General features: G+C 68.3%; 63 protein-coding genes (2 of these 63 cut by a window edge). 35 read left to right on the top strand and 28 right to left on the bottom strand.

Annotated features, from left to right (window positions below; genetic code table 11):
- Positions 1-223, top strand: the 3' portion of a protein-coding gene (locus tag NO345_RS10850; RefSeq protein WP_256299112.1) for an ArsR/SmtB family transcription factor. Its footprint begins 167 nt before the window's first position; the window shows 223 of its 390 coding nt (coding positions 168-390); the start codon falls outside the window, past its left edge; it ends in the stop codon at positions 221-223.
- On the opposite strand, the gene NO345_RS10845 is transcribed toward NO345_RS10850, so the two are convergent.
- Both NO345_RS10845 and NO345_RS10840 read right to left on the bottom strand, forming a co-directional pair.
- Positions 224-901: a DUF7546 family protein gene (locus NO345_RS10845; protein WP_256299110.1), complete on the bottom strand. Its 678-nt coding sequence runs from the start codon at positions 899-901 to the stop codon at positions 224-226.
- 1 nt (position 902) lies between these two features.
- The gene (locus tag NO345_RS10840) at positions 903-2276 is read right to left on the bottom strand and encodes a heme o synthase (RefSeq protein ID WP_256299585.1); all 1374 of its coding nucleotides are present in this window, start codon (positions 2274-2276) and stop codon (positions 903-905) included.
- Between the two features lie 179 nt (positions 2277-2455).
- On the opposite strand from NO345_RS10840, the gene coxB reads away from it, so the two are divergent.
- The 4 genes from coxB to NO345_RS10820 all read left to right on the top strand — a co-directional run bounded on the left by coxB (position 2456) and on the right by NO345_RS10820 (position 5905).
- Positions 2456-3244, top strand: coding sequence for a cytochrome c oxidase subunit II (coxB, locus tag NO345_RS10835; protein WP_256299108.1), 789 nt, complete (start codon positions 2456-2458; stop codon positions 3242-3244).
- Positions 3245-3344: 100 nt separating this feature from the next.
- Positions 3345-4202 carry a cytochrome c oxidase subunit 3 gene (locus tag NO345_RS10830; RefSeq protein WP_256299106.1) on the top strand — a complete coding sequence of 286 codons (858 nt, stop codon included), beginning with the start codon at positions 3345-3347 and terminating at the stop codon, positions 4200-4202.
- 6 nt (positions 4203-4208) lie between these two features.
- Positions 4209-5591 carry a hypothetical protein gene (locus NO345_RS10825; RefSeq protein WP_256299104.1) on the top strand — a complete coding sequence of 461 codons (1383 nt, stop codon included), beginning with the start codon at positions 4209-4211 and terminating at the stop codon, positions 5589-5591.
- Positions 5588-5905, top strand: coding sequence for a DUF7410 domain-containing protein (locus NO345_RS10820; RefSeq protein WP_256299102.1), 318 nt, complete (start codon positions 5588-5590; stop codon positions 5903-5905). The genes NO345_RS10825 and NO345_RS10820 overlap by 4 nt, the downstream gene beginning before the upstream one ends.
- Before the next feature lie 13 nt (positions 5906-5918).
- Here NO345_RS10820 and NO345_RS10815 read toward each other — a convergent pair whose 3' ends face one another.
- Entirely contained in the window at positions 5919-6194 is a 276-nt protein-coding gene (locus NO345_RS10815) for a DUF7111 family protein (RefSeq protein WP_256299101.1), read from the bottom strand.
- 89 nt (positions 6195-6283) lie between these two features.
- Here NO345_RS10815 and NO345_RS10810 point away from each other — a divergent pair, with 89 nt between their 5' ends.
- Positions 6284-6568, top strand: coding sequence for a PadR family transcriptional regulator (locus NO345_RS10810; protein ID WP_256299100.1), 285 nt, complete (start codon positions 6284-6286; stop codon positions 6566-6568).
- A gap of 22 nt (positions 6569-6590) precedes the next feature.
- Here the strand turns inward: NO345_RS10810 and NO345_RS10805 are convergent, their stop codons facing one another.
- Complete coding sequence (locus NO345_RS10805) at positions 6591-7736, bottom strand: acyl-CoA dehydrogenase (RefSeq protein WP_256299099.1); 1146 nt, start codon at positions 7734-7736, stop codon at positions 6591-6593.
- A gap of 184 nt (positions 7737-7920) precedes the next feature.
- Here NO345_RS10805 and NO345_RS10800 point away from each other — a divergent pair, with 184 nt between their 5' ends.
- Complete coding sequence (locus tag NO345_RS10800; protein ID WP_256299097.1) at positions 7921-8979, top strand: phytoene/squalene synthase family protein; 1059 nt, start codon at positions 7921-7923, stop codon at positions 8977-8979.
- Positions 8980-8988: 9 nt separating this feature from the next.
- Here the strand turns inward: NO345_RS10800 and NO345_RS10795 are convergent, their stop codons facing one another.
- The 3 genes from NO345_RS10795 to NO345_RS10785 are packed head-to-tail and all read right to left on the bottom strand — an operon-like array spanning position 8989 to position 11564.
- A complete protein-coding gene (locus tag NO345_RS10795; RefSeq protein ID WP_256299096.1) occupies positions 8989-10341 on the bottom strand; it encodes a hypothetical protein in 1353 nt (450 codons plus the stop codon).
- 43 nt (positions 10342-10384) lie between these two features.
- A complete protein-coding gene (locus NO345_RS10790; protein ID WP_256299094.1) occupies positions 10385-11248 on the bottom strand; it encodes a 3-hydroxyacyl-CoA dehydrogenase family protein in 864 nt (287 codons plus the stop codon).
- Between the two features lie 52 nt (positions 11249-11300).
- A complete protein-coding gene (locus tag NO345_RS10785) occupies positions 11301-11564 on the bottom strand; it encodes a MarR family transcriptional regulator (RefSeq protein WP_256299092.1) in 264 nt (87 codons plus the stop codon).
- A 239-nt stretch (positions 11565-11803) separates the two neighbouring features.
- Here NO345_RS10785 and pan1 point away from each other — a divergent pair, with 239 nt between their 5' ends.
- Positions 11804-13021 (top strand): proteasome-activating nucleotidase Pan1, encoded by a 1218-nt coding sequence (gene pan1 / locus NO345_RS10780; protein ID WP_256299090.1) that lies wholly within the window; start codon positions 11804-11806, stop codon positions 13019-13021.
- Positions 13022-13050: 29 nt separating this feature from the next.
- Here pan1 and NO345_RS10775 read toward each other — a convergent pair whose 3' ends face one another.
- On the bottom strand, positions 13051-13185 hold the full coding sequence (locus NO345_RS10775) for a hypothetical protein (protein WP_256299088.1): 135 nt from the start codon (positions 13183-13185) through the stop codon (positions 13051-13053).
- A 183-nt stretch (positions 13186-13368) separates the two neighbouring features.
- On the opposite strand from NO345_RS10775, the gene NO345_RS10770 reads away from it, so the two are divergent.
- Together NO345_RS10770 and NO345_RS10765 are read left to right on the top strand one after the other, a co-directional pair.
- Positions 13369-13917: a GMP synthase subunit A gene (locus NO345_RS10770; RefSeq protein ID WP_256299086.1), complete on the top strand. Its 549-nt coding sequence runs from the start codon at positions 13369-13371 to the stop codon at positions 13915-13917.
- 15 nt (positions 13918-13932) lie between these two features.
- Positions 13933-15792 carry a DUF2070 family protein gene (locus NO345_RS10765; protein WP_256299084.1) on the top strand — a complete coding sequence of 620 codons (1860 nt, stop codon included), beginning with the start codon at positions 13933-13935 and terminating at the stop codon, positions 15790-15792.
- Here NO345_RS10765 and NO345_RS10760 read toward each other — a convergent pair.
- From NO345_RS10760 to NO345_RS10720, 9 genes are all read right to left on the bottom strand, one after another.
- Positions 15789-16034 (bottom strand): DUF3194 domain-containing protein, encoded by a 246-nt coding sequence (locus NO345_RS10760; RefSeq protein ID WP_256299082.1) that lies wholly within the window; start codon positions 16032-16034, stop codon positions 15789-15791. The two genes, NO345_RS10765 and NO345_RS10760, sit on opposite strands and share 4 nt — an antisense overlap.
- A gap of 4 nt (positions 16035-16038) precedes the next feature.
- Positions 16039-16416 (bottom strand): prefoldin subunit beta, encoded by a 378-nt coding sequence (locus NO345_RS10755; protein ID WP_256299080.1) that lies wholly within the window; start codon positions 16414-16416, stop codon positions 16039-16041.
- Between the two features lie 97 nt (positions 16417-16513).
- Positions 16514-16768, bottom strand: a complete 255-nt coding sequence (locus NO345_RS10750) for a KEOPS complex subunit Pcc1 (RefSeq protein WP_256299078.1) — start codon at positions 16766-16768, stop codon at positions 16514-16516.
- Between the two features lie 7 nt (positions 16769-16775).
- The gene (locus tag NO345_RS10745) at positions 16776-16910 is read right to left on the bottom strand and encodes a DNA-directed RNA polymerase subunit P (protein ID WP_089731296.1); all 135 of its coding nucleotides are present in this window, start codon (positions 16908-16910) and stop codon (positions 16776-16778) included.
- Positions 16907-17182 (bottom strand): eL43 family ribosomal protein, encoded by a 276-nt coding sequence (locus NO345_RS10740; RefSeq protein WP_256299075.1) that lies wholly within the window; start codon positions 17180-17182, stop codon positions 16907-16909. The genes NO345_RS10745 and NO345_RS10740 overlap by 4 nt, the downstream gene beginning before the upstream one ends.
- 56 nt (positions 17183-17238) lie before the next feature.
- On the bottom strand, positions 17239-17958 hold the full coding sequence (locus tag NO345_RS10735; RefSeq protein ID WP_256299073.1) for a DUF2103 domain-containing protein: 720 nt from the start codon (positions 17956-17958) through the stop codon (positions 17239-17241).
- A 177-nt stretch (positions 17959-18135) separates the two neighbouring features.
- A complete protein-coding gene (gene truD / locus NO345_RS10730) occupies positions 18136-19458 on the bottom strand; it encodes a tRNA pseudouridine(13) synthase TruD (protein ID WP_256299071.1) in 1323 nt (440 codons plus the stop codon).
- 3 nt (positions 19459-19461) lie between these two features.
- Positions 19462-19800, bottom strand: coding sequence for a peptidyl-tRNA hydrolase Pth2 (gene pth2, locus NO345_RS10725; RefSeq protein WP_256299069.1), 339 nt, complete (start codon positions 19798-19800; stop codon positions 19462-19464).
- Positions 19801-19835: 35 nt separating this feature from the next.
- Positions 19836-20333 (bottom strand): hypothetical protein, encoded by a 498-nt coding sequence (locus NO345_RS10720; protein ID WP_256299067.1) that lies wholly within the window; start codon positions 20331-20333, stop codon positions 19836-19838.
- Between the two features lie 116 nt (positions 20334-20449).
- Here NO345_RS10720 and NO345_RS10715 point away from each other — a divergent pair, with 116 nt between their 5' ends.
- From NO345_RS10715 to NO345_RS10700, 4 genes are all read left to right on the top strand, one after another.
- Positions 20450-21151 carry a phosphoglycerol geranylgeranyltransferase gene (locus tag NO345_RS10715; RefSeq protein WP_256299065.1) on the top strand — a complete coding sequence of 234 codons (702 nt, stop codon included), beginning with the start codon at positions 20450-20452 and terminating at the stop codon, positions 21149-21151.
- A 101-nt stretch (positions 21152-21252) separates the two neighbouring features.
- A complete protein-coding gene (locus NO345_RS10710; RefSeq protein WP_256299063.1) occupies positions 21253-23211 on the top strand; it encodes a 3-hydroxyacyl-CoA dehydrogenase/enoyl-CoA hydratase family protein in 1959 nt (652 codons plus the stop codon).
- Positions 23208-23660, top strand: coding sequence for a PaaI family thioesterase (locus NO345_RS10705; protein WP_256299061.1), 453 nt, complete (start codon positions 23208-23210; stop codon positions 23658-23660). The genes NO345_RS10710 and NO345_RS10705 overlap by 4 nt, the downstream gene beginning before the upstream one ends.
- Positions 23657-24100 carry a MaoC/PaaZ C-terminal domain-containing protein gene (locus NO345_RS10700; RefSeq protein ID WP_256299059.1) on the top strand — a complete coding sequence of 148 codons (444 nt, stop codon included), beginning with the start codon at positions 23657-23659 and terminating at the stop codon, positions 24098-24100. The genes NO345_RS10705 and NO345_RS10700 overlap by 4 nt, the downstream gene beginning before the upstream one ends.
- A 49-nt stretch (positions 24101-24149) precedes the next feature.
- Here NO345_RS10700 and NO345_RS10695 read toward each other — a convergent pair whose 3' ends face one another.
- The 3 genes from NO345_RS10695 to NO345_RS10685 all read right to left on the bottom strand — a co-directional run bounded on the left by NO345_RS10695 (position 24150) and on the right by NO345_RS10685 (position 27086).
- The gene (locus NO345_RS10695; RefSeq protein WP_256299056.1) at positions 24150-24668 is read right to left on the bottom strand and encodes a winged helix-turn-helix domain-containing protein; all 519 of its coding nucleotides are present in this window, start codon (positions 24666-24668) and stop codon (positions 24150-24152) included.
- Positions 24669-24738: 70 nt separating this feature from the next.
- Positions 24739-25530 (bottom strand): enoyl-CoA hydratase/isomerase family protein, encoded by a 792-nt coding sequence (locus tag NO345_RS10690; protein WP_256299054.1) that lies wholly within the window; start codon positions 25528-25530, stop codon positions 24739-24741.
- The gene (locus tag NO345_RS10685; protein ID WP_256299052.1) at positions 25527-27086 is read right to left on the bottom strand and encodes a long-chain-fatty-acid--CoA ligase; all 1560 of its coding nucleotides are present in this window, start codon (positions 27084-27086) and stop codon (positions 25527-25529) included. The genes NO345_RS10690 and NO345_RS10685 overlap by 4 nt, the downstream gene beginning before the upstream one ends.
- A gap of 197 nt (positions 27087-27283) precedes the next feature.
- On the opposite strand from NO345_RS10685, the gene NO345_RS10680 reads away from it, so the two are divergent.
- The 6 genes from NO345_RS10680 to nth all read left to right on the top strand — a co-directional run bounded on the left by NO345_RS10680 (position 27284) and on the right by nth (position 32391).
- A complete protein-coding gene (locus NO345_RS10680) occupies positions 27284-28000 on the top strand; it encodes a hypothetical protein (protein ID WP_368407874.1) in 717 nt (238 codons plus the stop codon).
- A gap of 59 nt (positions 28001-28059) precedes the next feature.
- The gene (gene aspS / locus NO345_RS10675) at positions 28060-29364 is read left to right on the top strand and encodes an aspartate--tRNA(Asn) ligase (RefSeq protein ID WP_256299048.1); all 1305 of its coding nucleotides are present in this window, start codon (positions 28060-28062) and stop codon (positions 29362-29364) included.
- A gap of 243 nt (positions 29365-29607) precedes the next feature.
- Positions 29608-30438 carry a pantoate kinase gene (locus NO345_RS10670; protein WP_256299046.1) on the top strand — a complete coding sequence of 277 codons (831 nt, stop codon included), beginning with the start codon at positions 29608-29610 and terminating at the stop codon, positions 30436-30438.
- Between the two features lie 58 nt (positions 30439-30496).
- The gene (locus NO345_RS10665) at positions 30497-30835 is read left to right on the top strand and encodes a hypothetical protein (protein WP_256299044.1); all 339 of its coding nucleotides are present in this window, start codon (positions 30497-30499) and stop codon (positions 30833-30835) included.
- A 33-nt stretch (positions 30836-30868) separates the two neighbouring features.
- A complete protein-coding gene (locus tag NO345_RS10660; RefSeq protein ID WP_256299042.1) occupies positions 30869-31621 on the top strand; it encodes a 4-phosphopantoate--beta-alanine ligase in 753 nt (250 codons plus the stop codon).
- An 86-nt stretch (positions 31622-31707) separates the two neighbouring features.
- A complete protein-coding gene (gene nth, locus NO345_RS10655; RefSeq protein ID WP_256299040.1) occupies positions 31708-32391 on the top strand; it encodes an endonuclease III in 684 nt (227 codons plus the stop codon).
- 3 nt (positions 32392-32394) lie between these two features.
- Here the strand turns inward: nth and NO345_RS10650 are convergent, their stop codons facing one another.
- On the bottom strand, positions 32395-32883 hold the full coding sequence (locus NO345_RS10650) for a DUF7321 family protein (protein WP_256299038.1): 489 nt from the start codon (positions 32881-32883) through the stop codon (positions 32395-32397).
- A 96-nt stretch (positions 32884-32979) separates the two neighbouring features.
- Between NO345_RS10650 and NO345_RS10645 the strand changes: the two genes are divergently transcribed.
- From NO345_RS10645 to NO345_RS10610, 8 genes are all read left to right on the top strand, one after another.
- Positions 32980-33870, top strand: coding sequence for a DUF7319 domain-containing protein (locus tag NO345_RS10645; RefSeq protein ID WP_256299036.1), 891 nt, complete (start codon positions 32980-32982; stop codon positions 33868-33870).
- A gap of 79 nt (positions 33871-33949) precedes the next feature.
- Positions 33950-34585 carry a plastocyanin/azurin family copper-binding protein gene (locus NO345_RS10640; protein ID WP_256299034.1) on the top strand — a complete coding sequence of 212 codons (636 nt, stop codon included), beginning with the start codon at positions 33950-33952 and terminating at the stop codon, positions 34583-34585.
- Positions 34586-34588: 3 nt separating this feature from the next.
- Positions 34589-34978 carry a DUF7318 family protein gene (locus NO345_RS10635; protein WP_256299033.1) on the top strand — a complete coding sequence of 130 codons (390 nt, stop codon included), beginning with the start codon at positions 34589-34591 and terminating at the stop codon, positions 34976-34978.
- A gap of 2 nt (positions 34979-34980) precedes the next feature.
- A complete protein-coding gene (locus NO345_RS10630; RefSeq protein WP_256299031.1) occupies positions 34981-35862 on the top strand; it encodes a Rieske (2Fe-2S) protein in 882 nt (293 codons plus the stop codon).
- A 4-nt stretch (positions 35863-35866) separates the two neighbouring features.
- On the top strand, positions 35867-36661 hold the full coding sequence (locus tag NO345_RS10625; RefSeq protein WP_256299029.1) for a cytochrome b: 795 nt from the start codon (positions 35867-35869) through the stop codon (positions 36659-36661).
- Positions 36662-36668: 7 nt separating this feature from the next.
- Positions 36669-37433, top strand: coding sequence for a cytochrome b family protein (locus NO345_RS10620; protein WP_256299027.1), 765 nt, complete (start codon positions 36669-36671; stop codon positions 37431-37433).
- Between the two features lie 16 nt (positions 37434-37449).
- Positions 37450-37791 carry a DUF7315 family membrane protein gene (locus NO345_RS10615; RefSeq protein WP_438266764.1) on the top strand — a complete coding sequence of 114 codons (342 nt, stop codon included), beginning with the start codon at positions 37450-37452 and terminating at the stop codon, positions 37789-37791.
- Positions 37784-38041 carry a DUF7314 family protein gene (locus NO345_RS10610; RefSeq protein WP_256299025.1) on the top strand — a complete coding sequence of 86 codons (258 nt, stop codon included), beginning with the start codon at positions 37784-37786 and terminating at the stop codon, positions 38039-38041. Before NO345_RS10615 ends, NO345_RS10610 begins: the two co-directional genes overlap by 8 nt.
- A 349-nt stretch (positions 38042-38390) precedes the next feature.
- Here NO345_RS10610 and NO345_RS10605 read toward each other — a convergent pair whose 3' ends face one another.
- The 3 genes from NO345_RS10605 to NO345_RS10595 form a co-directional block, all read right to left on the bottom strand.
- The gene (locus NO345_RS10605; protein ID WP_256299023.1) at positions 38391-38846 is read right to left on the bottom strand and encodes a DUF7313 family protein; all 456 of its coding nucleotides are present in this window, start codon (positions 38844-38846) and stop codon (positions 38391-38393) included.
- Between the two features lie 45 nt (positions 38847-38891).
- The gene (locus NO345_RS10600; RefSeq protein ID WP_256299021.1) at positions 38892-39650 is read right to left on the bottom strand and encodes an NAD(+)/NADH kinase; all 759 of its coding nucleotides are present in this window, start codon (positions 39648-39650) and stop codon (positions 38892-38894) included.
- 276 nt (positions 39651-39926) lie between these two features.
- On the bottom strand, positions 39927-41252 hold the full coding sequence (locus NO345_RS10595) for a M28 family peptidase (protein WP_256299019.1): 1326 nt from the start codon (positions 41250-41252) through the stop codon (positions 39927-39929).
- A 211-nt stretch (positions 41253-41463) separates the two neighbouring features.
- Here NO345_RS10595 and pdhA point away from each other — a divergent pair, with 211 nt between their 5' ends.
- A complete protein-coding gene (gene pdhA / locus NO345_RS10590) occupies positions 41464-42528 on the top strand; it encodes a pyruvate dehydrogenase (acetyl-transferring) E1 component subunit alpha (RefSeq protein ID WP_256299018.1) in 1065 nt (354 codons plus the stop codon).
- Positions 42529-42540: 12 nt separating this feature from the next.
- On the opposite strand, the gene NO345_RS10585 is transcribed toward pdhA, so the two are convergent.
- Positions 42541-43026 carry an Lrp/AsnC family transcriptional regulator gene (locus tag NO345_RS10585; RefSeq protein ID WP_256299016.1) on the bottom strand — a complete coding sequence of 162 codons (486 nt, stop codon included), beginning with the start codon at positions 43024-43026 and terminating at the stop codon, positions 42541-42543.
- A gap of 179 nt (positions 43027-43205) precedes the next feature.
- Here NO345_RS10585 and NO345_RS10580 point away from each other — a divergent pair, with 179 nt between their 5' ends.
- The 5 genes from NO345_RS10580 to NO345_RS10560 all read left to right on the top strand — a co-directional run bounded on the left by NO345_RS10580 (position 43206) and on the right by NO345_RS10560 (position 48269).
- Complete coding sequence (locus NO345_RS10580; protein ID WP_256299014.1) at positions 43206-44138, top strand: DMT family transporter; 933 nt, start codon at positions 43206-43208, stop codon at positions 44136-44138.
- 72 nt (positions 44139-44210) lie between these two features.
- Positions 44211-45257: a M42 family metallopeptidase gene (locus NO345_RS10575; RefSeq protein WP_256299012.1), complete on the top strand. Its 1047-nt coding sequence runs from the start codon at positions 44211-44213 to the stop codon at positions 45255-45257.
- A gap of 44 nt (positions 45258-45301) precedes the next feature.
- Entirely contained in the window at positions 45302-45862 is a 561-nt protein-coding gene (locus NO345_RS10570) for a plastocyanin/azurin family copper-binding protein (protein WP_256299010.1), read from the top strand.
- A 46-nt stretch (positions 45863-45908) separates the two neighbouring features.
- Positions 45909-46604 (top strand): potassium channel family protein, encoded by a 696-nt coding sequence (locus NO345_RS10565; protein ID WP_256299008.1) that lies wholly within the window; start codon positions 45909-45911, stop codon positions 46602-46604.
- A complete protein-coding gene (locus tag NO345_RS10560) occupies positions 46605-48269 on the top strand; it encodes a TrkH family potassium uptake protein (RefSeq protein ID WP_256299006.1) in 1665 nt (554 codons plus the stop codon).
- Between the two features lie 123 nt (positions 48270-48392).
- Here the strand turns inward: NO345_RS10560 and NO345_RS10555 are convergent, their stop codons facing one another.
- Genes NO345_RS10555 through NO345_RS10545 form a run of 3 tightly spaced genes read right to left on the bottom strand, consistent with a single transcriptional unit; the run spans position 48393 to position 51940 of the window.
- Positions 48393-50024: a TrkH family potassium uptake protein gene (locus NO345_RS10555; protein ID WP_256299004.1), complete on the bottom strand. Its 1632-nt coding sequence runs from the start codon at positions 50022-50024 to the stop codon at positions 48393-48395.
- Positions 50021-51358, bottom strand: coding sequence for a Trk system potassium transporter TrkA (gene trkA, locus NO345_RS10550; protein ID WP_256299003.1), 1338 nt, complete (start codon positions 51356-51358; stop codon positions 50021-50023). Before trkA ends, NO345_RS10555 begins: the two co-directional genes overlap by 4 nt.
- A gap of 57 nt (positions 51359-51415) precedes the next feature.
- Positions 51416-51940 (bottom strand): type II toxin-antitoxin system RatA family toxin, encoded by a 525-nt coding sequence (locus NO345_RS10545; RefSeq protein WP_256299002.1) that lies wholly within the window; start codon positions 51938-51940, stop codon positions 51416-51418.
- A 112-nt stretch (positions 51941-52052) separates the two neighbouring features.
- On the opposite strand from NO345_RS10545, the gene NO345_RS10540 reads away from it, so the two are divergent.
- Positions 52053-53191, top strand: the 5' portion of a protein-coding gene (locus NO345_RS10540; RefSeq protein WP_256299001.1) for an NEW3 domain-containing protein. The gene runs 226 nt beyond the window's last position; the window shows 1139 of its 1365 coding nt (coding positions 1-1139); the start codon lies at positions 52053-52055; the stop codon falls past the right edge of the window.

Raw genomic sequence — 53191 nt, 5'->3', positions numbered from 1 at the left:
CTGTGAGTACTACGTCCGCGAGACGGACGAGGGCTACGAGCTCGGCCACGCGGGCGAACGAATCATCTCGGCTGCCGACCCCGGTGCGGCGGGAGCCGATGGCGGGACGGCAACCACCGACGGCGGGATGCCCGGCTCCGCCGGTGTCGAGCGCTGCCCGGTCTGTGGCGACTGCGACTGCGAGAAGCTCTTCCACGTCCACCTGACGCCGCCGTGGGCCTGACTAGAGCGACGGCCGCCAGTACAGCAGCGCCACGGTGACGACGAACACCGCCGTCGAGAGCGGCAGCGACTGCTGGTAGGCCTGCGCGGCGACCGCCGAGGAGCTGCCGGCGACGCCGGTCACGATGGTCGCGATGATGGGCCAGCTGCAGGAGACACACGAGAGCAGCCCCAGCACGCCCGACACCGCCGCGCCGGCCGCGTCGATGACGGTCACGTAGACGAGGTAGGAAAGCGCGGCGTAACCGACCACCTGGTACGGGAACAGCCGGACGATGAGGAGGTCGCTCTCGTACGTCACCGCGGGGCCGAACCCCGGCGGGAGCGACGTGGAGACGTACCAGCCGTAGGACGGGTCGTACCCCGGTACCGAGACGAACGCGTAGCCGAGGTCGAGCAGGCCGCCGAAGTACGCGAGTACCAGCGCGTAGCCGACGGCGACGACGGCCGCGATTCGCCGCCGCCGCACCGGTGCCGCCGGCACCTCGGTGCGCCAGAGCGCCCACAGGCCGACGTTGATCCAGACGAACGGGAGCACCACCAGCGAGAGCGAGATGGAGCCGACCTCGGTGAGGTACAGCAGCGCCAGCAACGCCTCGAGGGTGAGCGCGATGAAGCCGGCGAACACGGTGGACGGTTCGGGGACGAGCGAGGCGACGTCGACGCGTTCGGTCGCCATCTCACAACACCATCGAGTCGACGACGACGGCAACGAGCAGCGCGCCGAGGTAGGCGTTCGAGGCGTGGAACGCGCGGAACGCGGCGTCCGTCGTGCGCTCGCGGTGGAGCCGGACGATGGTCCAGAGGAACGCCGCACCGACCGTGATGCTGACGAACGCGTACAGCAGGCCGAGGTCCGAGACGGCCGCGAGCCCGCCCGCGCCCGCGAGCGTCGCCGTGAAGTACCAGACGATGTGCTTTCGGGTGACGGCATCGCCGCGGACGAGCGGGAGCATCGGGAAGCCGCCGCGTGCGTAGTCCTCCTTGTACGCCAGCGCGAGGTTGTAGAAGTGCGCGGGCGTCCAGAGGAAGATGACCGCCGCGAGCGCGATGCCCGGCAGGCCGATGGTGCCAGTCACGGCGGCGGCACCGATGAGCGCCGGGAGCGCCCCCGCGGCACCGCCGACCACGATGTTCTGGACGGTGTTCGGCTTCAACACCAGCGTGTAGACGACGCTGTAGAACAGGATGGCGACGAGCCCGAGGGCCGCCGCGAGCAGGTTCAGCGCCGCGAACGAGACCAGCGACGCGGTCGCCAGCGCGAAGCCGAAGGCGAGCGCGTTGCGGACCGGCACCACGTCGACCGCGAGCGGGCGGTCGGAGGTGCGCTGCATCTTGCGGTCCACGTCGCGTTCGAGCACGTGGTTGAACGTCCCTGACGCACCGATGGACAGCACTCCACCGAGCATCGTCAGGCCGACGACGCGGACCGTGAGGTCGGCCCCGCTCGTCGCCGCCGCGAGGGCCATCGCCGCGCCGGCGACGAGACAGAGCAGCCACATCAGCCGCGGCTTCATCAGCCGGAAGTAGGCGTTGGCGACGAGTTTCACGCGGGCGAGGCCGTCCGCCGGCAGGTCACGCGCCGGCGCGTCGGGGCCACCGTCCGCCTCGTCCACCGGCTCGGCGTCGACCGACGGGTCGTAGTCGTCCTCGGTGGCGGTCGTCGACTCCAGCGTCCACGCGAGCGCGAACATCGCCGCGCCGAAGATGGAGACGCCGACGGTCAGGTGGACGCCGGAGAGGAGCGCGGTCGGTGTGGTGGTCGTCGCGGCGACCGCGCCGAGCCCGACCTGAACCGGGTAGAGCACGAGCGCGCCGGCGAGTGCGAGCCGGACGCGACGGCTCGCCGGGCCGAACCAGGCCGCCGCGAACGTCGCGACGACCGCGAGGCCGACCAGCAGCGCGGCGACGCGGTGGCCCCACGCGACGAGCAGGTCCGGGTCCGAGAGCCCGACCAGCCACTGCCCGTTGCAGGCGGGCCACGTCGAGCAGGCCTCGGACGCCCCGGTGATGGCGGTCGTCCCCCCGACGAGGACGAGCGCGTAGACGCCCATCGCCGTCGCTGCGAGCAGGCCGGTGAACCGGCGATGCGTGCCGACGGGGCGCGGGTACGGTCGAGACACAGGTACTAGCCAAACCTTCGGCTCGGACCACTTAGAGCCGACGCTTTCACCCGGACGTCGGGCCGGAGTCAGCACATATTTAACCCCGTCTTCCTAAGCCTCGAACCGACATGAACGCAAAGCGAATCGCCCCGCTGGCCACACTCGGGGCGGCGCTCTTGCTGCTCGCCGCCGAGCCGGCGGCGGCGCAGTCGACGACCGCCGAGGCCATCAACGGGCTCAACGAGCGGCTGCTCGTCGTCGCTATCCCGATTACCGTCCTCGTCGAGGGTATCCTCATCTACACCGTCCTCAAGTTCAAGGACAGCGACGAGGCGAAACCGACCCGGGAGAACCGCCGTCTCGAGATCACCTGGACCGTCGCGACCGCCGTCATCCTCCTGTTCGTCGGCATCGCGACGACGATGGTCATGGCCGACCAGTCCGTCATCGCCGACGGCGTCGAGGACCGCGCGGACGTCCCGGACGACGCCGAGCACATCGACGTGACTGCGGAGACCTACGCCTGGACGTTCGAGTACGACCGGCACAACGTCTCCTCCAGTACGAAGCTGGCCATCCCGGAGGGACAGGAGACCTACTTCAACATCACGACGAGGGACTGGTTGCACGCCTTCCACGTGCCACAGCTCGGTCTGAAGCACGACGCGGTGCCGGGCCAGCACCACTACCTCATGACCACGGCGACCGAGCCCGGTCTCTACCAGGGCTACTGTGCGGAGTACTGTGGCACCGGCCACTCCGCGATGATGTTCGAGGTCGAGGTCATGCCCCAGGACGAGTACGAGAGCTGGCTCGCCGACCAGTGTACCGGTGAGTGGAACGCCGAGGAGCTGACCTGCGAGGCCGGCTCCGGCGGTGACGACAACAGCACGAGCAACGCGACGGTCGCGGCCTGAGACGCACACTGAACGGCTCGGTTCTCACCTGCGGTTTCTCCGTCACGTCTCGCGGACGCGCTTGGATGGATTTTTGGTAGTCCACTCGTAACCCCCATCCATGACAGTTGCCGAAGAATCCGCGGACGACCACGGGCACCACCTGCCGGCCGTCGAGGACTGGCCGCGCGGGTTCGGCGAGGCCAGCTGGTGGCCGTTCGTCGCCGCCCTCGGTGCCGGTGGAATCTACCTCGGTGCCGCGTTGTACGTGCTCGTGACAAGGAACCTCGTGGGCTACGGCGTGTTCGCCGGGGCCGCCATCCTGAGCACGCTCCTGTTCCTGGTCGGGCTGTTCGGCTGGCTCTACCACGCGTTCATCGTCTCGTTCTGGGAGCGTGGCACGGACGAACAGAGCGCGCACAAGCTCAGGTGGGGGATGGTCGCCTTCCTCGGCTCCGAGGTCGCCACCTTCAGTGCGGGTTTCGTCTACTACTTCTTCGTCCGCGTCGGCGACGTGGGCGAGGTGCCCGAGCTGTTCGGGAGTCTCGTCATCGTCAACACCGCGCTGCTGGTCGCCTCCAGCTTCACCATCCACTTCGCGCACACGTCGCTGCTGAAGGGCAACCGCACGCGGTTCATCGGTCTGCTGGGTGCGACGCTCCTGCTCGGGCTGGTGTTCATCGCCGGCCAGGTGTACGAGTACTACGAGTTCATCGTCCACGACAACTTCGCGCTGGGCAACGAGGCGTTCAGCCAGGTGTTCGCCAGCGGCTTCTACGCCCTGACCGGCCTGCACGGCCTGCACGTCAGCCTTGGCGCGGTGCTCATCGGTATCGTCTTCGTGCGCGCCATCCGCGGCCAGTACTCCGCCGAGCGCCACGTCTCCGTGAGCACGGTCTCGATGTACTGGCACTTCGTCGACATCGTCTGGATCTTCCTCGTCGTCGTCCTGTACGTCGGCGCACCCGTGACGGCGTAACCTGCGATGGCAAGCCACCGTCCCCGACGCCTCGTGTTGGCGGCGTTCGGGACGCTCCTTCTCGCGACCGGAACGGCCCTCGCCCACGGCGGTTCGCTCCGCGGCGAGGCGGGTACTATCGCGGTGCCGTCGTGGCTCTTCCTCCTGACGGGCGGTGCCGCCGTCGGTGCCTCGTTCCTGCTCGCCGCGACGGTGACGGACCGCCGGTACATCGCGAGCATCGACGACTGGCACCGGACGCTCAGCCGGTTCCCGGTGGCGGTCTCGCGCTACCTCGCGCCGCTCGTCGGCGTCGTCGGCCTCGGCGCGGTGCTGTGGGCCGGGGTCACCCCCCCGGACGAGCCGCTTCGCGACCTCGGCGTGTTGCTCGTGTGGGTCGGCTGGTGGGCCGGCTTCACGATGACGACGTACCTCGTCGGTAACACCTGGCCGGCGCTGAACCCGTTCCGTGCGGTCGTCAGTGCCGTCCACGCACTCCTGGGCGGTTCCCCTCGCGAGTACCCGGAGCGACTCGGGAGCTGGCCGGCCGTCGTCGGCCTGCTCGCGCTCGTGTTCACGGAGGTCGTGCTCCCGCTCGCCGACGACCCCGGACTGCTCGCGACGGCCGTTGCAGGCTACGGCGTCGCGACCACCCTCGCCGGTCTCGTCTTCGGCGAGAGCTGGTTCGAGCGCGGCGACCCCGTCTCGCGGACGTTCGCCGCCTTCGGCGCGGTCGCCCCGCTCACGCGCACCGACGACGGCGTGCGCCTCCGGCTGCCCGGCATGGGCCTGACCGACACGTCCGTCGTCCGGGACCGCAGCGACGTCGTCTTCGTCGTCACGCTGCTGTGGGTGACCACCTACGACGGCCTCGTGACGACGCCGCTCTGGAGCGACCTCGCCAGGACCGTCGTCGGGTGGGGCGTCCCGCCGCTCCTGACCTACCTGCTCGCGTACCTGCTCGGCTTCGGCCTGTTCGTCGGCGCGTACCGGCTCGCGGCACGGCTCGCCCGTGGGACCGGTGAGACGTTCCTCACGTCGGACGCCCTCGGACGGCGTTTCGCCGCGCCCCTGCTCGCCATCGCGGCGGGCTACCACCTCGCGCACTACCTGAGCTACTTCCTCGTGCTGTCGCTCCCGCTCTCGCAGGTGCTCGCGAACCCGGCCGCGCCGCCGGTGAACCCCCAGCGGTTCGTCCTACCGACGTTCGTCGGCGGGCTGGAGCTCGCGTTCGTCCTGCTCGGCCACCTGCTCGCCATCTGGGTCGCGCACTCGACGGCCTACGACGTGTTCCCGAGCCGGCTGCAGGCCGTGCGGAGCCAGTACCCGTTCATCGGTGTCATGGTCGTCTACACGATGGTCAGCCTCTGGATCGTCGCGGCCCCGTCGCTCACCCCACCGTACCTATGACAGGAGACTCCACCACCACGGCCGCCGACGCGAACGCCGACAACGCCACCGCCGACCACTCCGAGACGGACGTCCCAGCGGGCGTCACGGCACACCGCTGCCCGTACTGCGACCGACCGTTCCGCCGGGCGGAGCAGTGTACGCTCCACGTCGGACTGGAGCACTACGACCGGATGACAGAGGCCGAGGAGGACGCCTTCCGCGAGGTGTACGAGAGCGAGGAGGAGGAGCTGGGCCTCTACCGACTGAAGCTCGTCGGCGGCCTCGTCGTGGTCTACTTCGGTATGCTGCTCCTGTACGCCGTCGTGACCTGATGGTCCCCGGCGGTCACATCCCCATGTCCGCCGCGGCCGCCGGGATCGGCAGGTCGTGCGGCGAGACGTCCAGTAGCTCCGCGACGTGGTCCAGCGCCATGTCGAAGCCGTAGTAGCGTTCCAGCTCGTCGCCGTCCGCCGTCGGTCGTACCTTCAGCATCGCGTAGCCCTCGACGTTCTGGGCGACCGCCGCGGTCGCGCCGTCGCGCTCGAACGAGAGCACGCGTTCCGTCTCCGTCTGCTCGTACCGGGCCGTGATGCCGTCGTTCGTCGCCGTGTCGTCGCTCATGGCCGGGCGTTGGGACTGGGGGATGTCGTAGCTGCCGGTTTCGGAAGCGAAGCGAAACGCACCAGTGGGCCCACCGCGAGCACACAGCCATGACGAAGTTCATCCAGAGCGGGCGGCGGCGCGACCTCTGCTTCATCCTCCATGAGGCCGGCGAACTCCAGGCACAGGCGCTGAAGACCCGGCTCGAACGCCACTACGACGAGCGTATCGAGCCGAAGTCCTTCTACGGGGCGCTCGACGCGCTCGAGTCGGCGGGGTTCGTCGAGACCCACACCGAGGGGCTGTACGACGTGTACTCGCTGACCGACGCCGGGCGGGCGCGGGTCGACGAGCACGTCGACTGGGTGGTCGGGCTGACCCGTCGTGAGGGGTAGGCAGGAGAAACTGTCGCGCGGGCTACTCGTCGAGCACCTGGTCGCCGATGGTGTTCCGGAGGACCTCGCTGGTGCCCTCGTAGATCTCGTTGAGCTTCGCATCGCGGTAGAACCGCTCGGCGGGGAAGTCCTTCGTGTAGCCGTAGCCGCCGTGGATCTGGATGCCCTCGTTGGCGACCTCGCGGGAGATCTCCGAGGCGTAGAGCTTCGCCTGCGCGGCCTCCTTGATGAACGTCTCGCCGCGGATCTTCCTGTCGGCGGCCCGGTGCATCAGCATCTTCGCCGCCTGGGTCTTCGTATCCATGTCCGCGATCTTGTGCTTGATGGCCTGGAACTCGGAGATGGGCTGGTCGAACTGCTCGCGCTGCTGGGCGTACTCCTTCGCCTGGTCGAGGGCGGCGCGGGCGATACCGACACCGCGAGCAGCGATGGTGATGCGGCCGCCGTTGAGCGTCTTCAGCGCGTGGACGAAGCCGTCGCCCTCCTCGCCGAGCAGGCGGTCGGCCGGAATGCGCATGTCGTCGAAGCGGAGCTCGGCCGTGGGACAGCCCTTGTCGCCGAGCTTGTCCTCGGTGCCCTCGACGTGGAAGCCGTCGTCCTCGTCGGGTCGGACGACGAACGAGGAGATACCCTTGTTGCCGGCCTCGGGGTCGGTCTTCGCGAAGACGGTGACGGTGTCGGCGACGGAGCCGTTCGAGATCCAGAGCTTGTTCCCGTCGACGACGTACTCGTCGCCGTCGCGCTCCGCTGTCGTTTCCATCGCGGGCACGTCGGAGCCGGCACCGGGCTCGGAGAGGGCGAACGCGCCGATGTCGGTGCCCTCGGCGAGCGGCGTGAGGTACTCCTGCTTCTGGGCCTCGTCGCCGAACTCGTAGAGCATGTTGCCCGCCAGGGAGATGTGGGCGGCGACGATGGTGCCGAGCCCGCCCGAGCCACGCGAGATCTCCTCGAGGCCGATGGCGTAGCTGTGGTAGTCGAGACCAGCGCCGCCGTACTCCTCGGGGAACGGCATCCCCATCAGGCCGAGGTCGGCCATCTCGCTCACGAGGTCGGCGGGGAACTCGTCCTCGTGGTCGATCTCGTCGGCGACGGGGACGACCTCCTCGTCGACGAACTGGGCGACCATGTCCCGTATCTGGGCCTGCTCCGCGCTGAGACTGAAGTCCATGGGGGAACGTTCGACCCTCGCGACTTTACTTTTGTCTTGCACCGCGAGCCGGGTCCGAAAAGTATAGACGAGTAGAGGGCTCCTTGTGGTGTATGAGCGAGACGGGCGTGCGGACATCTCCGGAGACAGCACCTGCCGACGCGGCAGGTGGGTTTTTCAGCGTGGAATACACAGGGGAACGTGAATGAACGAGGAACAGGCAGAGTATCCGGTCGACGACGACCTCGCATGGTGTTACGAGGCGGTGCAGGGCGTCTCCCGCACCTTCGCCATCACCATCGAGGAGCTAGAGGAGCCGACCGCCCGCCACATCTGTCTGGGCTACCTCCTCTGTCGCGTCGCCGACACGGTCGAGGACGCGGGACACATCCCCCCCGCCGAGAAGGCTGAACTGCTGCGTCTCTATGCGGACGTGCTCGATGCCGACGAACCGGCGACGGCCGAGGAGTTCAGGACCGCGGTCGACGAGTGGCTCCCCGAGGAGCTCGACGAGGACTGGACCGTGGTCGCCGAGTCACCGCGGGTCGTGCGGACGTACCGTCGCCTCCCGTCGGAGGCGAAGGAGGCCATCCTCCCGCCGGTGCTCGAACTCACGAACGGGATGGCCGAGTTCGTCGAGCGCCACGCCGAGTCCGGCGGGCTGCGCATCCAGACGCTCGACGAACTGGAGGAGTACTGCTGGTACGTCGCCGGCACCGTCGGCTCGCTGGTGACCGGGCTCGTCACCCGCGGGACGACCGACCGCCGGGAGTCCCGACTGCGCGAGAACGCCCGGTCGTTCGGGCTCCTGCTCCAGCTGGTCAACGTCGCGAAGGACGTCAGCGACGACTACCACGAGGAGAACAACGTCTACCTGCCCGCGGAGTGGCTCGACGCCGAGGGCGTCGACCGCGACGCCGTCTGCGACCCCGAGAACGAGGAGGCGGTGGCGACGGTCATCGAGCGCGTCGTCGACCACGCCTCGGGCTACCTCGACGACACGCAGACGTACCTCGAGGCCCTCCCCGAACGCCGAGGGAACACGCTGTCCGCGTGGGGCATCCCGTACCTGCTCGCCGTGGCGACGCTGCGCGAGCTCCGCGAGCGCCCGGCCGACGTGGTCCGCGAGGGGGGCGTGAAGGTCTCACGGATGGAGGTCGTCGCGATCATCCGCTGGTTCCGCGAGGGCGGCGACCGGCAGGCGCTCGAACGGGTGCGGCAGACCATCGAACAGAAGCCGCTGCACGAAGCGGACCTCTCCTGAGGAGTCGACTCAGGCGCCCTCTGCGGTCGCTTCGTCGGTGTCCGACGACCCCGACAGGGTTGACCTCGCCGATTCCCGCCGACCGAGCGCGTAGAGCGCGACGCCCGACACGAGCGTCCCGACCGTCCAGAGCACGAGGATGTAGGACGGACCGCCCCACGGCGAGACGAACGGGAGCGCGGCGAGCGTCGGTGCCAGCAGTGCGACGAGCGCGACCGGAAGCGCGGCGAGGGTCCGACGTTCGTGCGCCGCACCGAGTAGCAGGAACAGGAGGACGGTCGTCGTCCACGTGCCCAGGAGCCGGTTCGGGCCGGTCGCCCCGACGATGACCAGCCAGCAGGCCGCCGCGGCCGGGAACACCCACCACGCGTAGCTGTCGAGGCTGATGCGTTCACCCCAGAGCGCGAACACGGCCGCGATGCCCGCGGCGACGAGCGTCTGGGGGACCAGCGAGACGAGCGCGAGACCGACGAATATCGCCGGGTCCACGACCCACCCGTCGGTGCTCGTCCCGAGCAGGAACAGGCCGACGCCGGCCGCGAGCAGGACGGGTGCGACGACGCCGCCGACGAGCCCGATGCGGGACGCGAGGCCGTCGTCGGTCCGGTCCGGTTCGAGTCGGTCGCCGTCGCGGAACAGCCCGACGAGGACCCCGGCGAACAGTAGCGTCGGGAGCACGACGATCGCGAGGACCCGCGGCAGTGACCGCTCGACGACGGCCATCCCGACCGCGAGGTAGCTCGTGCCGGTGGCGAGCAGGCCGTCGTCGGCACCGAACGCGAGGTACGTCTCGGAACCGATGCCGGCCTGTTCGGTCCAGAGTATCGCGTCGCCGTCGGCCGTCGCGGTGTCGGGGACGAGCGTCGGGGTGGTGCCGTCGGGACCGTGGATTGCGAGCCGGTCCGCGTGTACGGTCACCCCCGCTGTCTCGTGCGACGGAAACAGCCCGTCGGCGACGAGGACACCCCCGACGCCACGGTGTGCGAAGTCGGCGGTCGTGAACGTGGCGACGAGCGTTCGGTTCTCGACGCTGGTTTCGAGGTTCGACACCTCGTCGACCACCGTGCGCCGGGTCAGTTCGCCCCGGACGCGGTCGTACCGGTCGTCGGCGTCGGTGCGGAGCGCGGCGGCGGTCGACTCGTCCAGTTCGGTACGGACGGTCCAGTCCGCGCTGCCGTCGTCCCGGACCCGGATCTCGACCTCGCTGTGCTCGACGCCGCCGTCGAGCGCATCGTCGGTACAGAGTCCACAGACGGCCTCGGGCGGCGGTGCGGCGGTGGCTGGCGCGCTGGCGGGGATGGCGACCGCCGCCAGCACGAGGAGAGCCAGGACTGCGAGCGCCTGGGAGCGGTGGAGGGCCATCGTTCGTTGCGACGACGCCAACCGAGAAGAAATTTTGGTCGGTCTACTCGTACTCGTAGAATCCCGTGCCGGTCTTCTTGCCGAGGTCGCCCGCGTCGACCTTGCGCTTGAGCAGGTAGGCGGGCTTGTAGCGGTCGCCCAGCTCCTCGTGGAGCGTCTCGCTGGCGTGGAGACAGACGTCGAGGCCGATGTGGTCGGCGAGCTCGAGCGGGCCCATCGGGACGTTGGTGCCGAGTTTCATCCCGCGGTCCATGTCGTCCTTCGTGGCGACGCCCTCGTCGTAGGCGCGGATGCCCTCGTTGATCCAGGGCATGAGGACGCGGTTGGTGACGAAGCCGGGCTTGTCGTCGGACTCCCAGGTGGTCTTGCCCAGGGCCTCGGCGATGCCGTGGGCGAGGTCGAGCGCCTCGGCGCTGGTCTTCTCGCCGTCGACGACCTCGACACCCTCCATGATGGGGACGGGGTTCATGAAGTGCAGGCCGACGACGCGCTCGGGCGACTCGGTGGCGGCGGCGATGGTCGTGATGGAGAGCGTGCTGGTGTTCGTCGCGAGCAGGCAGTCGTCGTCGACGATCTCCTCGAGGTCGGCGAAGATCTCCTGCTTGATGTCCATGTTCTCGACGGCCGCCTCGACGACGACGTCGCAGTCGGCGAGGTCGCCGAGGGCGGTCGTGCCGTCGATGCGGTCGAGCGCCGCGTCGGCGTCCTCGCGGGAGATCGTCTCCTTGCCGACGAAGCGGTCGAGACTGCTCTCGATGGACTCGAAACCGCTCTCGACGAACTGCTCCTCGATGTCGCGCATCGTCACGGCGTAGCCGTTCGTCGCGGCGACCTGTGCGATGCCGCTGCCCATCGTGCCCGCGCCGACGACGCCGATACGCTCGATGCTGTCGAGGTCGTGTACCATGTGGCGACGTTCGACAGATTGGCCCCTAAGCGTGCCGGTACGGCGGCGGCGGTTACTCGACCGTGAGGGTGTAGAGTCGCTTGCGGGCGTCGGAGAAGGAGAACCGCGAGTGGACCACGTTCTCTTCCTCGAGGCGGTTCAGCGCGTAGCGAACGGTGCGAGGCGGGAGCAGCGTCTCCTCGGCGAGCTCGCTCTGGGTCAGCGTGTCGTTGTACTCCAGCACCTTCGCGACGAGCTTCGCGCTCGGCGGCAGGTCCCGGACGTCGTCCCAGCTACCGGTGGGCGGCTCGCTCGTTCTCGGCTCGGTTGCACTCATGGTACCTCTCCCTTGTGCATACCCCGTAATAATAGTTGCTCATTAGAAATATTACCCAATTGCATACCCAGTGGGGTTCGGTCCAGATCGGCCCGCTGGCGGAGCACGGCCACGGGTCACGGCGTCCGCCGGCTCCGTGACATCCGTTCGAGCTCGTGAATCGCGGTGACGCGCGCTGAGACCGGCGGTTCCGTACGGCACCCGAAGCCTCTTAAGAATCAGTGCCTTATGAAACGCTGATGACCGACACGGTGGACGACGTCGACCTCCCGTACGAGGAGGAGGCGTCCAAACAGGAGAAGATCGGGGCGTTGCAGGAGCGGCTCGAGGTGCTGGAGGCGCAGAACGACGAGATGCGCGACAAGCTCCTCGACGCCAACGCGGAGAACAACAAGTACCAGCAGAAGCTGGAGCGGCTCACCCACGAGAACAAGAAGCTGAAGCAGTCGCCGCTGTTCGTCGCCACCATCCAGGAGCTGACCGACGAGGGCGTCATCATCAAGCAGCACGGCAACAACCAGGAGGCGCTCACCGAGGTCACCGACGAGATGCGCGAGGAAATCGAACCCGACATGCGCGTCGCCGTCAACAACTCTCTCTCTATCGTGAAGACGCTGAGCAACGAGACCGACGTCCGCGCCCGCGTGATGGAGGTCACCGAGAGCCCCGAGGTCTCCTACGGCGACATCGGCGGCCTCGAGGAGCAGATGCAGGAGGTCCGCGAGACCGTCGAGATGCCCCTCGAGAAGCCCGAGATGTTCACCGAGGTCGGTATCGACCCGCCGTCGGGTGTCCTCCTCCACGGCCCGCCGGGCACCGGGAAGACGATGCTGGCGAAGGCCGTCGCGAACGAGACCGACGCAACGTTCATCAAGATGGCCGGCTCCGAGCTCGTCCACAAGTTCATCGGCGAGGGCGCGAAGCTGGTCCGTGACCTGTTCCAGGTCGCCCGCGACCACGAGCCCGCCGTCATCTTCATCGACGAGATCGACGCCATCGCGGCCAAGCGCACCGAGTCCAAGACCTCCGGCGACGCCGAGGTCCAGCGCACGATGATGCAGCTGCTCTCCGAGATGGACGGCTTCGAGGAGCGCGGCGACATCCGCATCATCGCCGCCACGAACCGCTTCGACATGCTCGACCGCGCCATCCTCCGCCCCGGCCGGTTCGACCGCCTCATCGAGGTCCCCAAGCCCAACGTGGAAGGTCGCGAGATCATCTTCCAGATCCACACCCGCGACATGAACGTCTCCGACGACGTCGACTACGCCGCACTCGCCGAGATGGCCGACGAGGCCTCCGGTGCCGATGTGAAGGCAATCTGCACCGAGGCCGGGATGTTCGCCATCCGCGACGACCGCCGCACCATCGAGAAGCGCGACTTCGAGGAGGCCTGGGAGAAGATCCAGGCCGAGAGCAACGAGAACGAGGACGAGATCTCGAAGACGTTCGCCTGAACCGGGTCTTCCTGTTTTCCGCGACGAGCCTACAGCACCGAGAAGAGCGCAAGCGGGACGACGAACAGCAGGACGAACATCACGACGAGCAGCAGGCCGTAGCCGCCGAACGTCCCCGCGACGGTGAGCCAGGACGGGTGGTCGGAGTCGAGTGGGAGTTCCATGCACGGTCCGTGTGCGGCGTGGGTCTTAGGTACACCGGTCCACACCCATCTGTCCCCGCACCGCCGACCCGGGTACCCCGAGTTCCCGGGGTGTACGGAGTCCTCGCACGGAGACGGACGACATCGCTCAGACAGCACGGGAGAGCGGACGGTTTTTGAGGGCCCGCGCGCTACCGGAGGGTAATGACGCGCATCGTCGTGGTGGACAACCACGGGCAGTTCACACATCTGGAACACCGGGCACTGCGGGACATGGGGGTCGAGAGCGAGGTCGTCGACAACGCGACGCCGCCCTCCGAGGTCGAGGCCGACGGCGTCGTCCTCTCCGGCGGTCCCGACATGGACCGGCGTGGAGAGTCGGCGGCGTACCTGGACATGGACGTGCCGGTGCTCGGCATCTGTCTGGGCATGCAGATCATCGCGAAGGAACTCGGCGGGTCGGTCGGCGCGGGCGAGTACGGTGGCTACGCCGACGTGACCGTCGACATCCTCGACGAGGACGACCCCCTCGTCGGCTCGCTCGCCCCCGAGACCCGGGTCTGGGCGAGCCACGCCGACGAGGTCACGGCGGTCCCCCAGGGCTTCACCGTCACCGGAACGTCCGACATCTGCGGCGTCGAGTCGATGAGCGACCCCGACCGCGACCTCTACGGCGTCCAGTGGCACCCCGAGGTCAGCCACACCGAGCAGGGACAGGAAGTGTTCGAGAACTTCCTCGCGCGCTGCGAGTGAGGCCGGGTCGCCACGATGACCGCCACCCAGGGCGACCTCGCGAGCCTCTCGCGGTACATCTTCCGTGCCCCGCAGTGGTACACGAGTCTCGGGTTCGCCCTGGTGGTCGCCGGCGTCACCGGCGTCGGCGTCTTCGACGACGGCTTCTTCCTCGAGGGCTTCACCCAGGGCATCTTCTTCATCGGCGTCCCGACTGTCGTCGCGAGCATGCTGACGGGCGTCGTCGATAGGCGGCTCGGCGGGCAGCTCACCGCGAGTCGGTCGTCGCTGCTCGCGCTCCTCTGTGAGATACTCGTCGTCGTCTTCCTCGCGGTCGGCGGCGTCGTCGCGCTGGTCAGTAGCCTCGGACAGAACTTCGTCTTCGACGTGCTGTACGCCGGGCTCGCCTCCATCTTCGCGCTCCGGCTGCTCGTCGTCGCCGCGGTGTCGAGCCACTCCATCCCCCGTGCTGCGGTCCCGGCGAGCATCCAGACGGTCGCGGCCGCCGTGCTCCTGTTCGTCTACAGCGGCACGAGCCGGTACCTCGAGGTCGGTGGCCCGCTCGTCCAGGCGTACCTCTCGCGGGCCGAGCACACCGAGATACAGCTCTCGCCCATCGTCCCCGGCGACTTCGTCATCCTCGGGCTCGTCTGCCTGCTGTACGGCTCGGCGGTGTGGCTCTTCCTCGTCATCATCGACCGTCCGTGGAAGCGCAGCCTCGGCGTCTCCGTGCGGGACTTCCTCGGTGGCTTCATCGGCCACATCGCCGAGGACTCCCGGGAGCTCGAGACGTTCTTCGAGGAGCTCGGCGAGGAGGCGCTCGTCCCGGTGACCGTCCTCGGCTTCCGGCGCGAGGACGGCTCCGAGAAGGCCCGGGCCGTCCTCCCGATGGTCCACCCCGGGCCGATGGGCGAGATCGGCGGAGGCAACCTCCCCGAGCGCGTCGCCCGGGCGACCGAGGGGATGGCACTCCCGCCCCACGCCACCGCCGGGCACGACTTCAACCTCGTCACCGAACGCGAGGTCGACACCATCGTCGAGACCGCCACCACCGCGAACGACGACCTCTCTGTCGGTGGCGGCGCGACGAGGAGCGTCCGGACCACCTCGGGCGACGCGAAGCTGCTCGCGCAGGCGTTCGGGGACGACATCCTGCTCGTCAACACCCACTCACCCCGGTTCTCCGACGACATCGACTACGCGGTCGGCCTCTCGGCCATCGCGGAGGCCCGCTCCGGCGGCTTCGACGAGGCACTCCTCGTGGACGCCCACAACTGCAACAACGGCCTCCGCGGCGACGATCTCGGCCACGTCACCCCCGGGAGCGAGCGCTCGTTCGACATCATGGAGGCCGCACGCAAGGCCGCCGAGGAGCTCCGTGACGCCGAGCGTCGCCCGTTCGAGCTCGGCGTCGCGTGGGAGCCAACCGACTGGCAACCCGAGGACGGTATCGGCCCGCTGGGCGTCCGCGTCGCCTGCCTCGACGTGGCCGGCGAGGTGACGGCGTACGTGCTCGTCGACGGGAACAACATGGAGCCCGGCGTCAGGGAGCGGCTCATCGAGGGACTCCCGGACGCGGTCGACCGCGCCGAGGTGATGACGACCGACACGCACGTCGTCAACCGGGTCGAGTCGAGCAACCAGGTCGGCGAGGCGCTCGACGTCGACGAACTCGTCGAACTGGTCGCCGACCTCGCCGACCGTGCACTCGCCGACCGCGAACCCGTCGAGGCCGGGATGGCCACGGAGCGCGCTCGCGTCACGGTGTTCGGCAACGACAGAACGGAGACGCTGGCGAGCCACGCCAACGCGATGGTGTCGATGGGCGGGGCGCTCGCCGTGTTGTTGACGGTGGCCGCGATGGGCCTGAGCGTCGTCGTCTTCCTGCTCTCCTAGGCGTCCTCGAACAGCTCGTCGACGGCCTCCTGTGCCGCGCGTGCGGCCTCGTCGGCGACGGCCTCCGCGTCGGCGTCGCCCTCGGGCGCGTTCAGGTAGACGTCGACGTCGAGCACGCCGTCCTCGAACGTGACGGTGACGTCGAGGTCGCGGATGTTCGACTGCTTGTATCGGGCGCGGACGAGGCCCTCGGCGGCCTCCGCAGCGGCCTGCACGACCTCCTCGTCCGTCGGTTCGCTCATCCGATTACGCGCCGCCGGCACCGCCCATGCCGCCGCCCATGCCACCGAGCATGTCCTGGAGCTCCCCCTGGAGCGACTCGAACTGCTCCTGGACGCGCTCCTCCTGCTTCTCGAGGGTCTCGACGCGGATCTCCAGGCTGGAGACCTTGTCGTCGAGCGCCTCGCTGGCCTCGTCGTAGTCGGTGGCGACGAACAGCTCGCCGACCTCGCGGTACATCTGTGTGTCCTCGTCGATGTCGTCGAGCTCGTCGAGCGCCGTCTGTGCCTCGGTGAGCTGGGACTCGGCCTCCTGCTTCTGGACGGCGACCTGCTGTGCCGTCTCCTGCAGGTCCTGCAGCTCCTCGATCTTCTCCTGTGCTTCCGGCGGCAGATTTCCTTGCATACTCTGCCGGATGGTTTCCGCCCTGAAAAACCCCCGCTTTCCCGGGCGCGAGACACACCCACGCTCGACCGGGGGAGAACCGCACGCGGGCAGCGGATCAGGAGCCAGTTGCAAGCCCGCGCGTGCGCTCGGCCACACCCACGAGTCGCACCCACGTGTTGACCCCGGCGCGCAGCGCGACCCGGTCGTCGGCCGCGACCGTCACGACGACGGTCGACCCGTCGAGACGGAGGCTGGTGGCGGAGCGGTCGCTCGCGATCTCGCCGACCTCCGGACGGACGCTCTCGGCGACCAGCGTCGCCGTCGCGTCGTCGTCGTACTCGAACTCCAGAACGGTCTCGTTCGCGGGCATCGCCCGTCTACCGCACGTCGACTTCCTTGATGTCCGTGCTGCGCTCCTTCAGCAGGACGCGGTGCCCGCAGTAGGGACAGCGGACGCCGCCGTACTCGTCGAGCGTCACGTCACGCTTGCAGCGCGAGCACTTGTAGCTCATTCGTCGTCGTCGCTGTCTTCGGCGAGTGCGGCGCGGATGGAGCGCCGGACGGTCTTGCCTGCGGGCGTCTGGGCGCGGTAGGTGCCGCCGGTGAACTTCTCGCCGGTCTCCTCGTTGACCCAGATGCCGGTGCCGACGCGCTTGACGTCGTCGCCGTCGACCTTGGAGTTCCGCATCTCGTCCTCGATCTCCGCGACGCGGCGTCGCGAGACACGACCGTAGCGAGCGCCGAATCGGCCGGCGCTACCGGTCTTTCCCTTTTTCTTGGCCATGATACCAGTTCGTACCGTCAGCGCGCAAATAAACCTGTTGAGTTGGAGCGCACGTCTCAGCCCAGATCGGCTGTCGTGAGCGCCTCGTTCAGGTCCTCGCGGACGCGTTCGCCCATCTCCCGGTCGCCCGCCGTCGTGACGACGCGGTTCTCCTGCACGCTGGAGCCGTCGCGGATGAGCATCCGCACGTTGCCGTTGCCGTCCGCGCGGGTCACCTTCGCCCCGACGCTCGCCTGCGAGCTCGACCCGCCGGCCTCGATGGGGCCCGGAATGACCTTCTTCACGTGCGGGTGCTCGGCGACCGTCCGGATGGCGGTCTGTCCGGTCCGACCGCCGATGAGCGTCGAGTGCGCGCCGCCGATCTTCTCCCGGGGCGCGAGGTCGACCACGTCCAGCCCGGACTCGCCGAGTCCACCGATGGCCGCCGCGACTGGGTCCTCGTCGTCCACACGGTAGAACTCGTGGTGGAGCTGGGCACGGGTCTCCCGGACGACGGACCGGTCGCCCGCCGCGTACACCGTCTCCGGGCGCTTCCGGCGTATCTCGTCCGCCACGCGTCCCGCGAAGTTGCGGAACTCGACGACGCCGGTCTCCTGGCCGTCGTCCGGCACCGTCGTCACCGTCGTCTCGCCGACGACCTCCTCGCCGTCCAGAACGGTCACGGTCGCTCGCTCGCGGGCGCAGTCGAGGACGACGGCGTCGCAGTTGGCGGTGTGGCAGGTGAGACAGTAGTCTCCCGGCCGCTCGAGTGACGTCTCACACCGCCTGCAGTCCATAACCGGACGTAGCCGTCGCCCGGCCTAAAGCCGTGCGGTTCGGGGAGCCAGCGGTCCCGTTCACCGGCAAGCATTCAAATACGAAGGCGGGGCCACGACCGGCGTGCCCTGACCAGCGGCCGTGGACCGCGTAGCGGGTGTGCGACGCGACGGTCCACCGGTAGCGAGCGTCGCCTGTCAGCCAAGTTCGACGGGGTCCACCTTCAGGTACTCGCGCAGCAGGACGGTCGCGTAGGAGCCCTTCGGGAGCGAGAACGAGAACGTCAGGGGCTCTTGCACGACGTCGAGGGCCGTGCCGACGAGCACCGCACGTCTGGTCCCCGTGCTGTGGAACTCGCCCGGCAGGTCGAAATCGGACGGGGAGAGCGACAGCTCCGAGAGCACGTCGCGCTCGATCTCGCCCTGCTCGCCGTCGGCGAGCTCCGTCTCCGTCCCGACCAGCGGCGCGGTCACGAACGCGCGGCCGCGCTCGCAGTGGCGCGAGACGGTGTCGACGCGACGCTCGGTCACGCGCTGCTCGCGGTCCACGTCCGGCAACGGGAACGCCTCGGGCGCGTCGGCGTCGGCGAAGCAGACCACGTCGCCGGCCACCGGCTTCGTGAACGGGACCCCCCGCTCCAGCCGCCGGCTCAGCATCAGGTTGAACGCGTAGGACTGCGCCGCGTGGACGAACAGTCGCTGGAGGTTCTCCGGGAGCGTCTCGATAGCCTCGCGGAAGTCCGCGGGTTCCTCGCCGCCGTTCTCGACGAGCGTGTGGAGCATCGAGCGCTCGAAGCGGAGCCCGCCGGGGAACGCCTCGAGTGCATCCGCCCAGGCCGCGCCGTCGTCCACGAGCTCGCGCGCCTCACGGGTCTCCTCGCGCTCGTCCGGATGCGGGTTGCCGACGTAGGTCCGCACCGCAGCCTCCCAGTCGCCCCGGACGATGTCGAGGCCGACCTCGTGGGTGACCGGCCGGATGCTCCCGAAGCGCTGCTGGCCGAAGAAGTTGGGAACAGCTACCTGTCCGTCGCCGAACTCGCGCAGCTCCGTTGTCACGCGGTCCGCAGCCGTCGAGTCGTCCGGGTCGGAGACGACGATCTCGAACTCGTTACCGAGCAGGTCGCCGAACTGGAGGGCACGGCCGGCGCGGCCGACGATTTCGAGGGCAGCCCGCGAGAGCGACGGCAGGTCGTCGGGGTCGACGTCCTGCAGGGTGAACAACTGCGTCGACACCGCACGCTTGTCCTTCGTGCCGGCCCACGAGACCCGGCCGCGGCTCATCCCGAGCTCGTTCGAGAGCCGGCGGACGAAGTCGTTGGTGTCCCAGCCGCGGAGCGTCGCGCGAACCACCAGGTACGGGTAGTCGCCAGTGGGTGCGTCGACGGGGTTCGTCTCGAACCGCTCGCGCTCGACCACGTGGAAGTGCTCGTCCTCGGCGCGGAGCCGGCCGCCGACGCCGTCGTCGTCGCTCACGTAGTGCTCGATGCCGACGGCCCGTTCGCGTGGATGTGCCTCGCGCATCGCTCAGAACAGCGAGAGGTGTCCGGTCACGCGGTCGACCGCTTCGTCCTCGCCGGGGCCGACGGCGAGCGCGGTCACGGTACCGGGGTCGAGCTGGGTGTGTCCTGCGTCCCTGACGATGGCGTGGGGGAGCCGCTCGGACTCGGCCCTGTCGGCGAGTTCGAACAGTTCCGACTCGCCGCTGCCCTTCAGGACGACCTTCTTCTGGCCGGAGCCCTTCCACGCCTTCCTCGTCCGGGCGTCGGTGTCCTCGTACGCGCTGAGCGACGCGTGGGCGACCTGTGCGGCCAGCTTCCCCTGGCCCATGCCGATGTCGGTCCGCGCGACGATGGCCTGCTTCATGTCCGGGTCGATGGGTGGCGCGAGTAAAACGGTGGCTATCCGTCGGCCGCGAGCAGGTCGTGCTCCGCGATGTACGACCGGCTCACCGCCTCGGAGTAGCTCAGGAGCGTCAGCAGCCGGTCGCGCGTGCCGGCGTCCTCGGTCCCGCCGGCGACGACGTACACACCGTGGCGGACGGCCACGTCCATCCCGTAGAACCGGCCCTGGTCTCGGATGCGGCTCGCCAGCGCCGTGGCGTCGGCGTCGGTCTCCATCCGGAGCGCGGCGACCTCGAAGGTGGTGCCGTCGTCGGCCTCGTAGGTGGCGAGCTGGCCGGCGTTCGCGCCGACCGAGCCCCCGGTGGTTCGGATGCCGGTTATCTCCAGCCCGCCCTCCGGGCTCGGGAGGACGGCCCGTGGCGGGGCGTCGTCGTCGGGGCGGCGGGCGATTACGCTGGCCGTGTCCGAGCCGGAGCCGCCCGAGAGCTCGGAACAGCCGGCGACTCCCGTCGCGGTTGCGAGACCGGCCAGCCGCAGCACCCGTCGTCGTCGCATTCGAGCGGGTATCCCGTCCGGCCGGGCTTAACCGTTCGTCCGGTTTCGAGTCCCGAGTCACGCCCCGATTTCACCGTATCGAAGGGGTTTTGGTCGCAGGTGGGGTTCGACCGGGTATGAGCGCAGCCTGGGAGGACTGGAACCACATCCTCAAGCTCGACCCCGACAAGGACCTGGTCGAGGGCGAGACGTTCGAGGACGTGTGTGCGACGGGTACGGACGCCATCGAGATAGGCGGGACGCTGGGGATGACCGAGGAGAACATGCGCGAGATGATCCAGGCGTGTGCGGACTACGACGTCCCCATCTACCAGGAGCCGTCGAACCCGAGCGTCGTCGTCGACAGCGACGCGCTCGACGGCTATCTCGTTCCGACGGTGTTCAACGCCGGGGACATCTTCTGGGTCACCGGCGCGCACAAGGAGTGGGTCCGCATCGAGGGCGGCCTCGACTGGGACCGCACGACGACGGAGGCGTACATCGTGCTGAATCCGGAGGCGAGCGTCGCGGAGTACACCGAAGCGAACTGCGACCTCTCCACCGACGACGTCGCGGCCTACGCCGAGGTCGCGGAGAAGATGTTCGGTCAGGAGATCGTCTACGTCGAGTACTCGGGGATGCTCGGGGACCCCGAGACGGTGCAGGCGGCCGCGGACGCACTCGACGAAGCGACGCTGTTCTACGGCGGCGGCATCCACGACTACGAGTCGGCGAACCTGATGGCCGAACACGCCGACGTGGTCGTCGTCGGGGACCTCGTCCACGACGAGGGCGTCGACGCGGTCGCGCGGACCGTCGAGGGCGCGAACGACGCCTGACCGGCAGTAGCCGTTACCGTTGTTTCGGTTTCTCCCTCCCTGTTTAACAGTCGTAAACACCCCTCGGTGGAGTTAAGACGCTCGTGGCCACACGTTCCAGCATGACAGTCGATGGCATCAACCGGGTCGCGGTGCTCGGTGCCGGGAACATGGGGCACGGCATCGCCGAGGTCGCCGCACTCGCAGGCTACCGGGTGACGATGCGCGACGTGGAGCAAAAGCTGGTCGAGGAGGGCTACGAGGACGTCGAGTGGAGCCTGCAGAAGCTCGGCGAGAAGGACCGCATCGACGAGTCGCCCGAGGCGGTGCTCTCGCGGCTCGATACGACGGTCGACCTCGCCGAAGCCGTTTCGGACGCGGACCTCGTCGTCGAGGCCGCACCGGAGCAGATGGACCTCAAGCGCGAGATATTCGCCGAGGTCGAGGCGCACACGAGTGGGGGGACCATCCTCGCGTCGAACACCTCCAGTCTGAGCATCACGGGCATCGCAGAGGCCGTCGACGACCCGAGCCGCGTCGTCGGACTCCACTTCTTCAACCCGCCGGTGAAGATGGAACTCGTCGAGGTCGTCCACGGCGAGGAGACCGCCGAATCGGTCGCCGAGAAGGGTGCCGCGTTCGTCGAGTCGCTGGGGAAGACCCCCATCCACGTTCGGAAGGACGTCCAGGGCTTCGTCGTCAACAGCATCCTCGGCCCGTTCGGCGGCGAGCCCGCATGGATGGTCTCCGAGGGCGAGGCCACCATCCGGGAGGCCGACGCCGCGATGGTCCACGAGCGGGGTTACCCGATGGGACCGTTCGAGCTCGCCGACCTGACCGGCATCGACGTGGGCTACCACGTCCGGACCGAGGGCGGGATTCCGGTCCCACCCATCGCGGAGGAGAAGGTCGAGGCAGGCGACCTCGGGCGCAAGACCGGTACGGGCTACTACGACTACGAGGACGGCGGCGGCGCGGACTACGAGCCGGAGGATGCGGGCGACTTCGACACGCTGCGCGTCGAGGCACGGATGGTCAACGAGGCCGCGAGGCTCGTCGGCGACGACGTGGCGACGCCCGAGGCCGTGGACACCGGGACACGACTGGGGGCCGGCTTCGCGATGGGGCCGTGCCGCCGCGGCGACGAGCTCGGACTGGACACCGTGCTGGCGAAGCTCCGCGAACTGCACGACGCGACCGGGGCGGACCGGTACGAGCCAGCGAAGTACCTCGTCGAACTCGTCGAGGCCGGCCACACCGGCGAAGGGGCGGGACGGGGATTCTACGAGTACGACACCGGCGACGGGCCGGGACCGTATCGGCTGCTGAACTACGAGGTCGACGACGACGGCCTGCTCGCGGTCGAGCTCGACCGCCCGGAGCGAATGAACGCGCTCTCGGCGGACCTGCTCTCCGAGATCGCCGACCTGTTCCAGTCGGTAGACACGGACGAGATTCGGTGCGCGACCATCGAGGGTGCGGGCGACAGGGCGTTCAGTGCCGGCGCGGACATCGGCGGCTTCGCCGACGTGGAGCCGACCGACGTGATGGACGTGACGCCCGCGTTCGAGGCGGTCAACGACTTCCCGCGGCCCGTACTCGCGAAGATCGACGGCTACTGTCTCGGCGCTGGACTGGAGCTCGCGCTGGCCTGCGACCTCCGCATCGCGACGGAAGGCTCGGAGTTCGGCTGTCCGGAGATCCGGCTCGGGCTCATCCCCGGAGGTGGCGGGACACAGCGCCTCCTCCGTATCCTCGGCGAGACCCGCGCGAAGGAACTCGTGTTCCGGGGCAACCGAATCGAGGCCGCGCGGGCCGAGGACTGGGGGCTCATCAACCGCGCCGTCCCTGCCGACGAGTTCGACGCGACGGTCGAGGAGTTCTGCGACGACCTGCTGTCGGGGCCGCCACTCGGGCTGAAGGTCGCCAAGAAGGTCCTGAACGAGGGCGACGACGCGAGCCTGGCCGCCGCGCTGGCGATGGAGAGCCAGGGCTTCGGGCTGCTGATGAGCACCGACGACGTGGTCGAGGGCACCACGGCGTTCGCCCAGGACCGCGAGCCGGAGTTCGAGGGTCGATGAGCCGCCCCGATTTCGCCCACGAGGACATCGCGACGGCCTACCAGCAGTACATCGACAGTCACGGATTCCTCTCGTGGCTCGGGCTCTCTGTCGAGACGGTCGAGGACGGTCGGGTCGTCTTCGCCGTCCCCTACGACGGGAAGCTGACGAACCCCGCCTCCGACGGTGTCGTCCACGGCGGTGTCGCTGCCTCGCTGGTCGACACCGCGAGCGGCTTCGCGCTCCGGACGACGTTCGACGACCCCGCCACTGCGCGGCTGACGACGACCGACCTCGACGTGTCGTACCTCCGACCCGCCACGGGCGATCTGCGGGTCGAGGCCGAGGTCATCCGGGCGGGCTCGTCGATGGGTGTCACGGACGCACTGGTCACGACCGAGCACGAGGACGGCGAGACGGTCGACGTGGCCGTCGGCCGCACGAGCTACCGGCTCATGGGGGACGCATGAGCTTCGCGGACACCGAGGTCGGGGACGGCCGACGGACCGCCGGCCGGACCATCACCGACGCGGACCTCGTGAACTTCGCCGGCGTCAGCGGCGACTTCAACCACCTGCACACCGACGCCGAACGGATGCAGGAGTCGGAGTACGGCGAGCGCATCGCCCACGGCGCGCTCGTGTTCTCGATCGCGACAGGCCTGCTCTGGCAGGAACGCGCTGGCGGTGAGGGGGGCTCCGACGTGGTTGCGTTCTACGGCGTCGACAGCCTGCGCTTTCGCGGTCCGACGTTCGTCGGCGACACGATACACGTCGAGACCGAGGTCGTCGAACTTGAGGAACGCTCCGACCATCCCGAGGCCGCCGGCGTGGTTCGTGAGGGGGCCGAAGTGGTGAAGCAGGACGGGACGGTCGTGCTCTCCTGCGAACTGCTCGCGCTCGTTCGGTGATTGGCTGGCGCGCGGGACGGTCAATAGTGTAACCGAGATACCGTCCGATTCAGTGCTCCTCGTCCAGCGCCTCGAAGATCTCGGGGTCGGTGCCGAACTTCAGGACGTTGTGAATCACGGAGTTCCGGAGGTTCGAGACGACCTTCCCGTGGTTCTTGTAGAACTCGTGTATCCAGCGGGACTCGGCCTCCCTGGTCGCGAACATCATGACCGACTTCCACTGGTACTCCCCGTCGGAGAGGAAGTAGAAGAGGGTGTTCTCGCTGTCGCGGATGTACTCCATGGCGTCGCGCCACTCGTCCGCGAAGTGCTCGGGGTCGAACTTGAACTCGAACAGCCCGAAGATGAAGTACTCCTCGTTGGGGATGACGGCCTCGCGGAAGACCCCCTCCTCGCGCATCTTCCGGATGGTCTCGCTGACGGTGACGTGGGAGACGTCGATGTCGTACTCGGTTTCGAGGATGTCGGTCAGCTCGCGCGATGAGCGCTGGGGGTTCGCGGCCAGCTCGCGGAGGATGACCACGTCGCGCTCCTTGAACGTCCAGTCCGGTGCGTCGTCGTCTGTCATGTCGAGTGCCTCCGGGTCGAGTGGTGTATCAGCTTCGGTTCGGGCAGCTCTCGCGACCGAGCCGGAGGGTTCAGGAGCCCTCGAACTCCGGCTCGCGGCTCTCGACGAAGGCGGTGACGCCCTCGGCGTGGTCGTCGGAGTCGAAGCAGAGGCCCTGGGCGGTCGCCTCGGCGACCATTGCCTCGTCGACGGTCCGGCGCAGGCCCTCGTCGATGAGCCGCTTCGAGTGTCTGAGCGCGACCGTGGGGCCGCTGGCGATGCGGTCTACGAACTCCGCCGCTTCCGCCCCGAACTCGTCGGCGTCGTAGACGTGGTTCACGAGGCCGAGTTCGTGGGCGCGCTCGGCTCCGAGCACCTCGCCGGTGAACACCAGCTCCTTGGCGACGTTGGTGCCGACGACGCGCGGGAGCAGGTACGAGGTGCCGGCGTCGACCGCCAGCCCGACCTCGCGGAAGACGAAGCCGATGGCAGCGTCCTCGCTGGCGAGCTGCACGTCGCAGGCGATGGCGAGGTTCGCGCCGGCTCCGACGGCGGGCCCCTCGACCTTCGCGACGGTGGGCAGCGGGAACGAGACGACGCGGGCCATCGTCTCGCTCGTGGTCTTCTCCAGTGTGCGCACGCTCTCGTCGAGCGGGACCGCGCCGGTCGCGGTCTGGGACATCAGCTCCACGTCGCCGCCCGCGGAGAACGCGTCGCCCGCACCCTCGATGACGACACAGCGGGCGTCGCTCCCCTCGACCTCGTCCAGCGCGTCGCGCAGGCCGGCGGACATGTCGAGCGAGAACGCGTTCCGGCGGTCGGGCTCGTTCAGCGTGATGGTGGCCACGCCGTCCTCGATGTCGACGAGGACGGCGTCGCTCATTCGTCGGCCTCCCGCAGCTCGAACTTCTGGACCTTGCCCGTCGTGGTCCGCGGGAGCTCGTCGACGAACGCGACCTCGCGCGGGTGCTTGTACTCGGCGAGGCGTTCGAGGCAGTACTCGCGGACCTCGTCGGCGGTGAGGGCCGAGTCGGGGGTCTTCACGACGAACGCCTTCACCGTCTCGCCCCGACGCTCGTCGGGGATGCCGACGACGGCCGCCTCGGCGATGTCGGGGTGCTCGAACAGCAGCTCCTCGACCTCGCGCGGGTAGATGTTGTACCCGCCGCTGACGATCATGTGCTTCTCGCGGTCGACGACGTAGTAGAAGCCGTCCGCGTCGTGGTAGCCGATGTCGCCCGTGTGGAACCAGCGCTTGCCGTCGGCCTCGGTGAAGGCGTCCTCGTTGGCGTCGGGCAGGCCGTAGTAGCCCTGCATGACGTTCGCGCCGCTGATGACGAGCTCGCCGGTGATCTCGTCGAGGTCGACCTCGTCCTCGTCGACCGGTCCCTCGTCGACCGGGGCGACCTCCTCGAAGTTCTCGTCGACGACGCGGCAGTCGACGCCGGGCAGGGTCTTGCCGATGCTGCCGACGCGCCGGCCCTTCTCCGGGCTGTTGAAGTGCGTGACCGGGCTGGTCTCGGTGAGCCCGTAGCCCTCGTAGATCTTCGCGGGGTAGAGCTCCTCGAACCGGCGGAGCACCTCCGCGGGGATACCCGAGCCGCCGACGCCACAGAGCCGCACCGACGAGAAGTCGAACTCCTCGGCGTTGGGCTGGTTGATGACGTCGTTGTACATCGCCGGCACGCCGTGCATGATGGTGAGCTCCTCCGCGGCGAGCAGCTCCATCGCCTGCTGGGCGTCCCACGACGGCAGCGGGTAGTACGCTCCGCCGCTGAACAGCGTCGCGTTCATCACGACCGTCATCCCGTAGATGTGGAACAGCGGGAGCACCCCGAGTGCCTTGTCGGTGGTCTGGATGCCGTCCGGGATGAGCGACGCCGCCATCTCCGCGTTCGACCGGAGGTTCTCGTGGGTGAGCAGCACCCCCTTCGGCTGGCCGGTGGTACCGGAGGTGTACGGCTGCACGGCCACGTCGTCGTCGTCGCGGTCGACGATGTCCGGTGCGCCGGCCGCGAGGAACGCGCGGAACGCGGTCGCGTCCTCGTGCCCGCCGATGGCGACGACCTCCTCGACCTCGGTGTCGTCCTGCACCTCGCTGACGAACGGGACGAGGTCGCCGATTGTCACCACCACCTTCGCGCCGCTGTCCCCGAGGAGGTGGCTGATCTCCCGGGTCTTGTACTGCGGGTTGATGGGGACGACGATGCCGCCGGCCCGGAGCGTCCCGTGAAACGCGACCACGAACTGTGGCAGGTTCGGGAGGTATATCCCGACGCGGTCGCCGGGCTCGATGCCCGCCTCCTGGAGCCCGGCGGCGAACTGGCCCACCTGTCCCCAGAACTCCTCGTAGCTGATGTCCTGCCCGTCGTAGTGCAGCGCCGTCGTGTCCGGATGCACCGACGCGGTGTCGGCGACCCCTGTGACAAGATTTGCCATGGCTCGTCTTGCCCAAGGGGGTATTCCCTCTAAAAGGTTGGCGTGTCGAACACGACTGTTAGCACTGTCCCGTCGGTGTATTAACGATGGTAACGGTAGCGCCGTCGCCGTGACGACTGTCACTGGAACAACGTTTTTCCCGCCGGGAATCGACACGGACTCGCATGGCCGAGACGGTTCGGGGGACGATTCGAGGCATGGGATCGAGAGCGAATCCGGCGTTCGCGATGGGCGCGGTCCTACTGCCGGTGCTCGCGCTCGTGCTGGCGGCGACCGTCGGCACGCGCGAGCACCACACGTACGTCCACGTGATGGCCGGCGTGCTGTGGACTGGAATCGACCTGTTCATGGCGATGGTGCTCGGGCCGGTGCTCGGCGGGCTCGCCGTCGACGCACGCTCTGCGGTGTTCGAGCGGTTCACGCCGAAGATGACGTTCCTGATGCCGTCGCTCGCGCTCGTCACCATCGCCGGCGGCATCACGCTCGCGCTACGGGTACAGGTGTTCCCGAACGCCCAGCCGTGGCTGGCCCTGTTCACCGCGTTCACGCTCCTGCCCGCGCTCCTGAGCATCGGCTGGCAGTTCGACGCCTTCCGGGACCGGCGCTGGCTCGTGGCCTTCGGCGTCGCGCTGGCCGTGAGCGTCGGATACCTCGCGACGACGCTGCCCGCCTTCGAGATGACGAGCAACGTCATCGCTGTCGCGCTCGTCATCGTCGCGGTGCTCAGCGTGATGGGCTTCGGCATCCTGCTCCCCGGCGAGGTGAAGATGTACCGCGAGATGAGATCGGAGAGCCCGGACACCGAGGTCATCAGCCGCATCGGGATGCGCAACGCACGACTCAGCGGCATCCAGGGCGTGTTCCAGCTCGCGGTCATCGCCAGCATGGTCTACCTGCGATACGGCGGCTTCTGAGTCCGCCACCGTCGACCGAAAAGACGGTGTTTAAGGCTACCCCTCCGGAAACCGCTGGTATGGAGAACCGAACGTACACCGCGGACGCCGAGCCGGGCGACCACGTGACAGTGGCCGGCTGGGTCCACGAGATCCGCAACCTCGGCGGCATCGCCTTCCTCATCCTCCGGGACAAGACGGGGAAGATCCAGATCAAGTTCGAGAAAGAGGAGATGGACGACGACCTCGTCGAGGCCGGGCTCGACGCCTCCCGCGAGAGCGTCGTCAGCGTCACCGGCACCGTCGACGAGGAGCCCCGCGCCCCCACGGGCGTCGAGGTCACCCCCGACGGCTTCGAGGTCATCGCGCCGGCCGACCCCGAGCTCCCGCTCGACCCGTCCGGCAAGGTCGACGCCGAGCTCCCGACCCGGCTGGACAACCGCACGCTCGACCTCCGCAAGCCCGACGTGAAGGCCGTCTTCGAGATCCGCGCCGAGGTCCTGCGCGCGGTCCGCGAGCAGTTCCGCGACGAGGGCTGCACGGAGATCAACACGCCGAAGATCGTCGCCACGGGGACCGAGGGCGGCACCGAGCTGTTCCCCATCTCCTACTTCGGCGAGGAGGCGTTCATGAACCAGAGCCCGCAGCTGTTCAAGCAGCTCATGGCCGGCTCCGGCCTGGAGAAGGTGTTCGAGATCGGCCCCATCTTCCGCGCCGAAGAGCACAACACGCCGCGGCACCTGAACGAGGCGACCTCCATCGACTTCGAGGGCGCGTTCCACGACCACACCGAGGCGATGGACGTCGTCGAGGGTATCGTCAAGGCCGCCTACGAGGCCGTCGCGGAGAACTGCCAGGAGGAGCTCGCACTGCTCGGCCTCGAAGAGGAGTTCGAGGCCCCCAACGGCGAGTTCCCGCGGCTCACCTACGAGGAGGCGCTCGACCGCATCAACGCGACCGGCGAGCTCGACGAGATGCTCGTCTACGGCGACGACCTCTCGACGGAGGCAGAGCGCGTCCTCGGCGAGGAGGTCGGCGAGCACTACTTCATCGTCGACTGGCCCAGCGAGATCAAGCCGTTCTACATCAAGGACTACGACGACGACGCTGAGACATCGACCGGCTTCGACCTCATGCACCCGCGCATGGAGCTCGTCTCGGGCGGCCAGCGCGAGCACCGCTACGAGCAGCTCGTCGCCGGCTTCGAGCAGCAGGGCCTCGACCCCGACGAGTTCGAGTACTACACGAAGATGTTCAAGTACGGCATGCCCCCGCACGCCGGCTGGGGCCTCGGCGGCGAGCGCCTCGTCATGACGATGCTCGGGCTGGACAACATCCGGGAGGCCGTGCTGTTCCCACGCGACCGCCAGCGTCTGTCGCCGTAGGCGACGACGCTGCGAGGAGCGTGGGAAGCACGAGCGGAGTGGAACGGAGCGAGTGAATTCCCGCGTGATTGCCAGCGGCTGAGCCCCTAGGCGAAGCCGCTTCCGGCGAGCACCGAGACGAGTACACCGATTTCTCGCGGACCCACCGGAACGACCGGCAGTCCCGTTTCGGGCGTCCGACACACCCGAGCCGACCGCCCGTCAATGAAAACGGATTAAGGCACCCGTCACCCACACAGTGGCATGACCGAGGAGGCACGGGCGTTCGTTCCGGGACACATCACGGGCTTCTTCAGCGCGCACCCGGACGAGTCCGACCCGACGAAGGCCGGCTCCACGGGTGCCGGGCTGACCCTGACCGACGGCGTCGAGGTGACGGTCCAGCGGGGCAACGGGCCGTCCCTGATGCTCAACGGCGACGCGGTCGAGGTCGAGGCGGTCGACCGGGTGCTCGACACGCTCTCGGCACCGGCCGTCGTCGCGGCCGAGACGGACCTGCCGCTGGGGGCGGGTTTCGGGGTCTCGGGGGCGCTGGCGCTCGGGACCGCGCTGGCGACGAACCGCGTCTACCGCCGGAAGCTCTCGGAGAACGAACTGGTCACCATCGCCCACGGCGCGGAGGTGCAGGCCGGTTCCGGGCTCGGCGACGTCGTCGCACAGGCCCGCGGCGGCGTCCCCATCCGGCTGGAGCCGGGTGGGCCACAGGACAACCACCTCGACGGCATCCCGTCGCGGGCACGGGTCGAGTACGTCTCGCTGGGGGAGCTATCGACGGAGGACGTCCTCTCCGGCGACACCGAACTGCTCTCCGAGGCGGGCCGCCGCGCGCTCTCCCGAGTCGTCGAGGAGCCGACGCTCGCGAGCTTCGTCCACGCGTCGCGTCGGTTCGCCAGGGAGGCGGAGCTCCTGACTCCCGACGTGGTCGGGGTCATCGAGGACGTGCTCGCCGCCGACGGCCAGGCGTCGATGGCGATGCTGGGCGAGACGGTGTTCGCGCTCGGAACTGGCCTCTCGGATGCGGGCTACGACCCGTCCGTGTGCGCGACCCACCCCGCCGGCGCGATGCTGAAGTGAGCCGACCCGGTCGACCGCGACCGACGCGCTTTCGTGTACTGCGCCCGGAGTGCGACCGATGACCGACCAGCGCACGCCCGGCCCCATCGTCGTCGCCATCTTCGCGACGGCGCTGCTCGCGTTCGCGCTCGGGGCGTTCGGGCTCCTCAACGCGCCGACGCTGATCCAGTCCGTGCCGCTATTCATCGTCGCGCTACTGCTGCTCGGCCTCGCCAGGGTCACCGCACACGGCCGCCCCGCGGGTCGGGTCGCGCTGTTGCTCGTGCTCGTCCCCATCGTCGGCCTCTCGACGTTCGGGGCCGCCGTCACCGGCGACCCGACGTTCCTCGTCGGCACCGGGCTCGGCGGCGTGGCGTTCGTCTCGCTGGCCCGGTCGGGCGGACAGTTCGAATCGTGAGCGTTTTTCACCGTCCGGCGCGGAGTGGCGGCCATGAGCGAACACGTCGACGTGCCCGAGGACCACCCCCGGTACGAGTCGCTGCTGACCCGACACCGCATCGAGGCGGGCGTCGACAAGGGGATCACCAGCCGTCAGGGCCTCATCGCGCAGGGCCGTGGCGAGGCGTTCGACTACCTGCTCGGTGAGCGCACGACGGAGTCGGCCGACGAGGCCGAGCGCGTCGCCGCCGCCCACCTCCTGCTCGCCGAGCACGCGGTGCTCTCGGTCAACGGCAACGTCGCCGCGCTCGCGCCCGCGGAGACCGTCGAACTCGCCGAGGCGACCGGCGCGGACATCGAGGTGAACCTGTTCAACCGCACCGAAGCGCGCATGGAAGCCATCGCCGACCACCTGCGCGAGCACGGCGCACGCGAGGTCAAGGGCCTGACCGCCGACGCGCGCATCCCCGGACTCTCCCACGAGCGCGGCAAGGTCGACGCCGACGGCATCCACGACGCCGACGTGGTGCTCGTCCCGCTGGAGGACGGCGACCGCGCCGAGGCGCTCGCCGCGATGGGCAAGACCGAGCTCGTCGTCGACCTCAACCCCGGCTCGCGCTCCGCTCGCTCGGCCACCGTCCCCATCGTCGACAACATCATCCGTGCACTCCCGAACATGACGGCGCACGCCCGGAAACTGGCCGACGCCGACGAGGCGACGCTTCGCGAGATCGTCGAGAGCTTCGACGCCGAGCAGGCACTGGACGACGCCGAACGCGAGATCCGGTCGGGGAGCTTCGAGTAGGGCGCTGGTGGTCCGTTCTCGACACCAGCGGTTCCCAGGACAGACGGAACCGAACCGCTGAAACGCCAGCCGCCGAACACGAGCACATGGGAACCCCACTGGAGACACGCTCGGCGCAGGCCGGGGAAGTGGTCGAACGGCTGGAGGCGGAGTATCCGGACTCGGCCATCTCGCTGCGTTTCTCGAACCGGCTGGAGCTGCTCGTCGCGGTCGTCCTCTCGGCGCAGTGCACCGACGAGCGCGTGAACGAGGTCACCGCGGAGCTGTTCGAGCAGTACGAGACCGCCGCGGACTACGCCGAAGCGAGCGAGGAGCAGCTCGCCGAGGACATCTACGGCATCACCTTCCACAACAACAAGGGCGGCTACCTGCAGGGCATCGGCGGGATTCTCGTCGAGGAGCACGACGGGGAGGTCCCGGACACGATGTCGGCGCTGACCGACCTGCCGGGCGTGGGGCGCAAGACCGCGAACGTCGTGCTCCAGCACGGTCACGACATCGTCGAGGGCATCGTCGTCGACACGCACGTCCAGCGGCTCTCCCGGCGGCTCGGGCTGACCGAGGAGGAGCGTCCGGCGACCATCGAGCCGGACCTGCAGGAGGTCGTCCCCGAGGGAAAGTGGCAGGAGTTCACCCACCTGCTCATCGACCACGGGCGGGCGGTCTGTGGCGCGCGGTCGGCGGACTGCGACGCCTGCGTGCTCGCGGACATCTGTCCGTCGGAGCAGGGTGACTCGGATGTGGACCTCGCGTCGGGTGAGCCCTGGTGAGGCTCAGAAGATCTGGTACAGCACGACGTAGCGCATGATGCCGACGACGTAGGCCAGTATCCAGAAGACGACGTAGCCGAAGACGCCGACGCGGAGGCGGAACCGCCACGCGGGCATGTTCTCGTGGATATCGTCCAGCGCGATGTCGGGGTCGGGGTCGTCATAGAGGTTGAGCCGGCGCTTGGCCTGCAGGATGTGGTAGATGCCGGTGAGGGCAAAGAGCAGGAGGGCGTACGCCTGCAGGCCGAGGAAGGAGTGCAGGGCGGCCAGCCCGCCGAACTGCTGCTCGTTGATGAGCCGGGGGCCCATCCAGAGGACGACGGGGAGGGTGTTCAGCGTCAGCCCGACCACGATGAACTTCAAGTGGTAGACGAGGACGTCCCACGTGACGACCTCGGTGTCGATCATGATCCACGCGCCGTAGAGGTAGAAAGGGAAGCTCGCGGAGACCATGGTCAGCGCGACCGTGGCGACGGTGAGGTCCTCGACCATGCCCGGACCTCCGTCTCGCGCCGCGTTAAAAGGTCGGAATCCGGTCCGGGGCGGACGTCGGAAAGCGTTTACAGGGTCGGGACCAAAGTCGGGGTGATGACCGACGCTGGACCGTCCCGGTCCGAGGGCGAGGACGAGCAGGCCGACCGGAACGAGGCGGCCGGCTCGACGCCCGCGGAGGCGACGGAGTCGACCGACGCCGTCGAGCCGTCGGAGACGGAGCAACTCTCCGACGAGGAGCTCCGCCGCCAGGTCGAGGAGAAGTACGACTTCGACGACTTCGGCCCGGCCGAGATGGCGGAGATGAGCTACGAGGAGTGGGACGCCGCGTTCGACCCGGAGACGTGGATCGTCGGCGAGGAGCTGCTCGACCGCGTCGAGCAGGACCTCAACGCCCAGATCGCCAGCCGGGACGTGTTCGCCGTCATCGAGCGCGTCACGTACGAGGGCGAGGAGGTCCTGCTCGCGTACTCAGACGAGGGGTACGCGATGGTGTTCCCCGACGGCTCCATCGACGGCTTCGGGACCGTCCTCCGCGACGTCAAGCCGACCGTCGCGCTCTGCTCGATGGACGAGTACGAGCCCACGGAGCCGCCCGCCGAGGCAGTGTTGCCCCACCCGGACGAGATCCCGGAGGGGAGCGGCCAGCTGGGAAACAACATGCTGCAGGTCGTCGCCACGACGCTGTTGCTGGGGGCGCTCGGGCTCGTCGCCGGGGCGTTCCTCGCGACCGGCAACGCCGGCGACGACCTCGCACGGGGCATCATGATCGTGATGGCGATGGTGTTCGCCATCGCGGGCGTCGCGCTGTTCCTGACCGTGGCCAACGCCAGGCTCTCCGACCGCTTCCGCGCGGAGGAGTACCGCGACCGCCTGCGTGCCATCGGTCTCGAGGACGGCGAGCGGCCGTCGTTCCTCCCCGTCGAGCCCGAGGGGGACCCCCGCGAGTCCGTGGGTGTCAGCGACACGCCCGACTCCGAGTCGTAGGCCCCTGTGACCCTTGCATCGGTGGGTTTAAGCGAACCCAATCCTGACCATCGTATGTATGAATAGGCGGGACTTTCTGATGGCTGCCAGCGGCGTTGCCGGCGGCGCTGGAGCCGCGAGTGCGGCCGCCGCCCAGGAGGACACACGGTCGTCCGGCTCGTTCGCCGTCCAGGAGGGCAACAACTCCACCGACAACGGCACGGCCAACAACACGACCGCTGCTCCTGACGGCGGCGGTGGCGGCGGTAGCGCGACCGTCGCGGTCGGCCCGAACGGCGACTACGTGTACACACCTGGTACGGAGACGCCACTCTACATCAGTCCGGGGACGACGGTGACGTTCGAGTGGGAGTCGGACAACCACAACATCAACCCCACGTCGGTCCCCGAAGAGTCGGACTGGGAGGGTCACATGCCCACCGAGAATACCGGGTTCACGTACGAGTACACCTTCGAGACGCTCGGTACCTACGAGTACCAGTGCGACCCCCACGTCGGCCTCGGCATGGTCGGCACCATCGAGGTCAACGAGTCCGGTCAGGCACCGGGCGGCGAAGGTGGCGGCGAGGTCGACCCCGAGCACATGGGCGTTCCCATCCAGGCCCACTGGGTCGGCATCGCGACCATCCTCGCCATCATGAGCTCGCTGATGTTCACGTTCTACGTGCTCAAGTACGGCGAGTCCGCACACACGAGCAGCCCAGGGAGGGACTGATAGATGTCCACGAAAGGAAGCAACTACGGCGACATCCACCGGTACGAACCGGCGAGAGAGAGCACGGCCGCAGCGGTCGCCATCGTCCTGCTGACCGTCATCGAGGTCGTCTTCATCGGACTGTTCACGTACGGCCTGGTCAACGGCTGGGGACTGAGCGGTGAGGGGAACATGTACCTCGGGTTCCTGCTCGCCATCGTCTTCATCGACCTCGCGTTCATCCTCCTGCTCTACCGCAAGGAGTTCCTGCCAGACGTGATGATCGTCAAGAAGCGCCGTCGGAAGTGGGAGGACCTCTACGTCCGCGAGGAGGACGTCGACGGCGAGCAGCTCGGCGACGCAAGCGCGCTCGACACACTCAAACGTGCGGTGTATCCCTACTACAAGAAATAACCATGCCAGTAGACGAAGACAAGTATCCGGTCGAATCGGACCGTCGTCGCTTCGTGAAGGGCGTCGTCGGTGGCGCATCGCTCGCCGGCATCGCTACAGCGGGCGCAGCGGCCGTCAACAGCACGACATCGTCCAGTGGCGGTGGCGGTGGCACGGTGACGTTCCGCGCCATCGAGAACACCGACGGACCCGCACCGCGGGGGATGCCCCAGATCCCCATCGAACTCGAACCCGTCGAGGGCGAGGACGACTTCTACATCAAGGGCCGCTGGCCAGAGGTCCAGGAGATCGAGGAGCAGGGGCGGACCTTCATGGTCGCCCGTGAGGAGATCGCCGGCGAGACGTACTCCTCGGAGTGGTTCCAGTACTGCGGCGTCCAGACCTATCCGGGCGTCTACCCCGACGCGGAGGAGGAGAACTCCGACCTGACCAACTACTTCAAGTACAACGCGAACTCGAAGTTCGACTGGCAGAACGAGGAGGTCAGCGGTGGCCAGCGGATGAAGCTGAGCCACTTCGCCGACTACGAGACGTGGGGCAACGGCATCGGCACCGCCGGCATGGGCAAGCCCGCGACCGGTAGCTGGCGCTCCGAGGGGCTCGAGCCCGCCGAGACGATGGCCATCGAGGTCATCCGTTCGACCCGCATCGAGGAGGCGGCCCAGGACAACGAGTGGCTGGCCGCCACGACGGACCGCGGCGTCATGGCCCACCTGAACAAGTGCACGCACTTCTGCTGCGTGCCGGCGTTCAAGGGCCAGGCCGGTGCCGCCAACTTCGGCGCGGCCGACCGCGTCTACTGTCAGTGCCACCAGTCGGTGTACGACCCGTTCAACATCATCAGCACGAACTTCGTGGCTCTGCCGCGGCCGGCGAGGGACTAGCACCATGAGTCTGCAAAAGAAAGACGAGTACGACCACACGGGGTGGATGAAGACGAAGGACCTCACCCCCGTCGAGAAGACGTACCTGATGACGCTCATCTGGCTCGACAAGCGCCTCCGGGTCGTCGACTACCTGGAGCTGCTGGAGGACCTGTACTACAAGGTCAACCTCCAGATGCCGAAGAGCCACACCGAGCAGTACAACCTCGACAACAAGTTCTGGTACTGGTACCCGCTGTACGCGCTGGGGTCGTTCTCCACGATAGCGTACGTGGTGGCAGCGATCTCCGGTGCACTGCTCGGATTCTACTACTCCCCGTCGACCGCGGGGGACCCGTCGGCGGCGTACAACCAGATCGTGTTCATCATGCAGGACCTGAACTTCGGGTTCATGCTCCGGTCGCTCCATCGCTGGTCCGCACAGGTGATGGTCGCGGCCGTGTTCCTGCACATGCTCCGCGTGTACTTCACCGGCGCGTACAAGGAGCCCCGCGAGCTGAACTGGATCCTCGGCATCATCCTCATCTCCCTGACGATGGTGTTCGGCTACACGGGCTACCTGCTCCCGTGGGACCAGCTCGCGTTCTGGGCGGGCCAGATCGGTGTCGAGATGTCGCTCTCGATCCCGCTCGCCGGCGAGTGGGTCGCACAGCTCATCTTCGGCGGCTTCACCCTGACGCAGTCGACGCTGCAGCGGATGTACATCCTGCACGTGTTCGTCCTGCCCTTCGTGGTGACGACGCTGATCGCACTGCACATCGGCATCGTCTGGATGCAGGGTATCGCGGAACCGCACTGATAGAACCATGCCAGAAGACAACGACTCCGAACCCATCGCAGACGGCAGCGGTACCGGCATCGTCGCGCCGGACGACGAGACCCCCACGTGGAGCGAGCGCAAGGAGCGCACACAGGGTCTCTCCCGGCTGACCTACGAGTACTTCGAGCGCGCGCGCCGCGAGGACCAGGACCTCCGGATGGAGTCCGACTACGTCGAGCGTGACGTGCTCGGCTTCCCCGCGTGGCCACACGAGATGATCCGGAACTTCGCCCTGACGAGCTTCTTCGTCGGGCTCATCCTGTTCCTCTCCGCCACGCTCCCGCCGCACATCGGCCCGCCGGCCGACCCGTCCTCGACGCCGGCGATCATCCTGCCCGACTGGTACCTGTACTGGTCGTTCGGCCTGCTGAAGCTCGGCCCGCTCAACCCCGAGCTGTCCATCCTCGGCGGCAGCAAGCTGATGGCCGACCGCACCTACGGTGTCGTCGCGAACATCGTCGTCGTCGGCTTCATCGCGATAGTGCCGTTCCTCAACAAGGGGAGCGCGCGCCGCCCCGTCGAGCAGCCGTTCTGGGCCGGTATCGGCGTCATGGGTGTCGCCTTCGCGTTCACCATCGCCGCGCTGTCGGTCAAGAACCTGCTGCCGATGGACTCGCACCTGCTGTTCGACCTGACGTTCCTCATCCCGCCCGTGCTGGGACTCATCGCCTACACGGTGCTCCGGGCGATGCAGGAGGGGTACATGTACAGCCTGAACCGCCGGTACTACCGTCTCCGGCCGCCGAAGTAACCACCTCCTTCCTCCCATGGACGACGCAGACACCGGAGAGCCGCCCGAATCACCAGCGTCCGAGGAGTCGTCGGGCTTCCGCAGCCGCGAGGTCGAGGTGCCCATGCGGCTGTACAAGACGGTCACGGTGTTCGCGACCATGCTCGCGATGACGGGCGTCATCCTCGGGTTCATCGTGCTCGACACCGCGACGAACAACGCGAGCGCGGCGCTCTCGGAGGTGAACCTGGTGCTCGCGTTGTTCGGGCTCGGTCTCATCGTCGCGGGCGCGGCCATCTACGCGTTCTCAACGCGCTTCCGGACCGCGGGAATGGGAAAGTCTAAAGACGACACCGACGAAGAATCCGACAATGGCTGACGAATTCATGAAGGGCCTGGCCATCGCGACGGCCTCCGGCCTCATCTGGATGGTGCTCGCCGGCTGGTACAACACCCCCGGCTTCGAGGACACCCAGCTCCTCGGTGCGGACCCGGCGGACCCGAGCGCACTGGAGGCGATCGCCCTCATCGTCAAGGAGGGCCTCTTCTGGTTCATGATCCTGGGTGCGCTGACGTTCTGGGTCGTCCTCCCGATGGCACGCCAGGCGCGCGCACGGTTCGCCAACTAACTGCGTCGACTTCTGCGGTCGCGGTCGTCTCGTCGCGGAGCCGTGCTGCTGCCGTCGTCTTCACGCCGACTGGTTCCTGCAGTCCGTCCCGGGCGTCGCGCAAGTGTCGGACCGTGACCGGGAGCCCGGGGAGGTATCGGGGCACGGTACCAGCGGGAGAGCGGAGCGGGGACACGGCTGCACTGACGGGAGTGAGCGGACGATGGCGGGTCGAACCAGAGCGAGCGGTGCTCGTCGCCGAACCAGCAGGCGGACGACGTGGAGCGACACCGCGGGAACGCACTTCACGGACCGACCGTCGAGCCGCGGGCTGGGTCGCTGGCGAAGGCGGCAGAACAGCGGGCCGGCCTCAGACGATAGCGCCCCAGTAGTCCGAGACGAGGAAGAACAGGGACTGGAAGCCGGCGTAGGCGAGCGTGAACACGGAGATTCCGAGGGCACCCTTCGGTGCGCGGAGTTTGTCGTCCTTGCGGAGGTCGACGCTGCGGACCTCGTGTTCGAAGACGTCGGTGATGACGAGGCCGACGATGAACATCGAGAGGACGATGCCGCCGTGGGGCTCGTAGGTGGTGTAGTAGAACGTTCCGAGCAGGAGGAGCACGTTCGTCGCCTCGTGCAGCGGGTGCCGACTCAGCGACTCGACGTCCTCCTCGGCCGCCTCGGCGACGTTACGGCGGTACGCGAGGAATCGGGTCAGCATGTTGGTGACGACGAGTCCGAACAGGACGAACTCGATAACCAGCACGCCTGCGACGACCTCGCGCCCGAGCTGGTCGAGCGGGCCGAGCATCACGTTTGGGTCCATACTCCAACCTCGGACGGTAGGACATTAGAGTTTTTCCAAAGCCGTCTACCACGGTGGCTGGCTCCCGGGTGGACAGAGCAGTTCGAGTTCGTGCCCGGGCGACAGTCGGACCGGTGCCGCCGGGTCGACCGTGCCCACGGCCCGGTCGTCGACGAGCAGCGAGACGCTGCCCTCGTCGCGCTCGACCGAGAGGACCACGTCCTCGTTCGAGACGACCCAGTGGTTCGTGTCGATGGCGAAGGGCGCGATCGGCACGACCGCGGCGACCGGCGCGGTTCCGGCGACGACCGGCCCACCCGCAGCGCGGGCGTAGCCGCGGCTCCCGGCCGGCGTGGCGACGACGACGCCGTCCGCCCGGAACTGCGAGACCACCTCGCCGCCGGCCGCCACGCAGTACTCCGAGATGCGCGCCGGCTCGGTCGTCACGAGCGTCACGTCGAACACCGCCTGGTGGCGTTCGTCGCCGACGCGGACCGCGAACGCGCGCCGCGTGGTCCGCGCTATCTCGTCGTCGAGGACGGCCGCGATGGCAGCCGACGCGTCCGCGGCAGCCACCGACCGGACGCCAGCGCCCGCATCGACCGCCAGCACCGGCACGTCGACTTCCGCGCTCGCCAGCTCGCCGAGCGCCCGCTCGCCGCCGGCGACGACGAACGCCGCGTCACCGACGCTGGTCGCGTCGCCAGCCAGCGGGACCGCGTTCGCCTCCGCGACGGCGGCCCTGATGCGTTCGACCGTGTCCTGCTCTGCCCCGACGACGCCGACGGTCGGCGGCTCGTCGCTGTCGCGGGCGGCACTCTCCATGGTGAGTACTCGCGCCCGCGCCGACAAAAAGGCTACAACTCGCTCCCGATAGCATCGGTGTTCGTGTTCGTGGGAGGGACTGGTGACGGGATCAGCCGGCGAGCCCCGCCTGACGCAGGAAGTACCTGAGTCGACAACACCCCCCGAGGCGCTCGACTCCCGCGACTGGCGAGACGCCTCCGTCGTCACGCTGTCCTCCGCTCGCAGGCTCGCCGGTGGTGGAAGATCACCAACAGCCGTACACGGTGGCTGTCGAGACGGGAACCGAACTCCGACTCAGTCCTCGCCGTAGGGCCAGTCGCCGGTGATCTTCATGCCCTCGGCGAGGTCCTCGTCCTCGAGGGCCTCGGCGATCTCCTCGGGCTCCTTGTGCGGAATCTCGAACGACTCGGCCGCGACCTGGACGGTGAGTGCGGCCAGCAGAATGGCCTGCTCGCGGAGGTCCCGTACCTCGAGCTTGTCGAGGGTGTCGGCGTGGGTGTGGCCCCAGCCGCGGCCCGAGCCGCCGGACTTGCCGTAGGCGTGGTAGCCGGGGACGCCCCACTTCGTGAACGGCCAGTGGTCGCTGTGGGGACCGAGCTTCGGGACGGTCTCGACGGGGTGTTCGAAACGGTCGGCGACGGTCTCGACGGCGTCGTCGAGTTCGTCGAAGCCGTGGGTGTAGAGCGCGAGGTCGCGGCCCTGGGCGACGCCGTCTGCGTTGACCACGACCTTCACGTCGTCGAGGTCGACGCGGTCGGCCTCGTGCGCGGACCCGACGAGCCCCACCTCCTCGGCACCGAAGGCGACGAAGCGGACGCGGGTCTCGAGGTCGGCCTCGAGGTCGGCGAGGATGCGTGCGAGCTCGACGACCATCGCGGTGCCCGCGCCGTTGTCCATCGCGCCCGTGGAGATGTCGTGGGCGTCGACGTGGCTGGTGACGTAGACGACCTCGTCGGTGTCGGGGCCGAGCTCGGCGTGGACGTTCTGGCTGGTGGCAGTGGGCGTCTCGGCACTGACGGCGACGGTGAGCGCCTCGCCCTCGTGCCGGCGGACCAGCTGCGCGCCCGTCTCGGCGGAGACGCCGACGGCGGGGATGTCGCCGACCGGTGACTCGTCGGTCCCGACGGAGCCCGTCGGTGGGAGACAGCCCTCGACGTGGTTCCGGTAGACGAACGCGGCGGCACCCGCCTCGACGGCGTGGTAGTACTTCTCCCGGCGGTGGAGGTAGCGGTCGTAGTGTTCGGGGACGTCGCTCCGGGCGATGACGACCTTGCCCTCGCAGTCGGTCCCCTCGAAGTCCTCGGGGAGGCCGTGGCCGAGATCGACGAGCTCCCCGGCGACCTCGTCGGCCGGGCTGCGTGGGAGCGCGATGCACTCGTGTGCGTCGGCGTAGGTCGCGTCGGCGGCTCGAATCTCGCTGTCGCCACGCTCCCAGCCCTGTATCTCGAACTCGTCGAGGTGTGCATCGCGTGCGCCTGCCTCGGCGAGCGCGTCGCGCGTTGCCTCCGCAGCGGCGCGTTCGCCATCGCTGCCGGCCATGCGGTTGCCGACGTCGACCAGCGTCTCGAGGTGGTCCCACCCGGTGTCGCTCGTGAAGGTGCGACCGATCCAGTTGCTCATGTCCGCCCCCTCGATGCGCCCCCGCGTAAGGGTTGTGACTCCGGCGCACGAGTTACGAATCGTCAGAGTACCGCGGGCGTTCATCGACAATTTCTGACCGAGTCCCGAACAGCATATAAATATGGCTGTAAATTCCACACCGAAACGAGCCCAGGGCGATGTTTTATTACGTATAGGCCCGATTGTCCGATAGACTCTCAGGTGAATCCCAATGTCAAGTGAGGCTGAAAACCTGGTCCGTGTGATGTCGCCGGGTGGCTCCGCCGTCGGAGACCGCCAGCTCGGTGAGAGCGAGGCGAAAGCGCTCTACGAGTCCATGGTGCTCGCACGGACATTCGACGAGAAGGCGATCAGCCTCCACCGCCAGGGCCGCATCGGAACCTACGCCCCGATGCGTGGGCAGGAGGCGGCCCAGGTCGGTGCGGCCGCCGCCATGGCGGACTCGGACTACCTGTTCCCGACCTACCGGGACCACGCGATGTTCGTCGAGCGCGGCATCGACCTGCGCGAGGTCCTGCTCCACCTCCTCGGCGACGGCCAGTACGTCGACCGCGAGGACGGCGACGACCTGACGACGTTCACCAGTGCGATCCCCATCGCAACGCAGCTGCCCCACGCAGTCGGTGTCGGCATGGCGGCGAAGTACAAGGGCGACGAGGTCGCCTCGCTCGTCTCCTTCGGCGACGGCGCGACGAGCGAGGGTGACTTCCACGAGGGGATGAACTTCGCCGGCGTCTTCGACACGCCGACGGTGTTCTTCTGCCAGAACAACGGCTACGCCATCTCGGTCCCGCGCGAGCGCCAGACCGCGAGCGCCACCATCGCCCAGAAGGCCCAGGCGTACGGCTTCGACGGCGTCCGCGTCGACGGCAACGACGTGTTCGCGGTGCACGACGTCGTGAGCGAGGCGCTGGAGAAGGCCAAGAACGGCGGCGGCCCGACGCTCATCGAGGCCGTCACCTACCGCCGCGGCGCGCACACGACGACCGACGACCCCTCGGTCTACCGCGACGAGGACGAGGCCGCCGACTGGCTGCAGGAGGACCCGCTCGACCGCTCGCGGACCTATCTGGAGGAGGAGTTCGGCTGGAGCGAGGAGGACCAGGAGGCCGTCGACCAGTGGGCCACCGAGGAGGTCGCCCGCGCGGTCGACGCCGCCGAGGAGCACACCGGCTACGAGCCCGAGGAGATGTTCGAGCACGTCTACGAGGAGATGCCCGCCCACCTCCGCGAGCAGCGCCGGCAGCTCCCCGAGGACCCGCAGGTCGGCCACTGACTCTTTCGCTTCTCAGTCGTCCGTGAACTCCGCGAGCAGCGTCTCCATGCTGTAGCTGTTCAGCCCCCGTGCGTCGTCCCAGAGCGTGTCGATGACGTACGTCGAGTTCGTCCGCTCGATCTCCGGTACCTCCTCGAACGACCGGATGAGGTCGCCGACCGTGTCGGCGTCGCCGACGCGTGCGATGGCGATGAAGTCCGTCTCGCCCATCGTCGAGAACACCTGTGTCACGCCCTCGATGTCGCGGATACCTGCGGCCACGTCGGAGTGTGTCCCGCTGTAGTCCGCGAGCACCTCGACGATGACGGTGACGCTCAGCCCGAACTCGTCCAGGTCGATGTCGTAGAGGTCGTTCTCGACGATGCCGTCCTCCCGCAGGTTGTTCAGCCGGTAGTGGATGGTCGACACCGGGATACCCGTCTCCTCGTGCAGCTTGTCCGGACTCCCCGTCCCGAGCTCGGCGATGGCCTTCAGGAGCCTGATGTCGCGCTCGTCCATGGTCTCCCGTCCGACGCCGTGCTAAAGAATCTTTGGCATGCCACGGTATAGGTTCTTTCTCCCTCAAATACAGATTTATTCGAACCAGGTTCAACTCTATCCCAGAACACGCTACAATACTTTGTTCTTGGGCCACTAGTTCGAACCAGTTTTATACCACCATGGTTGCAGATTATACCATGATAGAATCGATTCAGTCGAAAGCAGTCCCAAACACTGGCGGACTGTTCGTACTACTGGCCACTCTCTGGGGTGCGTCGTTCGTCGCCATCGAGATCGGTCTCCACCACTTCCCACCGCTGCTGTTCGCGGCGCTCCGGTACGACGTGGCCGGCGTGCTCGTACTCGCGTACGCGGTGATCTCGGTCGACCGCTGGCGACCCCGCGGGCGGACCGAGTGGCTCCAGACCGGCGTCACCGCGCTGTTCGTCTTCGCCGCCTACCACGCGCTGCTCTACCTCGGCGAACAACACGTCTCCGGCGCGGTCGCCGCCGTCGTCATCAGCCTCTCGCCCATCCTCACCGCGGGCTTCGGGAGCGCACTGGCGGTCGACGACCCGCTCCAGCCCCTGGGCGCGGTCGGCTTCCTCGTCGGCATCGCGGGCGTCGTCGTCGTCGTCCAACCCGAACCGGGGAGTGCCCTCTCGTCCAGTCTCGTCGGCGTACTCCTCGTGTTCTGTGCCGGGACGAGCTTCGCGCTCGGCTCGGTGCTGACCAGACCGCTCGACACCGGGCTCCCGGTCCAGACGAAGCAGGCCTGGGCGATGCTCCTCGGTGCCGCCGTCCTCCACGTCGGCAGCGCCGTCCGCGGCGAGTCCGTGCTCGCCATCGAGTGGACCGGCACCGCCGTCGCGTCGCTCGCCTACCTCACGCTCGCCTCCGGGGTCGTCGCCTTCCTGCTCTACTTCGAGCTGCTGGAGCGCCTCGGCCCCACGGAGCTCAACCTCGTCGGCTACCTCGAACCCGTCGTCGCGACCGCCGTCGCCTGGCTCGTCCTCGGGAGCGTCGTCGACGGGACCACCTTGCTCGGTTTCGTCGTCATCTTCGCCGGCTTCGCGCTCATCAAGCGCGACCTGTTCACCGTCGGCCGGCTCGCACGACTGCGTCGTTGAGTCGGCCGGGCGATACCGACGCCCGCGACCGCTTCCGACTCGCTTTTGTCCGCGCGACCGTGAGTCCGTGGCATGGACTACGACTTCGACTACGACCTCCTCGCCGAACTCACCGAGACCCACGGCCCACCCGGCTACGAGGGCAACGTCCGCGACATCGTCCGGCGCGAACTCGAAGACGAGGTCGACCACGTAGAGAGCGACGCGATGGGCAACGTCGTCGGCACCGTCGAGGGCGAGGCCGACCACGAGGTCGTCGTCGCCGCCCACATGGACGAGATCGGCTTCATGGTGCGCCGCATCGACGAGAAGGGCTTCGTCGCCATCGACGCGCTCGGCGGCTGGGACCCCGAGGTGCTCCGTGCCCAGCGCGTCGTCGTCCAGACCGAGCAGGGGAAGCTCCCCGGCGTCATCGGCTCCGTCCCGCCCCACACCGGCGGCAGCGACGACGACGAGCGCGAGGTCCACGACGTACGCGTCGACGTGGGACTCCCGAAAGCGGAGGTCGAAGAGCGCGTCGACGTCGGCGACCTGGTCACCATGGACCAGCGGACCGAACCGCTCGGGGGCTGCATCTCCGGCAAGTCCATCGACAACCGCGTCTCCGTGTTCGCGCTGCTGGAGCTCGCCCGGCGCGTCGACGACCCCGCCGCGACCATCCACTTCGTCGCCACCGTCCAGGAGGAGGTCGGCCTCCGGGGCGCACAGACGATCGGCGTCGACCTCGACCCCGACCTCGCGCTGGCGCTCGACACCACCGTCGCGAACGACCTCAGCGACTTCGACGAGTACGACCACGTGACCGACCTCGGCGCGGGCGCGGCGATCAAGCTCAAGGACTCATCGGTCATCACGAACCGGAAGGTCCACCGTCGCCTGCGCGAGGTGGCCGAGGGCGAAGGCATCGACCACCAGTTCGAGGTGCTCCCCGCGGGCGGCACCGACACCGGCGGCCTCCAGCGCGCACACGGGTCGGTGCCGGTCGGTGCGGTCTCCATCCCGACGCGGTACCTCCACACGCCGACCGAGGTCGCCCACGCCGACGACATCGCCGGTGCCATCGACCTCACCGCCGCGTTCCTCGCGAGCGAGGACGGTACCCACGACTACACGCTGTGACCCGTATCGAAGAATTCAGTACGGGGCGTCCCTAACCTCCGCTCATGAACTCAGACACACCGGTCTCGCGTCGGCGATTCCTGCAGGGAGCGGCCGGCGCGACGGCCGCCGCCGCGTCCGCAGGCGTCGCGACCGCACAGGAGGGCGAAGGCGGTGGCGGCGGCGGCAGCGCGACCGTCGCGGTCGGCCCGGACGGCGACTACGTGTACACACCCGGTACGGAGGAGCCACTCTACATCGCACCGGGGACGACGGTGACGTTCAACTGGCAGTCGGACAACCACAACATCGCCCCCACGTCGGTTCCGGATGGCGCGACCTGGGAGGGCCACCAGCCCACGGAGAACACCGGATTCACGTACGAACACACGTTCGAGACGATGGGCACCTACGAGTACGAGTGCACGCCCCACGCCGGACTCGGTATGGTCGGTACCATCATCGTCAACGAGACCGGTTCCCCGCCGTCCAGCGGCGGCGGCGGTCCGACGTTGCCCGACAGCGCGATGTCGCTCGCCGTCGGTACCGTCGCGGCCATGCTGACGACGCTCTCGCTCGCGTACCTGTTCCTCCGGTACGGCGGCGACTACGAGACCCCGCAGTAGCGACCGAACGGTAGCTTTTCTTTCGTCCCGTGGGAAGCGGGCAGGCATGTACGTCATCATCGTCGGCGCGGGGAACATCGGGACCCCGCTCATCGAAATCGCCACGGGTGACCGGAACGAGGTCGTCGTGGTCGAACGGAACCCCGAGAAGGCCGAGGCTGCTGCGACACGCTACGACTGCCTCGTCCTCAACGCCGACGCGACCGTCTCCGAGACGCTAGAGGAGGCCGGCATCGCCCGCGCGGACGCCCTCATCTCGACGACCGACCAGGACGCGACGAACATCATGGTCTCGCTGCTCGCGATGGAGCACGACGTCCCCGCCATCGTCAGCGTCGTTCACAACCCCGAACACATGAAGCTGTTCGAGCGCATCGGCATCTCGACGATGGAGAACCCCCAGAGCCTCATCGCGGAGTACCTCTACCGCGCGGTGAAGCGACCCTCCATCAAGGACTACATGAAGGTTGGCGACACTGCCGAGGTGTTCGAGATCACGGTCGACGCACGCGCACCCGTCGCCGGCGTGACGCTCCAGGAGGCGAACGAACAGGGGCTGCTGGACGAGGACGTCCTCATCGTCGCCATCGAGCGCAACGGCGACACTGACGGCACGCCGATAACGCCACGGGGGAACACCCGTATCGAGGCCGGCGACCTGCTGACCGTCTACGCCGCCGAGGGCGCGACCCCCGGTGTGACGGACGTGTTCGGACACTTCGAGGACCACGAGCTGGAGTAGATGCCCCGGAACCAACGAATCGCGGGTGTCCCCGCCGACCTCGCCGTCATCCTCCGCGACGTGGGGACCCTACTGTTGATGCAGGCGGGACTGCTGTCGCTGACGGTGGTCGTCGCCCTCCTGTTCGGCGAGTTCGCGCCCGCACTGGGGTTCCTGCTGGCCGGCGGCGTCGCTGCCGGCGTCGGCGAGGGGTGTCGTCGGCTGTTCGCGGACGCACCCGACCCGAAGATGAAACACGGGATGGTCATCGCGGCCAGCGGCTGGTTCGCGACCGCCATCTTCGGCGGGCTGGCGTTCTTCTTCGTCGCCTGGCTGACGCCGGTCGCGACGATGGCCGGCTACGTACCGGCGGGAGCGAGCTGGGACCCTGTCACCGTCGCTGGCGCGACGAGCCGGTCCAGCCTGCTCTACTTCCGGAACCCGCTGCACGCCATGTTCGAGTCGATGAGCGGGTGGACGGGGAGCGGGCTCACGATGGCCGCCCACGAGCCGTCGCTCCCGCGGTCGGTACAGTGGTGGCGCTCGCTCATCCAGTACGTCGGCGGCGTCGGCGTCATCGTCCTCACCGTCACCATCCTCTCGCGGCCCGGGAGCGGGAGCTACGCGCTCTATCGCTCCGAGGCCCGCGAGGAGAAGATCCATCCGTCGGTCGTCTCGACGGTCCGGACCGTCTGGAAGATCTTCGTCGGCTACACGTTGCTCTCCATCGGCGTCCTCTTCTTCGCACTCTGGTGGACCCAGGACCTGCCGCTGTTCGAGACGTTCTGGCAGGCGCTCAACCACGCGATGACCGGACTGTCGACGGGCGGGTTCTCCGTGACGGACAACTCGATTGAGTCGTACAACTCGCCGCTGGTCGAGACGGTCCTGCTGCCGGTGATGGCACTCGGCGCGATCGCCTTCCCCATCCACTACGCGGTGCTGTCGAACGGCGCGTGGTCGGAGCTGTACGAGGACGTCCAGACGCGCTGGCTGTTCCTGCTGTTCGCGGCAGGAATCGTCGTCCTCTCCGCACAGAACCTCCTCGTCGGCCTCGTACCGGGAGGCTACGGCGCGACCGTCCCCTCACCGGTCCCGATGCTCTCGACGGCCGAACTCGACGCCATTCGGGACGGGACGTTCCAGTGGGTGAGCGCGCTGAGCGCCACCGGCTTCCAGTCCTCACCCATCGGCCAGTGGTCCGACGGGGGGAAGCTGGTGCTCTCCATGGGCATGACCATCGGCGGTGCCGCCGGCTCGACCGTCGGCGGCATCAAGATAATCCGGGGCTACACCGTCTCGAAGGGGATCCAGTGGCAGTTCTCGCGGGTGTTCCTGCCACAGAGCGCGGTCGTCACGGCGGTCATCGGCGACCGGCGGCTCGACGAGGACGCGATGAACCGGGAGTTCGCCGAGGCGGCCATCGTCAGCCTGCTCTGGGTCATCCTCCTGCTGGTGTCGAGCCTCGTGCTGGTGAACGTGACCGGTCCCGACTTCAGCTACGCCGACGCGCTGTTCGAGGTGGCCAGCGCGCAGGGCAACGTCGGCCTCTCGACGGGCATCACGGGGCCGGAGATGCCCGCCGTCGCCGAGACGCTGTTCCTGTTCAACATGTGGGTCGGTCGACTGGAGATAATTCCCGTGCTGGTGCTCCTCCGGTCGGCGCTGAAGGGGCTGAACCCGTAGGGGCGAACAGGCGGCACAAGGGTCCGTCCGTCGGTGTGCCACGCTCCCGCGGAGCCGACGGACGGCGGTTCGTCAGGGCACGCCGCCGTTGGGCGCGTCCTGGTACTTGAACCCTCGCGTCCGTCAGGACTGCCAGTACGCCCGCGTCAGCAGGACGAGGACGGGGAAGATCTCCAGCCGGCCGACCCACATCAGCCCGACCATGAACAGCTTCGACTGTGCCGTGAAGTCGATGTAGCTCCCCATCGGGCCTACCATCCCGAGCCCCGGACCGATGTTCCCGATGGTCGCGGCACTCGCGGTCATCGCCTCGATGACGGTCAGTTTCGTCGTCCCGAAGAACGCGGCGTCGGCGGCGAGTACCAGTGCCCCGACGAAGAAGATGACTATGTACAGCAGCGTGAAGCCGTAGATGCCCCGAATCGCGCGCTCGTCGAGCGCCCGGCCACCGAGGCGGACCGGCTTGACCGCCGAGGGGTGGACGGTGCCGAACAGTTCCCGGCGGAGCGACTTCAGGATGACAAGCCAGCGGACGACCTTGATGCCACCGCCGGTCGAGCCGGCGGAGCCGCCGATGAACATGGCGAAGACGAGCGCGTACTTCGCGGGCCCGGACCACGTGTTGAAGTCCATCGTCGCGTAGCCCGTCGAGGTCGTGAGCGAGACGGCCTGGAACGTCGCCTGCCGGAGCGACCCCTCGACGTCTCCGGCGATGGGGAACGTGTGGGCGATCGCGTCCGCGCCGACGCCCTCGTATGCCGCACGGGTCGCGTCGGTCGCCGCGTCGGTCAGCCCCACGTCGACGAAGAGGAAGCCGGCGACGAGCGCCGACAGCGCCCCCATCACACCGGTGTAGAAGCGGAACTCGGGGTCCGTCCGGAGCTTCCCGAACTTCCCCTTCGAGACGTGCCAGAACAGCGGGAAGCTCGTGCCGGCGGCGACCATGAACGGCACGATGAGCCACTGGACTGCCGCGCTGAACGCCTCGATACTGCGTGCCTCCGGTGAGAAGCCGCCGGTCGACATCGTCGTGAACCCGTGGGAGATGGTGTTGTACGGGGTCATGTTCGGGGCCATTCCGGCCTGGTTGAGGCCGTAGAGGAGGAGTATCTCGACGAGCGTGATGCCGGCGTAGATGACCCACAGCGCCCGCGCCGTCTCGGCGATACGGGGGGTCAGCTTCTCGATTCCGGGGCCGGGAGCCTCCGCGTCCATCAGCTGTGCGCCGCCGACGGAGAGTTCGGGGAGGATGGCGACCGCGAGGACGACGATACCCATGCCGCCGAGCCACTGGGTCATCTGCCGCCAGAGCATCAACCCGCGGGAGTGGTAGGTGGGGTCGATGGTCCCCATCACGGTCGCCCCGGTCGTCGTGAAGCCGCTCATCGACTCGAAGAGGGCGTTCTCGGGGTGGTGCAGCGTCGAGTCGATGAGGTAGACGAACCCGCCGTTCTGGTAGGTGAGTCCCTCGAGGACGTAGGGGACGACGCCGACGATGGAGACGGCCATCCAGGTGAGCGACACCATGAGCAGGCCCTCGCGAGCCCCGAGGTCCGGGTCCGGGTCGAGCCGCTCCATCGACGTGCCGATGCCGACGGCGAGCACGGCGGTCACGAAGAACGGGAGGATGTACGGGACGAACGCGTCGCCGTAGACGAGGCCGGTGACGATGGGGACGACGGTCGTGACGGCGAGGTACTTGAGGACGGTGCCGACGAGGCTGAGACTCGCCCGCCAGTCAACCCGCAGCTTCATAGTCGACTCGCGACGTCGTCGAGCACGTTCGTGTCAACGAACACGACCGCGTGGTCGCCGACCTCGACGACCGTGTCGCCACGGGGCGTGATGAACTGTTCGTCACGCGTCACCGCGCCGATGACGACTCCCTCCGGGAGGTCCGCCGCGGCGTCGGCGATGGTCCGGTTCGCGAGGATGCTCTCGGCGTCGATCTCGATCTCCAGCACCTCCGCGCGGTCGGATTCGATGATGGCGATGTTCTCGGTGTGTTCCTCGCGGGTGAACCGGGTGATCTCCTCGGCGGTCACCTCGCGCGGGTTGACCGCGACGTCGACGCCGACGGTCTCGAACAGGTCGACGTAGCGGCCGTTCTCGACGACCGTGACCGTACGGGCCGCGCCGACGCGCTTGGCCAGCAGCGAGACGAGGAGGTTCTTCTCGTCGGACTCGAGCGTGGTGACGACGAGGTCGGCCTCGTCGACGTTCTCCTGGTCGAGGAACTCCACGTCGGTCGCGTCGTTCTCGAAGACGATGCTCCCGGGCAGCCGCTCGGCGAGGTCGCGTGCCCGGTCCGGGTCCTGCTCGATGAGGTGTGGCGTGAGGCCGCGTTCCTCGAACAGCCGGGCGGTCTGGAAGCCGATCTCGCTCCCGCCGACGATGTAGACGTCCTCCAGTTCACCGAGGTCGTGGGTCGGGGTGACCGACCGGGCGAACTGGCGGACGCTCTCGGGGCTCCCGATGACGATGACCTTGTCACCGACCTCGATGATGGAGTCGCCGCGGGGGATGGTCACGTCACCGTTCCGGATGATAGCTGCGAAGGTGAGCGACTCGAAGCGGTCGGCGTCGGCGACGGTCTCGTCCGCGATGGGCGAATCCGCAGTCACCTCGAACTCCGCCATGCTGACACAGCCGTTGGCGAAGGAGTCGACGTCGCGCGCACCGGGCAGCCCGGCGATGCGGACGATGGTCTGGGCGGTCAGCAGGTCCGTACAGACCATGAAGTCCACGCCGAACGCGCCCTCGGTCCCACTCCAGGTGTCGAGGAACTCCGTGCGCTTCACCCGGGCGATGGTGAACGCGTCGCTGACTGTCTTGGCGGTCGCACAGGCGACGATGTTGGTCTCGTCGACGTCCGTGCAGGCGATGACCATGTCCGCCTCGGTGATCCCGGCCTCCTCCAGTGTGTCCAGGGAGGTGCCGTCGCCCTGCATCGGGAGTACGTCGAGTTCGTACGTGAGCGAGTCCACCACGTCCCCGTCTCGGTCGACGAGGACCACCTCGTGGGAGTCGGCCAGGCTCGCCGCGATGTTGCTTCCGACCTCGCCGGCTCCGATTACGATAACGTACATCCGACCTCAGTCCAGTTGGACGCGTCTACCGCTGGGGGTGACAAGAGGGTTCGGGTTTCAGTCCGAGCTGGTGTCGATGGTCACGTCGACGTCGCGACGGCGACCCTCGACGTCCCTGACGACCCGCTCGACGATGCGCTTCGCCTCGCTGCGGATCTTCGGTTTCACCTTGTCGATGACCCACGAGATGGAGACGAACCGCGGTATCCTGATGTCGCCCGCCCGAGCCGAGTCCGGGTCGTACTTGACCAGGAAGCGCACCCGGCAGGCGTGTTCCTCGCCCTCCGGTGCGGATTCGGGCTCCGGGTCGACCCGCCACTGGCCGACGGCGTCGATGTCCTTGAGGATACGCCACTCGATAGTCTCCGGCGGCTCGATGGCCGTGACCTCCGAGTGTGCCGTGTAGGTCAGCTTCCACCAGGCGAACTCGAGTTCGTAGCGCGTCCCGGCACCGCCGTCGCCGTCCCGACGTACCTCCTTCAGGTATTCGGAGTAGCGTGCGTACCCCGGGAAGTCAACGAGGAACTCGAACACTCGCTCGGGCGGAGCGTAGATGACCGTCGTGACCTCGACGCGTTCCACACCAGTTCTACCGGCAGTTCGACCGTAAGCCTTTCCGTCAGCGAGGGCCGCGGACACGCCGTCGCGACGAAAAGATATAAACCAGACCATTGGTTAAAATTGAGAACAGCAGATGTTGAATAAACGTCGGGTGGCGGCCCTGCTGCTGGTCGCCGTCGCGTGCACACTCCCGTTCGCGCCCCTGGCGAGCGCGGACGAGGCGGACGGACCGAGCGACGAGACCGCGGTCGCCTTCGACATCACCGTCGAGGGCGGGTCCGTCGAACCCGGCGGGACCGTCGCGCTCGCGTTCACCGCCACGAACGAGGGCGACGGGGCCGCGAGCAACGTGCAGGTCGAGGCGCAGGTCCCCCGGAGCTGGTCCGTCACGGGCCACAGCGACGACGGTGGGCAGTTCGCCGGCCGCGGCGTCGGCTGGGCGTGGGGGTCGCTCGAGGCCGGCCAGTCGGTGTCGCCGACGGTCACCCTGTCCGTCCCCGAGAACGCGTCGACCGGCGAGGTCACCATCCAGGCGTTCGTCGGCGACGCCGACCGGAACACGGCGACGAACCAGACCACCGTCACCGTCGGTGGCGGCGGTGGCGGCGGTGGCGGCGGTGGGGACGAGGGCGGCGACGGCGGAGATGGCGCTGATGGTGGTGATGGTGGTGACGACAGCGATGGTGGTGACGGCGGTGAGGAAGACGATGGGAGTGACGGCGGTGAGGAAGACGATGGGAGTGACGACAGTGATGGGAGTGACGGCGGTGAGGGCAGCGACGGTGGGGAGATAGGTGACGGCGGGGGAGACGGCGGCGGTAACGACGGCAGTAGTGGCGGCGACGACAGTGGCGACGACGACAGTGGCGACGACGACGGCGGTGATCGTGACGAAGATAGCAGCAGCGATGGTGACGGTGACAGTGATAGCGGCGACCGCGGCGGAGACACCGACGACAGCGAGAGCGGAGACGACGGTGACGGCGGCTCCGACGAGAACGCTGGCAACGAATCCACGGATGGTGGCTCCGACGACGGTATGACCGGGAACGAGACGAGCACTGGCGAGAACGACGGCGTGGCCGGCAACGAGACCAGCGATGGTGAGGAGGACAGCGTGGCCGACAACGAGACAAGCACTGGCGGCTCCGAAGACGGCGCGAGTGGCGAGGAACCGGTCGGTTCCGGCTCGGACGACTCCGACGGCGGAGATCGCCGGGCATCCGGCGAGGAACAGCAGGCCAGTGACGCCCCGGCCAACGATCCCGCTTC

The organism is Haloarchaeobius salinus, from assembly GCF_024464185.1.
Lineage (GTDB): Archaea > Halobacteriota > Halobacteria > Halobacteriales > Natrialbaceae > Haloarchaeobius > Haloarchaeobius salinus.
The sequence above is the reverse complement of the archived record's forward strand: the minus strand, read 5'-3'. Positions and strand labels throughout refer to the sequence as shown.

Excerpts from the sequence above, each read along its gene's own strand:
- NO345_RS10640 (WP_256299034.1), top strand. The coding sequence starts at position 33,950 with ATGGCTGCCAGCGGCGTTGCCGGCGGCGCTGGAGCCGCGAGTGCGGCC.
- NO345_RS10605 (WP_256299023.1), bottom strand. The coding sequence starts at position 38,846 with ATGGACCCAAACGTGATGCTCGGCCCGCTCGACCAGCTCGGGCGCGAG.
- NO345_RS10585 (WP_256299016.1), bottom strand. The coding sequence starts at position 43,026 with ATGGACGAGCGCGACATCAGGCTCCTGAAGGCCATCGCCGAGCTCGGG.
- NO345_RS10735 (WP_256299073.1), bottom strand. The coding sequence starts at position 17,958 with ATGGACTGCAGGCGGTGTGAGACGTCACTCGAGCGGCCGGGAGACTAC.
- NO345_RS10750 (WP_256299078.1), bottom strand. The coding sequence starts at position 16,768 with ATGCCCGCGAACGAGACCGTTCTGGAGTTCGAGTACGACGACGACGCG.
- NO345_RS10720 (WP_256299067.1), bottom strand. The coding sequence starts at position 20,333 with ATGCGACGACGACGGGTGCTGCGGCTGGCCGGTCTCGCAACCGCGACG.
- NO345_RS10660 (WP_256299042.1), top strand. The coding sequence starts at position 30,869 with ATGAGCGAACACGTCGACGTGCCCGAGGACCACCCCCGGTACGAGTCG.
- aspS (WP_256299048.1), top strand. The coding sequence starts at position 28,060 with ATGGAGAACCGAACGTACACCGCGGACGCCGAGCCGGGCGACCACGTG.
- NO345_RS10695 (WP_256299056.1), bottom strand. The coding sequence starts at position 24,668 with ATGACAGACGACGACGCACCGGACTGGACGTTCAAGGAGCGCGACGTG.
- NO345_RS10570 (WP_256299010.1), top strand. The coding sequence starts at position 45,302 with ATGAACTCAGACACACCGGTCTCGCGTCGGCGATTCCTGCAGGGAGCG.
- NO345_RS10815 (WP_256299101.1), bottom strand. The coding sequence starts at position 6,194 with ATGAGCGACGACACGGCGACGAACGACGGCATCACGGCCCGGTACGAG.
- NO345_RS10700 (WP_256299059.1), top strand. The coding sequence starts at position 23,657 with ATGAGCTTCGCGGACACCGAGGTCGGGGACGGCCGACGGACCGCCGGC.
- NO345_RS10755 (WP_256299080.1), bottom strand. The coding sequence starts at position 16,416 with ATGCAAGGAAATCTGCCGCCGGAAGCACAGGAGAAGATCGAGGAGCTG.
- NO345_RS10785 (WP_256299092.1), bottom strand. The coding sequence starts at position 11,564 with ATGAGTGCAACCGAGCCGAGAACGAGCGAGCCGCCCACCGGTAGCTGG.
- NO345_RS10650 (WP_256299038.1), bottom strand. The coding sequence starts at position 32,883 with ATGGTCGAGGACCTCACCGTCGCCACGGTCGCGCTGACCATGGTCTCC.
- NO345_RS10765 (WP_256299084.1), top strand. The coding sequence starts at position 13,933 with ATGACCGCCACCCAGGGCGACCTCGCGAGCCTCTCGCGGTACATCTTC.
- nth (WP_256299040.1), top strand. The coding sequence starts at position 31,708 with ATGGGAACCCCACTGGAGACACGCTCGGCGCAGGCCGGGGAAGTGGTC.
- NO345_RS10555 (WP_256299004.1), bottom strand. The coding sequence starts at position 50,024 with ATGAAGCTGCGGGTTGACTGGCGGGCGAGTCTCAGCCTCGTCGGCACC.
- NO345_RS10690 (WP_256299054.1), bottom strand. The coding sequence starts at position 25,530 with ATGAGCGACGCCGTCCTCGTCGACATCGAGGACGGCGTGGCCACCATC.
- coxB (WP_256299108.1), top strand. The coding sequence starts at position 2,456 with ATGAACGCAAAGCGAATCGCCCCGCTGGCCACACTCGGGGCGGCGCTC.
- pan1 (WP_256299090.1), top strand. The coding sequence starts at position 11,804 with ATGACCGACACGGTGGACGACGTCGACCTCCCGTACGAGGAGGAGGCG.
- NO345_RS10685 (WP_256299052.1), bottom strand. The coding sequence starts at position 27,086 with ATGGCAAATCTTGTCACAGGGGTCGCCGACACCGCGTCGGTGCATCCG.
- pth2 (WP_256299069.1), bottom strand. The coding sequence starts at position 19,800 with ATGAAGCAGGCCATCGTCGCGCGGACCGACATCGGCATGGGCCAGGGG.
- NO345_RS10635 (WP_256299033.1), top strand. The coding sequence starts at position 34,589 with ATGTCCACGAAAGGAAGCAACTACGGCGACATCCACCGGTACGAACCG.
- NO345_RS10600 (WP_256299021.1), bottom strand. The coding sequence starts at position 39,650 with ATGGAGAGTGCCGCCCGCGACAGCGACGAGCCGCCGACCGTCGGCGTC.
- NO345_RS10805 (WP_256299099.1), bottom strand. The coding sequence starts at position 7,736 with ATGGACTTCAGTCTCAGCGCGGAGCAGGCCCAGATACGGGACATGGTC.
- NO345_RS10800 (WP_256299097.1), top strand. The coding sequence starts at position 7,921 with ATGAACGAGGAACAGGCAGAGTATCCGGTCGACGACGACCTCGCATGG.
- NO345_RS10830 (WP_256299106.1), top strand. The coding sequence starts at position 3,345 with ATGACAGTTGCCGAAGAATCCGCGGACGACCACGGGCACCACCTGCCG.
- NO345_RS10740 (WP_256299075.1), bottom strand. The coding sequence starts at position 17,182 with ATGGCCAAGAAAAAGGGAAAGACCGGTAGCGCCGGCCGATTCGGCGCT.
- NO345_RS10715 (WP_256299065.1), top strand. The coding sequence starts at position 20,450 with ATGAGCGCAGCCTGGGAGGACTGGAACCACATCCTCAAGCTCGACCCC.
- NO345_RS10845 (WP_256299110.1), bottom strand. The coding sequence starts at position 901 with ATGGCGACCGAACGCGTCGACGTCGCCTCGCTCGTCCCCGAACCGTCC.
- NO345_RS10820 (WP_256299102.1), top strand. The coding sequence starts at position 5,588 with ATGACAGGAGACTCCACCACCACGGCCGCCGACGCGAACGCCGACAAC.
- NO345_RS10745 (WP_089731296.1), bottom strand. The coding sequence starts at position 16,910 with ATGAGCTACAAGTGCTCGCGCTGCAAGCGTGACGTGACGCTCGACGAG.
- NO345_RS10670 (WP_256299046.1), top strand. The coding sequence starts at position 29,608 with ATGACCGAGGAGGCACGGGCGTTCGTTCCGGGACACATCACGGGCTTC.
- trkA (WP_256299003.1), bottom strand. The coding sequence starts at position 51,358 with ATGTACGTTATCGTAATCGGAGCCGGCGAGGTCGGAAGCAACATCGCG.
- truD (WP_256299071.1), bottom strand. The coding sequence starts at position 19,458 with ATGCGCGAGGCACATCCACGCGAACGGGCCGTCGGCATCGAGCACTAC.
- NO345_RS10575 (WP_256299012.1), top strand. The coding sequence starts at position 44,211 with ATGGACTACGACTTCGACTACGACCTCCTCGCCGAACTCACCGAGACC.
- NO345_RS10795 (WP_256299096.1), bottom strand. The coding sequence starts at position 10,341 with ATGGCCCTCCACCGCTCCCAGGCGCTCGCAGTCCTGGCTCTCCTCGTG.
- NO345_RS10840 (WP_256299585.1), bottom strand. The coding sequence starts at position 2,276 with ATGGGCGTCTACGCGCTCGTCCTCGTCGGGGGGACGACCGCCATCACC.
- NO345_RS10625 (WP_256299029.1), top strand. The coding sequence starts at position 35,867 with ATGAGTCTGCAAAAGAAAGACGAGTACGACCACACGGGGTGGATGAAG.
- NO345_RS10665 (WP_256299044.1), top strand. The coding sequence starts at position 30,497 with ATGACCGACCAGCGCACGCCCGGCCCCATCGTCGTCGCCATCTTCGCG.
- NO345_RS10775 (WP_256299088.1), bottom strand. The coding sequence starts at position 13,185 with ATGGAACTCCCACTCGACTCCGACCACCCGTCCTGGCTCACCGTCGCG.
- NO345_RS10770 (WP_256299086.1), top strand. The coding sequence starts at position 13,369 with ATGACGCGCATCGTCGTGGTGGACAACCACGGGCAGTTCACACATCTG.
- NO345_RS10825 (WP_256299104.1), top strand. The coding sequence starts at position 4,209 with ATGGCAAGCCACCGTCCCCGACGCCTCGTGTTGGCGGCGTTCGGGACG.
- NO345_RS10610 (WP_256299025.1), top strand. The coding sequence starts at position 37,784 with ATGGCTGACGAATTCATGAAGGGCCTGGCCATCGCGACGGCCTCCGGC.
- NO345_RS10710 (WP_256299063.1), top strand. The coding sequence starts at position 21,253 with ATGACAGTCGATGGCATCAACCGGGTCGCGGTGCTCGGTGCCGGGAAC.
- NO345_RS10790 (WP_256299094.1), bottom strand. The coding sequence starts at position 11,248 with ATGGTACACGACCTCGACAGCATCGAGCGTATCGGCGTCGTCGGCGCG.
- NO345_RS10705 (WP_256299061.1), top strand. The coding sequence starts at position 23,208 with ATGAGCCGCCCCGATTTCGCCCACGAGGACATCGCGACGGCCTACCAG.
- NO345_RS10560 (WP_256299006.1), top strand. The coding sequence starts at position 46,605 with ATGCCCCGGAACCAACGAATCGCGGGTGTCCCCGCCGACCTCGCCGTC.
- NO345_RS10615 (WP_438266764.1), top strand. The coding sequence starts at position 37,450 with ATGGACGACGCAGACACCGGAGAGCCGCCCGAATCACCAGCGTCCGAG.
- NO345_RS10580 (WP_256299014.1), top strand. The coding sequence starts at position 43,206 with ATGATAGAATCGATTCAGTCGAAAGCAGTCCCAAACACTGGCGGACTG.
- NO345_RS10810 (WP_256299100.1), top strand. The coding sequence starts at position 6,284 with ATGACGAAGTTCATCCAGAGCGGGCGGCGGCGCGACCTCTGCTTCATC.
- pdhA (WP_256299018.1), top strand. The coding sequence starts at position 41,464 with ATGTCAAGTGAGGCTGAAAACCTGGTCCGTGTGATGTCGCCGGGTGGC.
- NO345_RS10630 (WP_256299031.1), top strand. The coding sequence starts at position 34,981 with ATGCCAGTAGACGAAGACAAGTATCCGGTCGAATCGGACCGTCGTCGC.
- NO345_RS10680 (WP_368407874.1), top strand. The coding sequence starts at position 27,284 with ATGGGATCGAGAGCGAATCCGGCGTTCGCGATGGGCGCGGTCCTACTG.
- NO345_RS10565 (WP_256299008.1), top strand. The coding sequence starts at position 45,909 with ATGTACGTCATCATCGTCGGCGCGGGGAACATCGGGACCCCGCTCATC.
- NO345_RS10645 (WP_256299036.1), top strand. The coding sequence starts at position 32,980 with ATGACCGACGCTGGACCGTCCCGGTCCGAGGGCGAGGACGAGCAGGCC.
- NO345_RS10595 (WP_256299019.1), bottom strand. The coding sequence starts at position 41,252 with ATGAGCAACTGGATCGGTCGCACCTTCACGAGCGACACCGGGTGGGAC.
- NO345_RS10760 (WP_256299082.1), bottom strand. The coding sequence starts at position 16,034 with ATGAGCGAACCGACGGACGAGGAGGTCGTGCAGGCCGCTGCGGAGGCC.
- NO345_RS10620 (WP_256299027.1), top strand. The coding sequence starts at position 36,669 with ATGCCAGAAGACAACGACTCCGAACCCATCGCAGACGGCAGCGGTACC.